This is a genomic window from Chrysosporum bergii ANA360D, assembly GCF_029891735.1.
GTDB classification, from domain to species: domain Bacteria; phylum Cyanobacteriota; class Cyanobacteriia; order Cyanobacteriales; family Nostocaceae; genus Umezakia; species Umezakia bergii.
Window position 1 is genome coordinate 115,343 of record NZ_JANQDH010000012.1, and the last position, 47,738, is coordinate 163,080.

Sequence of the window (47,738 nt, forward strand, 5' to 3'; positions counted from 1 at the left end):
TGGCGGTGGCATGGATAACGCTTTTGCAGGTGGTGGTAATCGTCCAGCTGCCCCCGGATGGCGGGGTTATAATAGCGGCGTTACCCCCAAAAAGAAAAAAAACAAAGACAAAAAAAAGAAAGGCTTCGGCAGTCTTTAGCGGAAATCAACAGTTAGTTCACTGATTTTATAGCCAGGAATGCTAGGCAAGTGCTAAAATTAGCATTTCAGTATCAACCAACAGGAGAAATAGTCCTCAACCATGATTAAATTGCGCTTGAAGCGATACGGCAAAAAGCGGGAACCAAGTTACCGCATCATTGCCATTAACAGCCTAGCTCGTCGCGATGGCCGTCCTCTAGAAGAACTCGGATTCTACAACCCCAGAACTGATGAAGTGCGATTAGATGTTCCCGGTATCGTCAAGCGACTACAACAAGGCGCTCAACCCACTGATACCGTCCGTCGCATTTTAGTAAAAAACAATGTTTTTGAACAGGTCAGTGCTTCAACCCCATCTTAATGCTCGAATCAGATCATCAAAACCAAGCCCCAACTATGTTGGGCTGGTTAAGTTTTTGATCCAGCCGTTTTTAGAATCTCCAGAGAGTTTAAGTGTTGATTGTGAATTTTCCCACACCCTTAAACGGGCTTGGATTCGTATCGCCTTTGACGATAGAGACAAAGGCAAGGTCTTTGGCCGAGGGGGACGCAACATTCAGTCTATCAGAACGGTAATTGCGACAGCAGCCGAACTTGCTGGACAAAAAGTATACTTAGATATGTATGGTAGCAATACCTTGGGACGGGAGGAAAACTCCTCGGAAGACCATCAGCAAAGGCGATCGCCAGAACCCAGAATGGCAGACAGAAGTGTAAATATACCCAAACCTGTTGTCAAGCCCCGAACTCGCTAGTTAACCCCAAGAAAATCTGAGCGGCTGTGGTTACTCCCGCTCAGATATTCCCGTCAAATACCAAAACTGCACTTAACAAATTCCACACAAATTTCACAATAAATACCTATGGCAGATGCCTTGATAATTCACCTGCCTAATATTCCCAGCGCCATCGCCCTCTCCGGTGATAGAGAAGAAAATCTCAAATTATTATCCCGGCAAACAGGCGCTAGTTTGGTGTTGCGCGGGCAAGAACTACACATTGGCGGTACACCAGCACAAATGAATCTGGCCGCTCAATTAGTGCGATCGCTGGAACCAATCTGGAGTAAAGGTAACACCATCTCCAGTGCCGACATCATAACAGCCCGTCAAGCCCTGGACACCCATCGACAAGATGAACTTCAGGAATTACAGCGAGACGTTTTAGCTAAAACTCGTCGCGGTGAAGAAATCCGCGCTAAAACCTTTCGACAAAAACAATACATAAACAACATACGTAGGCATGACCTGACGTTCTGCATCGGCCCAGCCGGTACAGGTAAAACTTATCTCGCAGTTGTAGTGGCTGTGCAAGCACTCCTGAACAACCAAGTAGAAAAACTGATCCTAACCCGTCCTGCTGTAGAAGCCGGGGAAAAATTAGGCTTTCTCCCCGGAGACCTACAACAGAAAATTAACCCCTACCTGCGCCCCCTTTACGACGCGATTTATGAATTTATCGATCAAGAAAAAGTCCCCAGTTTAATGGAACGTGGCGTGATTGAAGTAGCCCCACTAGCCTATATGCGAGGACGCACCCTTAATCATGCCTTTGTGATTGTAGATGAAGCCCAAAACACCACACCCGCCCAGATGAAAATGGTATTAACTCGTTTAGGTTTCCGTTCTCGCATGGTGATTACAGGTGACACAACACAAACTGACCTACCCGTGAACCAAAAATCAGGACTAGCACTAGCCCTACAAATTCTCAATAACGTTGAAGGTATCAGCTTTTGCGAATTTACCCAGCAAGATGTTGTCCGCAATCCCTTAGTTCAGCGCATAGTCGCCGCTTACGAAAAGTATGAAAATTGACACTTGCCAGCCTAAAGGCCATCGGCTTCTGTAATCTACGTCCTAACTTAATGTCTCCTAGGGGTGTGAAATGAAGGCAATTTGGAGTTTTAGTTTACTTATTTTCTACCTACTCGGATGGAGTAGTACAGCAATAGCAGGAGAATTATCTCAAAGGTTAGCAAATTTCCCCCACTGGGAACAACTCACCTCAGTGCAACCCCCCCAAGGGGACTTAGTGTATCCTGATTGGATGGCAGGCTCATGGCAAGTTACCTCTACATTAGTAGATTTAGCAGCCCCCCTAGCCCCGGATATCGTCAGCCCCGGATTTGAATCTAACCGCCAACAACTCCATCAGCCCGTCAGCTTTTTAGTGCGTTTTATTCCACAAACTACCACTACCAGGTTAAGATTCTTACCCACTATCACCAATAAAGCCACAAAATTAGTAGCAGATCGAGCATTTAACAGCTTAAACTTAGCCAAAGCTTATTTAGGTGACCAAACTGTATTATCAGTCAAAGTAGACCCACACACACCCAACCGCCAAATTACACAACTGCAGGGCGATCGCCAATTAGTTTCCATCATCACAGCAAGAACCACAGAAACCCCATCACCAGAAGAATTTATCACCTCAGAACTATTTCAACAACTATTTAAAGCTGGTTCCTCTCCCTATTTCAACACAGTGGAATCCACCACTGCATACCATAAACTTCTCTCCTCTCATCCCGCAATAGTAGCAGATCAAGTAACTGCCGTTTATCTTTCACCCCAAGATCCCGATTACTTCACCGCAGCCTCTCGCCCAGTCGCCCTTTATCGCTATCGCCTGGAATTTTCACGCCCTGTACTATCCACTACTCCCGAGGATTGATTTAGCAGCTTACCACTTGAACACCTTGTAACATAACAGTAGTATAGGTATTTATAGCCAATTTCGCCTCCTTGGATGGTGTGCATCATGGCAAAATTTCAGGATATTGTCAAATACTTTGATGCTTACTGGAAATTGAGTATTTTCAGTATTGCCACATCCAGCATCTACGAAATCATTGACTTAGTTGTACCTTATGCCATTGGTCAAATTATAAATATACTATCCCATCAGCCCATAGACGCACCACTACAAACCGCCATCACCAACATAGCACAACTAATCAATTACCCAGTTAATCAAACCCTATCATTGACCGTACTATTAACTTTAATTTTCCTAGTTACAGTAGTCAAAGCCCCCACACAACCTTGGCTAACAAATTGGTTCCACTGGGACATCCCCTTAAGAGCGCGTCGAGAGCAAACAGCAGCAACCATCGCCAAAATTCTCACACTGCCACTAGAATTTTACGACCAACATAACCCCGGACGCATTGCCAGTAGAGTAACCAAAGGGCTGGTCAACCACACTTGGACATATCCCGAAATAGCCGGACAGTTGATTCCTAAACTGTTTCGTGTCTTGGGCATCTTTGTATTTATTTTATTGATTTCCTGGCAAATTGCCCTTTTATATCTCATTTCCTTTATATTTATCCTCATCTTTAGTGTCAAGAGCTTACAACGGATAATTTGGCACGAAAGTCGCCTGGATAAATACATGGAAAGTACCGAAAGCCACACATCAGAATTAATCACCAACATCAAAACAGTCAAAGCATTTGCCACAGAATATCAAGAACTCAAGCGCCAAAAGCAACGTTTAGAACGTGAATTCACAGTAACCGACTATCGCATCCATAAAGGATATGTCAAACTGCTCACCTGGCAAAAAACCATAATTCAGATTTGCGTCTTTACCATCTTAGGTTTAACCCTAGCAGCAACAGTAGGGGGAAGAATTACTCTTGGTCACTTCATCATGACATTAACACTCTCTAGCATGGCCTATGCCGAATTAGAACCCATTAGCTTAGTCGCCGAAATTTTCGCCCGGCGCTATTCTTCCATGCTACGGTTTCACGAATTTTTACAAGAACCCATTGCATCTGACACAGATGGTCTTTTAGACGAGAAACAGCAAACCCAATCACCTTATAAATTCACAGGCAAAATAGAATTATCACACATTAGTTTTGCCTACGATCACATAAGCCAGGTATTACAAGACATCAACCTATTAATACAACCATATGAAACAGTCGCCTTAGTTGGGCGCTCCGGTTCAGGTAAATCCACCTTAGTTAAACTGCTGCTGCGGTATTTTGAACCACAACAAGGTCAAATTTTTATTGATGGTCAAGATATTCGCACCTTAGATGTCGGTAAATATAGGCGCAGATTAGCCATTGTTCACCAAGAAGTAGACATTTTCAACGGCACTGTATTACATAACCTCACCTATGGCAAACCCAATGCCACCCTAGAACAAGTCAAACAAGCCTGTACAATTGCCAGAGTAGATGAAGTGATCGAACACCTACCCCAGGGTTATTACACCCTTGTCGGAGAACGAGGAGTCAGATTATCTGGAGGACAAAGACAGCGCTTAGGTATAGCCAGAGCCTTGTTAGTAAAACCAGATGTACTCATTTTTGACGAAGCCACCTCCAGCTTAGACTACGAATCAGAACGCTCCATTCAATTGGCCATGCGCTCCATTCAGGGAACCTGCACCACAATCATCATCGCCCACCGTCTCAGTACCATCAGGGAAGCCGATAAAATAGTAGTCCTAGACCAAGGTAGAATTGCCGAACTAGGCAGTCATGACCAACTATTGCGTCATCAAGGCATTTACCACCGCTTACATTCCCTACAAGAAACCGGAGAACTCCTCAATTAGTAATCTCTAGGCTGAATCAATATTTTTTAGCAAAGTTTTTTAGCAAAGTTTTTTAGCAAAACACTTGCGCTTTTGAAAATGTGGTGCTATATTAGGTAAATGTGAGACAAATGGGTCGGTGTCCGAGTGGTTAATGGAGACGGACTGTAAATCCGTTGGCTAGCGCCTACGCTGGTTCAAATCCAGCCCGGCCCACCTTCTCGCCCGTGTGGCTCAGTGGTAGAGCACACCCTTGGTAAGGGTGAGGTCACGAGTTCAATCCTCGTCACGGGCTTTTTATTTAAAACCTTGTTGTATCTGGTCTTTAAGGTTCAGTTATGGGAAAGCCATCAACTCTCTTAAATTACTTTCTACCAATTTTCTACCAAAAGTAAATACTACCCAGTGAAATTTTTTGTATTCAGTACCTTTGTATTAGATAGAAAATATAATTTACCGGTTTTCTATAAATAGTACATTTTTACTGTATAACGTATCTACATAGTTTATAGAATACTTACAGGTGTTTAATGTCTACTCCGGATGAAGTAAAAACTTATAAACTATATAGCTACTATAAGGTCACACCGCTACAGGTGGCTAACACTAGATATTAAATAAACTACATATAATCTGACTACATAACAAAATGAATAATTCCTATGATAGTAAACTAATTTAACAAAAAATTAAGATAGCTAAAATTATTAGTTATTTTTTTTACAAATTACCCCTTGCTAAATAAAGTCAAGTAATATGTGTATACAAACCTATTAGTTGAGTGTGAAGTACAGTCATGAAAGGGCAAACTAATACAACTCTTGTCCAATTAGCTAAACAAGGCAACCCAAAAGCTATTGAGACTTTATTAAACAGACAGCTAGAGTCTAAAGGTATAACAGCTAAAGTTGATTTAAAAGGTAATTGTTTACAAATTCTTTTAGAATCAGTTAAATTACCAGCAAAAGATAATATAGTTGAATTTTTCCGTAATTCTTTTACGAAATTAGGTTCTAGGGTAATAAAAACTGTTAAAATTTACGGCAAGCAACCAGGAGAACTATTTTTTGATTGGCATGATTCTTTTGATTTAATCCCAGAGTTAACAACAGAAAACGTTATAGAATCCGCTAAAAAAGGTAACACTGAATCAATAGCTAATCTGATAAATACTTGCCTACAAGCTGAATGTATTAAAGCTAAAGCTCAAGTAATCTTGAAAGATGGATGTTTACGAGTAATGCTGGAAGCACAAGAAACCCCACATCAAGAATTAGTCATTACTACACTAATTAATGAATTATATAAATTAAATATTGAATCTGTCAACAAATTAATATTATACGGTAAACAAATTAATGAGGATTTTCCAGAATGGCATCAAGAAATCAACTATAATTTAGGAAATAATCCAGAAGCAACAGTAGAATCTTTAGCTTTGGTTTCAGTTAATAGAACTGTATCAGAAGATATTGTCAATGTAAGCTCAATCCAACTTAATAATATAGATTCTATTAAGTTGTCAAACTATTTATATTATGATTTTTTGCAAAATAAACTATATGAACCTCTATCAATTAGGTTGAACGCTGAAGAAGAAAAGGATAAAGTTCATGATATAGTTATTGCCTTTAATATCTCTAACATAGAAGAAGATATTAAGCTATCAATTAGGCAAGTAGAAAGGCAAATAATCAAGACATTAGAAGATAACTTTAATCTCACTTTAGATGCAAATGAAGTACCAACAATATTTTATGATATATCCAATTATAAATTCTCTAATATAAGAAATGCAATTACAGGAATGGAAGAGGCTATACGTGAAGTTTTAAATTTTGACTTTCCTGAAGAAACAGATGAATTAAAAGCTTTCTTTAAGGCGGGAACAAAAGGCTTAATGGATGGTTTTTTAGTTAACACTAATGATTTTTTAGTTAACACTAATACAGAAACAACTGTAGGCATTATACTTGGTAGTATTCTTATGCCAGGTATAGGAACTGTCATTGGTGGTGCAGTAGGAAATTGGTTTGCAAGTAATAATCAGCAAAAAGAATACCAAAAGAAAATGGAGGAAATTCTTAATAAATATGATGCAGCCAAGAATAAAATAAATGAGTGTTTTCAAGTATTGCTACATAATTGTTATGAAGAAATTTCTAGTTTAATTTATAAACGTTATCATCTCAAGCTGATTACTTGTGAGGATTTTTCAGAGTCAGAACAGCTGGTTGAGCAAGGAAGGATTCATTTTGAGAATAAAAAGTTTATAGATGCTATTAGTTTTTACGATAGAGCAATTGAATTTAATTCATATAATTATATAGCTTGGCTTCATAAAGGCTGGACTTTAGTTGAGTTAAAACAATATGAAGAATCACTTCAAGCGTATGATGAAGGGTTAAAAATTGGTAAAATAGAAACTTTTTTCTTAGAATCTAAACTAGCAGTTTTACGAATTTTGGAACGATATGAGACTGTTATTTTACTATGCGACAATGCTCTTAATCAAGGTTATAATACTTTTATGATTTTATATGAAAAAGCTTTATCGTTGCATGAAATAAAGAGATATCAAGAAGCCATTGAAACCTATGATATAGTTATATCAATTTATTCTAATGATCCTGATATATACGATATATTTATCGGTAAAGCTGCTAGTCTTGTTTGGTTAGGAGATTTAAAACTTGCTTTAGAAAATTTAAAAAAAGCTGTAACATTAAACCCAGAAAATTCTCAAGAAATAATAACCTGTAGTCCTAGTTTTGATAGTTTGAGAAATGATGAAAGATTTATAGCATTGATGGAATCATCTGTAGGTATAGATTATAGTAATTTCAAAAAATTATTATCAGAAGGAAAATGGAAACAAGCGGATGTTGAAACAGCAAGACTTTTGTGTTTAGCAGTTAGAGAGAATGAAAAAAGACTTAATATTATTGACGAAATTGATACAGATGATACTTGGTTAAGTTCTGAGCATATTCCTAATATACCATCCAAAGATTTAAATACAATTAATAATTTATGGCTAACTTATAGTAACGGTAAATTTGGTTTTTCAGTACAAAAAGAAATTTACAAAAGTTATGGGGGAACTCAAGAATTTAACGGCGAAATAAGAGATAAGTTTGGACTAGCTGTTGGTTGGAGAATCGCAGATAAAGATGGCAACTACTTCTGGCGTAGTTCAGAAGATTGTCATTACCATCTTGAAAGTTCTTTCAAAGGACATCTTCCTAGTTGTTTATGGGCTGGTGTTAATGATGGTTGGTTTGGAGAAAATAGAAGGGATAGATTGATTACCCTATTTGATCATTTAGAGGCTAGTAATATAACAGATGGGAGATAATATAAAATTTGTTTCATTTACTCATTTATGGCTTAATATCCTGTACAACCATGTTTTCACACCCTTGGTAAGGGTGAGGTCACGAGTTCAATCCTCGTCACGGGCTTATTGAGATAAAATACTGACATTTAAACTAACAGTAACAGCTATTTTACGGTTAAATACCGCGATTTAGCCCGGAAACTGTCAAAGTGTGCTAAACGAGCGCGGCAGGACTCGAACCTGCGACCAACGGATTAGAAATCCGTGGCTCTATCCACTGAGCTACGCGCCCAACCTAATCTACCAACATGACACATTATATCCTGATATTGTACAAATAGGCAACTAAAAATTTCAGATTAGCCATGGTCAAACAATAAGATCCATATCGCTAGTTATTTCATTTACGTAAACACAAAGTAAATAAGCCCTTGATTAGGTATATTGTGTTGTCAGGAGGTATTGGCGTGTTAATTAGCTTCCCTATGGGTAGCTGACTTTCAGGTTAGCTTCAGTGCGATCGCGAAGCTCAACCCCAACGGCACGCTAACTAATCGCAGTTTTAGCGATATTACCAAAACCAGACCACAGATCGCATAATCAACAAAGCCCCTGTGAGGAGTTATTTGCTAGTGCCATGTTTATTCTCAAACGGCAGGATGTTGAAATATCCAGTATTCAGCACCCAAAACGGGATCAGCAAGTGCCGATTCTCAATTATCAGGGACAAACCTTTCGCTTGATTAGCGTTTTTAAAGCCAGTCAAGAAGAAGAAGCTAAAGCCTTGTGGAGAGAATTAACTGATAACCGAGGGAAAGCCTGCGTCTTGCTGGAAGAACCGGATCGCTTTAGTGTATGGGGGAAAGTCCGATTAGATCACATAGATGGTGACACTGCTAACTATAGCAACACAGAAATTTACATTCAAGGCAGTCTTTTACTGCTTCAAGCAGTGTATCTGGATATTGAAGATTTATTAGGCAATCGACAAGCCACACTCTTTGAGAAAGATATTGCTGGAATATTGCAAACGCAAAAATTTCCCGGAATATCTGACCAGGAAGCAGTGAAAAACTTGATAACAACCAACCCCCTAGATTTAGCTAAATTTCCTCCCTGGCAAGAAAACCATCTCGTCAGTTTATTACAAGAACTACATAAACTTGGCAAAACTTATTTTGGTAATGCTAACTTTGCCCATCAAGTCACTGATACATTACAAGATATGCCAGAAGTCGAGCGATCGCTGTTCATCAGTTGGCTAAATCAATCATCACTGAGTAAACTGTGGCAATAGCATGATCAATGTGGGAAAAGTGCAGCCACTATCACTGATGCTCGTGGTTAACTGGTGTAAACTGTTAAGCGGCTAATAGAAAATTAAAATAAGTAGTGCGGGCATCTTGCCCGCTATAATTATACAAATTAGATTCCTAACAGATGACCACTGGATCAATAAACCGTTTCCCACACACTAAAATATTCGAGAGTGCATTTACATAGTCAATTGTTATGAATAGTTCATACAACAAATCATACCCATCCCGATCCATCCTTTCCAATCGCAACATCATCTTGATATGTATTGCCTGGGGAGTCCTGACACTGCTATACTTCTTATTGTTTAGCGCCAAAATCCCTGGGCAAGACGGTATAGAAAAACGTGCTGATTGGTATTTGATTGGTACAAACATTTTTGAAGGGTTGGCATACCTGGGCGCTGGTGTTTTATGCTTAAGGAATTGGCGTAGCCCGCAAATTGTCAGTAGTCGAAAAGTTTGGCTGGCAATTGCCATGGCTATGTTTTGCTATTTCCTGGGAGTGATATTTTTTGGTTACACAGAAATAGTCTTAGGCGAAGAACCAGATGTATCTTATGGCGATATCTTTTTTGTCCCCAGTTATATTTTCGTTAGCATAGGCATGATATTAGCAGTAAGTTCCAGACGACTCAACTTAGAAAAATGGCAACTGCTGATTTTATCAGCAATTGCCATGCTTGGTAGTCTGTTGGCATGGTGGTTGACACAAGAGACGGGAGCATTGCAGCAGCTAGCGGCTCAACAAACAAGCCCATTAGAGCAGCTAGCTGCTATATTGAGTTTATTTTACGTGGTTAGTGATGTAGTTTTGCTAATTATTGCTACAACTTTGCTACTAGCCTTTTGGGGGGGGAAAGCCTCCCACTCCTGGAGAATGATTGCAGCAGCCACAATTTCGCTCTACATTGCAGATATGTGGTTTAAATATGCTCAAGAAAGGCCAAACTATCAAAGTGGGGACATACTAGAAGTGTTTTGGGTATTTAGTGGAATTTTATTTGGTATGGGCGCTGTCCTCGAACATGAAGCATCATTGAGTCGAATTCGACGAGAGCGCGGACGCAAACGAGCTTAGGAAATTGGTGTCTACCGTGAGAAAATTAACAGATTCTGACAAACAAGAAATCCTGAAATTATATCGAGAAAGTGTCGAAACAACCTCAACTTTAGCAGAACGCTATGGTGTGAGTAACTCGACCATCAGTCGCTTGCTCAAAAGTACCTTACCAGAAGATGAATACGAATATCTCGTTTCTCTCAAGCGTGCCGCCAGAACTCCTGAAGGTAGGGCACAGGTAAATTATGAGCAGTTGCCTTTGTTAAGGCAACCAGAACAAGAACCAGAGCAAGAACTGGTAACCGAGGAAAAACCAACCCCTCGCCTGAAATTACCAGATATTTCCCCAAAGAGGCAACCAGAGGAAGAGCAAGAGGAGGAATTTAGCCCCTCCACCAGAAGAATCCGGCGGCGCTCCTCAGCAGAGGAAAAACCAAAACTGCGCCCAGTCAAGCGATTAGAAATAGTCGAACCCCAGCCACCGGAAATTACCAGCACCCCTAGACCCATCTTCAATCAAGAACATCCCGAAGCCAACCTCATCGCCCAAATACTGGGAGAAGAGTTGCTAGAAGATGATCTCGATGAAGACTACGAAGAAGATTACGAGGACGAAGAAGACCTAGAAGAACCAATACCTTTAGTCACAAGAAGAAGGAGCAATGAAGCGCCAGTTCAAGTCTTGCCATTGTCGGCTGCAGAACTGCCCAAGACTTGCTACTTAGTCATCGACAGATCCTCAGAGCTAATTACCCGACCACTCAAGGACTTTGGTGATTTGGGACAAATTCCCAACCTCGAAATCCTGCAAAAAACCTTACCAGTGTTTGATAACCATCGAGTGGCAAAGCGCTTCTCTACCAAGCGCGATCGCGTGATTAAAATCCCCGACAGTAAAGTGCTACAAAAAGCTAGCACTCATCTACAAGCCAAGGGCATTACGCGACTGTTAATTGATGGTCAGGTCTACTCTCTATCTATGGTTTAAAACTTATGGAGACACCTGCTCATTATGGTGTAGTACTGGTGACAACTGCCAACAAGCAAGAAGCAGAAACAATGGCAAATGCCCTTGTGGAAGCTAAATTAGCCGCCTGTGTGAGTTTGTTGCCCATCCGTTCAATTTATGCTTGGCAAGGAGAAATATACAAAGAGTACGAGTGGCAATTACTAATTAAAACTGACTTGGCTATATTTCCCGCACTGGAAGCCAAAATTCGCGAACTCCACTCCTACGAAGTTTCAGAAATCATCGCCCTACCCATTGTTGCTGGTTCCCCAGCCTACCTACAGTGGATTTCTGAACAAATTAAACCTGATTCAGTTGTCTGGTGAAGCCCTTGTTATCCCCTCCTCCCTTTCCAGCAGGGCTGAGGGGCGGGGTCATATAAATCAGAACATCAACAGCCCTGCAAAACGTTCAGCTAAATTAATAATGTCTCGTTTGCGGGCAATTTTATCAATCCATTCCTGGGGAATATTTTCCACACCATAGTAAATCCCCGCTAACCCCCCAGTCACCGCCGCAGTAGTATCCGTATCCCCACCCAAATTAACAGCCTTCAGCACCGCCTCCGGGTAGGAGGAAGTATTTAACAAACACCACAGAGAAGATTCCAAAGTATCAATCACATATCCCCCAGAATTAATTTCCTCTATTGGTACATTGGCTATTTCACCACTGAAAATCCTACGAAAATGCGGTCTTTCTAAAATATATTCTCTTTGAGAATAAACAGATGGGATTTTGTCTAATGCTTGTAAATAAGCTGTTTCTGGGTTAGCCCCCTCCAGCAAACCTACCGCAATAGTAATATACACACCACAGGCCATTTGCGATCGCACATGACCATGAGTAATAGCAGAAACATCATGCACCCGATCTATCAACTCCGGAAAAGTTACGTTTTGATAACAATATGCCATGGGTAAAATTCTCATCAAAGACCCATTACCATTGCTATTCTCCACCTTACCCCCAGCCTGTTCAGGTAAAACCCCCTGTTTCAGCCGCATAATTGCCGCATGAGTAGTTGCACCAATATCAAACAATTCGCCTCGGGGAGTCCAATAACCCTGCTTATACCAACGCCAAAAAGAATTGGCAATTGCATCCAAAGAATACCCCCTACACAAACTTTCCGCCAAACAAAATGTTAAAGAACTATCATCAGACCAAGTTCCCGGCGGTTGATTCCATGTCCCATAACCCAGCATTGTTGTCACCGGAGATTTCATTCTTTCAGCCCGGCTAGTAAACTCCACCGGTACACCCAACGCATCACCGACACATAAACCCATCAAACCAGACAATGTTTTTGTAGCGGTTAGCATTATTTACTCTCCCTCAGCATTATCAAAACTTAACTTTATAGATTACCACCAAATCTTGTTGCCATATCTGCTACACCCTCTGATTTGATCCTATGTGAAAAACCAGATCACAGGCACAACACAGAAAAATCAATCTTACCCAACAACCAAAAAAAGTATTTTTTCACCCCGGACACCTCCTCCACTCGCTAATATCAAAAAAAATCCGGATAGCAACAAAACAACCCAGAAATATAAAGATTTTCAGTTTAGACTTACACCCTCATTCACCATAGATAATCAACCCCAGAGCAAAAACCATTAACAACCCCAAACCCTTACCGCAATTACATCTCAATGGCATAAATAACTACTATAAAAATAAAAATAAAAATTATTTGGAAACATTTTTATACTATTTTCGACATCTAATGTATAAGCAAAACCAACAAATTTTTGGCAAGATTATGAACAATATACTCAAGTCCGTAGCGGCAATTTCTCTATTGTCTTCCGTCTTAGTTGCTCCTTTTATTATTAATCCAGGTCAAGCCTCTGCTCAACCCAAAAAAGGGACAAATGCCAGTTATATTGGCGCAGGCGTTGCAGCAGGTGTTACCAATGGCGGACAAAACAATGATGCTGCTAACTTTGGTGGTAATCTCACCGGGCGGGTCAAATTAGGCAATACACCATTGTCAGCCCGGGGTAACGTCCTTTGGAATGATGAGACGACTACAATCATCCCAGAAGTTTCCGTAGACCTGCCCATTGCTCATGGGACCAACGCCTTTATCACCGGCGGTTACTCCTTTGTAGAGCAAAATGGATCACCCACTCCCCTAGGCAACAAAGATGCTGTAGTAGTGGGTGCAGGAGTAGAAAGGGAAGTAGCCAATAATTTCCTGGTTTATACCAACGCCAAAGTGGGAATTAGTGCCTACGAAAATAGCCCAGCCTCTGCTGTCAGTATTAATGGTGGTATAGGTTACCGCTTCAGGTAAAAAAACTCAATTACTCACAAAGCTTAATCAAAAGTCGGTTTTAGATTCTAGTAAATCACTGATAAAACCGGCTTTTTGCCGTGTTAAAATTGGACTAACTCTCTTATCCCGACCAAATTACCGGGAATCACTCAGCCGAAAAAGTCCTTCGGCCTCCACCGAGGCCTTATCGAGAACACTATAAAAACTCTCATGGTTAAATCTGCTCCTGCCCCACTCGCCAATCGTCATCAGCCTTCCAAAGTAGAAGGCATCAAAGAAAGAAGTAATTTCTTACGCGAACCCCTAGCCACCCAACTCCTAGAAGATACAACTCACTTCACCGAAGAAGCAGTACAAATTCTCAAATTTCATGGTTCCTACCAGCAGGATAACCGTGATAATCGCGTCAAGGGACAGGAGAAAGATTATCAGTTTATGCTCCGGACCAGAAACCCCGCCGGACTCGTACCCCCCCAGTTGTATCTGGCTTTAGATAATTTATCCGAAGAATACGGCAACCACACACTACGAGTTACCACACGTCAAGGCTTTCAATTGCATGGGATTTTAAAAAAGAATCTCAAAGCCGCCATCGCCACCATAGTTAAAAATATGGGTTCCACCTTGAGCGCCTGCGGTGATGTCAACCGTAACGTCATGGCTCCACCCGCACCCTTCAAAAATCGCCCAGAATACCAATATGCTTGGGAATATGCCAACCACATCGCCGACCTACTCACCCCCCAAAGCGGCGCATATTACGAAATTTGGTTAGACGGAGAAAAAATAATTACTGCCGAAGAAAACCCAGAAGTCAAAGCCGCAAGACAGCGTAACGGCACCGGCACAATTATTCATAACAATGAAGAACCCATTTATGGCACTCACTATATGCCCCGCAAATTCAAAGTTTGCGTGACCGTACCAGGTGATAATTCAGTTGACCTATACTCCCAAGACCTGACTTTAGTAGTAATTACCAACGAAGAAGGAGAATTACAAGGATTTAACGTTTTTGCCGGCGGTGGTTTTGGTAGAACACACAACAAAGAAGAAACCTTCGCCAGAGTAGCAGATGAAATTTGCTATGTAGACAAAAATGAAGTCTATGATTTAGTTAAAGCCATCGTAGCTACCCAAAGAGATTATGGCGATCGCAGCGACCGTCGTCATGCTCGACTAAAATACTTAATTCACGAATGGGGTGTAGATCAATTCCGCGCCCAAATAGAAAAATATTTCGGTAAATCAGTCGCCCCCTTTAAACCACTACCAGAATTTAAATACTACGACTTCCTCGGCTGGAACGAACAAGGCGACGGTAAACTATTTTTAGGCATTTCCGTTGACAACGGCCGCGTCAAAGATGAAGGTTCATTTCAACTGAAAACCGCCTTACGACAAGTTGTTGAGCAATTTAACTTACCCATGCGCTTGACACCCCACCACAACATCATCTTTTACGACATCGAGCCAGAAAATAAACCAGCCATCCAGGAAATTTTGCATAATTGCGGCATCCTTGATGACCCCAGCACCATAGAACCTTTGGTACGTCATGCCATGGCCTGTCCGGCTTTGCCCACATGCGGCTTGGCCATCACCGAATCAGAACGCATCATCCCCAGTATCCTAGACCGGCTTCGCACCCTTTTAGATAAATTGGGTTTACAAAATGAAAAATTTGTGGTAAGAATGACAGGCTGCCCCAATGGCTGCGCCCGTCCCTACATGGCAGAATTAGGTTTTGTCGGTAGCGCCCCCGAATCTTATCAAATTTGGCTGGGAGGTTCCCCAGATCAAACACGACTAGCCCAACCTTACATAGACAAGCTACATCAGAACGATCTAGAAAGCTTTTTAGAGCCGATCTTCGTATACTTCAAGAATTTTCGCGAACATCAAGAAAGCTTTGGTGACTTTTGCCATCGCCTTGGTTTTGATGCCCTGCGGGAATTTGCCGCCACTTACCAACCCCCAACTACTAGCGCCAGTAAATCCCGCCATCGCATTAGTATCCGGGATGAAGTATACGCACAACTAAAAGAAGCAGCCGCCAATAGAAACAGACCCATGACAGAATTAGTCAACGAAGCTCTAGAAGCTTACTTTAACAATCTCTCGTCATAAACAAGTTTGCTGTTTATTTCTATCCTACCTACTCTCCATAATTATAATGAGAGAGTAGTTTTTTTATACCTTTTAGCCTGAAATAATTAAACCTAACATGGCACAACTACAAAGAATTGCCATCGCCCCCTCTCAAATACAAGCAAATATCATTACCCTCAGCAAAGAACAACAACATTATTTAGGGCGAGTTCTGCGCCTGGGTTCAGGTCATCGCTTCATTGCTATGGATGGTCAAGGAAAATGGTGGTTAGCAGAACTACAAGGAGAAAAAGCCCACATCTTAGAAACACTTACCCCAGCAACAGAACTACCCATAGCCATCACCCTCATGGTAGCTCTACCCAAAGGCAACGGGTTTGATGAAATAGTTAGGTATTCTACAGAACTAGGAGTATCTTGTATTGCCCCTGTCTTAAGCGATCGCACCTTACTAAATCCCAGCCCCCAAAAACTAGAACGTTGGCGACGCATAGCCACAGAAGCAGCCGAACAATCAGAACGCTCCCTCGTTCCCACCATCTTATCCCCCCTAGCCTTTAGTACAGCTATCACCACCAACACCGCAACACAGCGTTATATTTGTCAAGCCCGTGGACACCATCAACATTTACACCAAGCAATTCAATCCCATACATCTGAAATCCTCATCGCCACAGGTCCAGAAGGAGGATGGACCCAAACAGAAATACAACAAGCGATCGCCCTAGGATTTCAACCAGTTTCCCTTGGTCATCGCATCTTGCGAGCAGTCACAGCCCCAATAGTCGCACTAACCTTAATTGCAGCCGCTTGTGAATTTTAGATTTTAGATTTTAGATTTTAGATTTTAGATTTTAGATTAAACAAAATTTTTTCAACAGTAGCGAGCAAGACTTGTACTCAGCGTAGTCGCACAGTATAGCCATAGTATGCTCGCACTACAACACATCATCAAATCACAGACCCTCACTGGCCTTTAGCCGTCGGAGTGTCATATTGCAAATGACCAATCACCAACGAAAAAACCTCATTTAGCAGTTTTCATTTTACCAGCCATATCTAGGAAAGAAGTCATATTCGCACCTGGACGACGACGACCATTAGACCCAGAAGCTGAAGGAACAAGATATTGAGGTGCAAAAGTAGTTTCCCCAGTTGGCGCTTTTATACCGTCAGACACAGCTGCTGTAACTGCTGGTGCTGGTTTAGCTTCAGGAGCCTTCCCATTCTTTGATGGCTCTACCTTCGCAACATTGCTTTGGGTAACAGGTGCAGTTACTGGTGTTTCTGCCCTATTATTTGTATTTTCTTTTGCCTTTTCATCCGCTGACTCATCCAACTCCAAGTAGTAGCCACCACCCTTACCACCAGGTATTAACCCAGCGATGAAGCTTAAAATACCAGAGATTAATTTTTTGATAAAACCGAACATGAGAACTTCTCCCCTCTTTGATAAACTTCAAAAAAACCAAAGCAAAATATTACATTTTTTTGCGGCAATTATGCCATCAGGGTAACAACCCTTTATAATTATCTACTTAATTAACGCTGTAGTAAAACCACAGAGTAAATAGTTTTCACTCTTTAGTGCAAGCACTCGCAACTTGTAGATACCAAGAAATAATTATTAAATTTTTCGGTAGCCAAGAGCAAGATTCTGAAATAATGCTTAATCAAAATTAACACTTTTTGTTTGGGCTAACACACACTGCCCAAAAAATTAGACATAAAAAGTTAATTTTTTGACAAACTTGTTCCCCTAAACTAACTTGTGAGATGAACACCAAAAAACCACAGCCTAACTCCGTTTTATTAATACATGGCATAGAAGACACAGGAGCAGTTTTTAATAAAATGGCAAGTTATCTCAGACAATTAGGCTGGTCGGTGTATACCCTTGATCTACAGCCCAACAATGGTGCTGTTGGTCTTGATATCTTGGCACAGCAACTAGCTGACTATATCATCAACACCTTTGCCCCACAAGAACCAATTGATTTAGTCGGCTTTAGTATGGGAGGAATTGTCAGCCGTTACTACATTCAACGCCTAGGAGGAATTAACCGTATACAAAGGTTCATCACCATTTCCTCACCTCATCATGGAACCCTCATCGCCTACGCCTCTCAACGTCAAGGCTGCTTGCAAATGCGCCCCAACAGTCAACTTATCCAAGACCTAAACACCGATGCTGTCATGTTAGGACAGCTAAACTTTACCTCAATCTGGACACCCTATGATTTAATGATAGTCCCCGCCAATAGTTCACAAATGCCCGTAGGAAAAGAAGTCATACTGTCAGTAGCCCTGCATCCTTGGATGTTAACAGATTCCAGAACCTTAGCCGCAGTAGCATCTGCTTTAGCCGAGCCAATTAAGCCCCGTCCCCAATTTCCCCATACTCACAACTACCAAAAATCGCCTCCGGGTAACGGTAATACTTAAACTCCATCAAATTATAAAAAGGATCCTCTAAAAAGAAAGTGCGATGCTCCAACATAGAACCAACAAAGCGACTTTTAGGCAATTCCCGAAAAACCAGCCGTTGCTGATCAGCTTTTTTCAGTAACTCCTCCCAGTCACCCTCTTGAAGAAAAACCAGTCCAAAGTGTCTGGGATATATACCCCTTTGCGGCGAGAGAATTTCTTTAGTGACGTGGGCTACCAACTGATGACCATAAAGGTTAAGAATCAGCCCTTGGGAATTTTCACGCCCAGGAATGCACCCCAGACCATCCACATAATATGCTTTAGTTTGGGCAATATCAGTTACAGGAAAAGCAATATGAAATAAAACCTGGTTCAATGATGTACCTCACTAAGCAGCGAAAACCGCTATAAAATCAAAAAAAGCATCCACAAATTGGTGAAAAACCCATAAGATGCCAACTCAAGTAGTCACACAGCTAAGTATAATCTTAGTCAACGTGAGTAGGGGAGTATCAAGCTCCCAAAACAATATGACTTAATCAATCATATCGTAAACTTTGCGTAGCGTGTCTGATGACCGCGTAACAACATCAGTTGAGAATACCCCGTGTTTCAACCAGGGGAAATGTAAATGTTAAATCCCGGTTATAGTGAAATAATTTTATACCTGATATAATCTTAAATTAATCCTTTCCTCAATTAGCAAAGGTTTTTTATCTGTTGATATTCTCGCAACACATCTCATGATTTATTGCTCATGTTATCCTTCATTTACTTGGTAAATCCCTGGTTAGTAGCCATAGGATTGAATACTATTTTATTAGCCCTAGTATGGATTGCCCCTAAAAAGCTACTCACCCCAGCAGGAATCATTCACGCCTGGTTACTAGGTGTACTCATTTGGGTGACACTCGGTTGGCAAGGATATTTAGTGGTAGGATTTTATTTTTTAGTTGGTTCCGGTGTCACACGTATTGGTATGGCACAAAAACAACAAGCGGGAATAGCTGAAAAACGTTCTGGAGCCAGAGGTCCAGAAAATGTATGGGGTTCAGCCCTCACCGCAGCCTTATGTGCATTAGGAGTAGGAATTGTCAATTCAGGACTACTGACAACCAGTAACCAATCTCCCCTCCCCAGTCCCCAATTCCTGCTCCTATTGGGCTATGTAGCCAGTTTTAGCACCAAACTTTCTGATACCACCGCCAGCGAAGTCGGTAAAGCCTACGGTAAACGCACCTTTTTAATTACCACACTACAACCAGTACCCCCCGGTACAGAAGGAGCAGTCAGTTTAGAAGGAACAACAGCCGGTATCCTCGCTTCAATTGCCATGGCCTGCTTAGGTTGGGTAGTTGGATTAATAGATTTATTAGGAATAGCCTGGTGTATATTAGCAGCATTTATCGCTACCAACTTAGAAAGCGTCATTGGCGCAACATTGCAATCTAAATATAGTTGGCTCACCAATGAAGTAGTAAATATTTTTAATACTTTCATCGGTGCGATCGCCGCCATCCTTCTTGCCCTCATCTGGAAAATTACCACTTCCTAATTTCTAGCTTATAGCATTTCTTAAACCCGTGAGATACAAATGTAAATTATCGTGTAAATTATCGTCTTGTAGCACAAGCATCCTGCTTGTTAATAATGTACCTCACTAAGCGTAAAAACCGCTATAATTATTGACCTTAAATCACAACACAGGGCATCCTACCAGAGAATTAGTATTAGTAAATACTTAGGTAAACAATTCCTATATTTTTAAATTTACATTAATGATATTGATGTAAATCATACCGAATTTTTAGATTAATATAATATATTTAGTAATATATCCAACTTTAGCTATTCCTTATCAAGTTAGTTCATGGAATCTTCATCATTTTTGATAGTAAATGACCAGCCAATTTTTATAAACCAAGCAGTAAAATATCTCCAAGCCTCTGGAAAATTAGCCAACTTCATAGGCGAGATTCTCCGTCAGTATGTCATTGAACAAGAAATACAACGGCGAGACGACATACAAATCAGCCCCGCCTTAACAGAACAGACAATTATTGACTTCCGCATCAAAAATCAACTAAACGACCCCCAAACTTTTCAACAATGGTTACAACAAAATGCTACAGATTACCCCACCTTTTACGAATCAATCGCCTTCAGCTTTAAACTAGAAAAACTCAAAACTTTAATTACAGAACCAAAAATCCCAGAATACTTTATAGAAAGGAAAATTTTTTTAGATAAGCTGATAGTTTCCCGGATTGTAGTTGACAATCGAGAAATAGCTGAAGAACTGCAAAGCCAAATAGAAGAAGGAGGTAGTTTTGAGAAACTAGCAAGAGAATATTCACTCACAGAAGACCGGATTTTTAATGGTATGATGGGGCCAGTCAGTCGAGGAACAATGCCAGATCAATTAAGAGCATTAATTGATATAGCCACTCCTGGGCAAATTGTCGGACCCACAGAAATCGACAGGCGTTATGGCTTATTTCGAGTCGAACAATTTTTGCCAGCGTCTTTAGAAGATATGCAACTCAAACAAGCACTACAAAACGAACTATTTGAGCAATGGCTAGTGGAGAAAATTCAAAAGCTGACAGTCAAACTACAAATGAGCTAAAATCCCTTGATCATCAATCTCTACAAAACGCCTTAGCTTCCATACCATGGAATCAACCCCCCTTATCTTCCCTGACTTCCCAACAACAAACCCAACTGCAAAATCAAGCCGAAGTCCGTCAATATCGACTAGGAGAAAAAATTTGGTCAACCACAGCAAGTGGTTATCAGTTTTTCATCTCCACCGGTAAAGTCCGTTTGCGGGAAGAAAAACAAGGTAAACCATTAGTCACCCTACAAACAGGAGACTGGTTTGGCGATTTATATGACCAGGCTGTAGATTACAAAGCCGTAGCAGCCAGCAAAGAAGTAATCATAGTACGTTGGAACACAACCCTATGGGCAGAATATTCCACTCCCCAAATTGCCGAGTGTTGGCGACTTCCACCAGAAAACCAGGAGAAGAACCAAACACCAGAGATTTATAAAACACCAGAAACCTCACCTGTAGTCACATCCCCCTATCCCTTTATTTCCCATGGGAACACAGCAGCAGCCTGTTTAACCATGGTAGCCCAACACTTAGAACATCCCGTCAAATTAGAATGGGTACAACGTCAACTGAGAGGACAAAACCCCAAAAATCTAGTAGAAGCAGCCGAAAAATTAGGGTTAGTCCTGCGAAAACTACAAGTTAGTTGGGAAGACCTGCGGCAATTATCCTTTCCCGCCATACTACAATGGCAACCCGACCCATCACCCCCTCCCTCCTGGGTAGTAGCCTATGGTCTCAAAGGATCTCACTTGATTATTGCCAATCCCCTCAACCATGAATATGGTTGTGATACCCTACCTAAATCAGTAGTTGAGTCCGCATGGGATGGTAGACTCTGGCAAGTTGAACTTGCATCACAGCCAGAAAAATTTAACCTAACTTGGTTCACCCCCGCAGTGTGGAAATACCGGCAACTTCTAGCAGAAGTATTGCTTGCATCCTTCACCTTGCAACTGTTAGGACTAGGTACACCACTAATTACTCAAGTAGTCATTGACAAAGTAATGGTGCAACAAAGTTTGCCCACCCTTGATGTCATGGCGATCGCACTGTTATTAATAGCCTCATTTGAAGCCATACTGGGCATTCTCCGGCTATTTATTTTCACTCATACCGCCCGTCGTTTAGACTTAAGCCTATCCGCCCAACTGTTTCGCCATCTCATGCGTTTACCCTTAGCTTATTTTGAGTCCCGGCGAGTAGGAGACACCATAGCCAGAGTTCAAGAACTAGAACAAATCCGCCAATTTCTCACAGGTACAGCATTAACCGTAATTTTAGACAGCATCTTCGCCCTACTGTACCTAATATTAATGTTTTACTACAACATCCAACTCACCTTCGTAGCCTTAGCCGTACTGCCATTATTTGCCGCCTTGACCATCACTTCTACACCAATTCTGCGTAACTGGCTCAACGAAACCTTTAACCGCAGCGCCGATAGCCAATCATTTCTTGTAGAAACAGTCACAGGTATTCACTCAGTCAAAGCCCATACAGCCGAACCAGTAGCCCGCCAACGCTGGGAAGGCTTATTTGCTCGTTTCGTCCGCACAGGTTTTAAAGCTTCCACCACCTCCAACATTAGCAGTAATATTGCTAACTTTCTCACCAGCTTCTCCTCCCTACTCATTCTCTGGTTTGGAGCCAAATTAGTCATTCAGCAAAACTTAACCATTGGTCAGCTGGTTGCCTTTCAAATGCTATCCGGGAGAGTCACCGGGCCACTCTTGCGCCTAGTGCAACTATGGCAAAACCTCCAACAAGTACTACTTTCCGTAGACCGCATTGGTGACATTCTCAACATTGCCCCAGAAGCAGAAATTGGCACAGGTTTAGTTCTCCCCCCCCTCAAAGGTCAAATTACCTTCGAGCAAATCTTTTTCCGCTACCACCCACACCTTGAACCAGTCCTCAAAGGCATCTCCTTCCGCGTAGAACCAGGGCAATTTATAGGTATTGTCGGCCGCAGTGGTTCTGGTAAAAGTACCCTTTCCAAACTCTTACAACGCCTGTATCAAATTGAATCAGGACGTATCCTCATTGACGGCTTTGATATTAAAAGTGCCGACTTAGCCTCACTGCGACAACAAATTAGTGTAGTTCTTCAAGAAGATTTTTTATTTAACGGTTCCATCCTCGAAAACATCACCCTTGGTCATCCCGATGTTAGTCCAGAACAAGTAGTAGAAGCTGCTAGATTAGCCGTAGCACATGATTTTATTACTCAACTACCCTACGGTTACGAAACCAACGTGGGAGAAAGAGGTACAGCCTTATCAGGGGGACAAAGACAACGCATAGCCCTAGCCAGATTATTTCTTTCCCCAGCACCAGTTTTAGTCTTAGATGAAGCCACCAGCGCCCTAGACAGTGAAACTGAACAGCAAGTTTTACAAAACTTACAAAAAATTTCCGCTCATCGCACCGTTTTTTTAATTGCTCACCGCTTCGCACCCCTCAAACGTGCTGATTTAATCTTAGTCCTAGAACAAGGCATAATTGCCGAACGCGGTACTCACTTAGACTTATTACAACAAAAAGGGTTGTACTGGTCACTATATCAACGACAGCAAGCCAACATATAAACTTACTTGTTAGCTATACATTACTGAACAATATCCCGAAAAAAAATTAGCACAATTACATTTTTAACCATCATGCTTTGTCAAACAAAAGTCATTTTATGATTTAGTTTCATAGTATTTTGTCTTCAAGGGATGCCAAGCACCCTTTAGAAATTAGTATCCCCGTATCCCCCAAAAAATACTTTGTTTGAGGATAAAAAACATATGCCCAATAATATTAACGAGAATATTAACATTAACGAAAATTCGTTTCCTCATAACAGCCTATACACCAACCCCATCTCCTCACTAGATACCTTTTCCATTGACAATAACCATAGCCTCAGTCTCAATAGTCACAGTAGCCTTAATCCAGACTGTGATCTGACTGCAATATCCGTCCGGACTCCTAACTATAATAACGATTCTGGCTATGGCTTAGTTAACGCCGGCGCAGCAGTAGCCAGAGTAGCTAACCACAACACCATCCCCGATGTTCCGGACCTTAGCGGTCGTAATAATTGGGGCGTAAACTTAATTAAAGCACCATCAGCCTGGGCCCAAGGATACACAGGCGAAGGTGTGATAATTGCTGTATTAGATACAGGCGTTGACTATAACCACCGAGACCTGAATGATAACATTTGGACTAACACCGGAGAAATCCCCGGTAATGGTATAGATGACGATGGCAATGGCTATATTGATGATCTCCAAGGCTGGAATTTTACTGATGATAATAACAACATCAGAGACATTAATGGTCATGGTACTCACGTAGCCGGAACCATCGCCGCAGAGAATAACGGTTTTGGCATTACAGGTATTGCCCACAATGCTAAAATTATGCCAGTTAAAGTCTTGAATGACAAAGGATCCGGCAACACACGTTCCCTTGCCCGTGGTATTTACTATGCTGTGAATAATGGCGCTAAAGTCATTAATCTCAGTTTAGGCAGTAATTCCCCCAACAGTACCCTAGAAGCAGCAATTGAATATGCTAGTAAGCAAGGTGCTGTGGTTGTCATGGCAGCAGGTAACAGCAGTTACTTGGCTCCCGGTTATCCGGCTCAGTATGCCAACAAGTGGGGATTAGCAGTAGGAGCAGTTGATAGTAACAATCAAATGGCTGACTTCTCTAATAAAGCCGGTATCAACCCATTATCCTACGTCACCGCTCCAGGAGTTAGCATTTATTCTACAGTTACTAAGGGAAAGTATGCTAAATATAGTGGTACATCTATGGCTACCCCTCACGTTGCCGGTGTAGTTGCTTTAATGCTCAATGCTAATCCTAATTTGACTGATGCCGAAATCCGGCAAATGATCATAGAAACAGCTGGAAATAGTACCCCAATTGCAACCTCTAGTTTTTTCAATATCGGACCCGTAGTTTCTCAAGCAATTGCAGAGACGGTATATAATAGTACATCAACCACTGCAATTAATTTTGAATTACCAGCCTCTAACTGGCCTTTCACCTCCTTAATTTTCCCTCAAAATTCATCATTGAATCCAGGAACCCAAACACAATTCCGATATGACCATAGAGATTATAGGATTTTCAATAGTGATGACATTGATAAAAATAACCAATATTTTACAAATATCGAGTTGACAGATATCGAGAAAATTCTTAATCAGTTACAGCAGCAAATAGAAGATTTTAAAAGATTTTTTCCCAGCTTTTAATTATAGCGAATCTTGAACAAGTGAGGTACATTATTAGCAAGTAGGACTTGTAGTGAGCCTAGTCCAAGTATAGTCAAGGGATGCTCTCACTACAAGACGATCATTTACATTTGTACCTCACGTGTTTGCGAAAAGCTAAAACTAGCAGTTCACCAACTACCTCACAGAAAAAGCTTGACTAAATCTCCGAGTTACAGGCTCGATGATGAAAGTTAAAACAGATTTTTGACGCGTGACAATTTCACCATTCGCAACCATACCGGGAGTAAAAATAACTTCTTCTCCCCGCACATTCATTGAGTGTTTACTTAACTTTATTCTCGTAGGAAAAACCAAGCCCAATTCTTGATCAACAACTGCATTAGGGCTAACTTGCACAACTTTACCATCAATAGTGCCAAACTCCTGAAAAGGAAAAGTTGCCATTTTCACTTTTGCAGTCATCCCTGGACGAATAAACCCAATATCCCGGTTGAGTACTTTAACCTCCAATAAAATCTCCTCCCCAGCAGGCAAAATTGACAACAACTCCTCACCAGGTTGTACAGGACCTTGGGTAGCTTTAACTTCGTAAATTGTACCCGCTACTGGAGCCGTAATTGTTTCTCCAGCTTGCTGTTTTCTCGCTTGTTCCAGTTGAGCATTAATATGATTAAGTTCTTCTTGACGCTGTTTGATCTGAGTTAAAATCTCACTTTGCCGCTCAGATGCTAAACGCTGCACCTGCTGGCGCACCCCTTCATAAGCTTGTTCACCTTGGCGAATTTCTTGGCTTTGAGCAGCAATCTCTCTTCTTAAGGAGGCTATTCTGTCTTTAATTTCTGTTAAGTTATTCTTAGCATTAATTACCTCATCCTTGGCTCTGATCATTTCCGCGTTAGCACGGTTCAATCTTTCTTGAGCCTCTAAATAATCAATTCTAGGTAATGCTCCAGGAGTAATCAAAGTACTAAGATTTTTTTCTCTTTCTTGAGCGATCGCCACATTTTTCGCCACTTCTACCACCACATTTTCCCCATTCACCAAATGAGCTTGGGTATTTTCCCAGCTACTTTGAGCATTAACCAAATTTTCCTGCAATCGTTTCAGGCGTTGTTTAGCTTGAGCAACAATTGCTAATTGGCGATTTGCTTCCGCCTCCGTCCCAGCTTGACGGGCTTGATAATCCGAGAGACGGGACTGTAACAATTCATCTTGTAACTTTGTCCCAGCTGTAGTTGTACCAATGCGTTCTGCTTGCAACCGCTCCAAATCTTCCCTAATCAACTTAGCAGATTCAGCCAAGCGGGCTGTATCTATTTGTTTCAAATCGGGATCACGTTGAATTAAAACTTCACCCTTAGTCACATAATCGCCTTCCTTTACCCTCACCTTCACAATTGAGCCACCGCCCAAAGATGTCACCGGTCGCACTTGTTTAGAAGCGATTAACTCCCCCGGTGCAGTAGCAACTTCATCTATTTGAGAGAAATTCGCCCAAGCTATAGCGCCAAACACCACTAAGCTAAGTGTTCCCGCCAACACCCTACTATATAAAGGCGGTAACTCCTGTACAGCCTTACCCAATTCATAAGACAACTGGTCTTCTGATTTAGCAAATTGTTGTTTTGTTTGTCGTGCTTGAGCAGCATTAGCCATTAAAGAGTATTTCATCAAACTTTCTACCATTTTTGGGACTGACGACTGGGACTAGGAAGCCAGAAAAATATCCTGATCCACCCTACCCCCTAGCCCCTAGTCGCTAATTCAAACTGCAAGATATCGTCGCAGAAAATCTTCTAAACTTTCCAAATGAAAATTGAAAATTCCCTCTAAATTAGCTACTTCCTCTTTTCTACAGAAAAACTCATTGGACAGTAACGTGCGATAAGTTCCTAAAGTTTTTTGTGCATCCGGATTAAATAAACCCAAAACACCCCGGAAACCATCCACAACAAACAAAGGTGAATTGATTACCACCGGTTCTTTATTAAAGATGCGACCAAAAATGCGGGGAATGTCCTCACGCAATAAAATCTCCGGTCCCCCCACTGGTAATATTTGATTCCTTGCCCCTTCCACCGTGACAGAATCCACAGCTATTTTGGCTAAATCATCTGTACTCACCACAGAAGTGCGATTTTTCGGGTCGCCAATCAGCAAATACAAACCCGTCTCCCGAAACCGTTCAGCCAGGGGTAGTAAATTTGATGCTAATCCAGCCGGACGTAAAATTGTATAGTTCAAACCACTAGCTTCTAAATACTGTTCCACCGCTCGTTTAGCCTTAAACACAGGAGCATCCTCATAACCCCGTTCAGCCCCCAGTACCGAAATAAAAACAAAATGCTTCACATCATTAGCTTTTCCCTCATCAATTAGTTTAATATTAGCCCGATAGTCCAAAGCCAGCGGGTCGCCATCAGAACCGTGACTGCTGATAATATAATCAACACCCCGACAAGCCTTTTCAATATCTTGATCTTGTCGCAAATCACCGATAAAAATTTCTGCCCCTCGGTGTTCTAACTCGCTGTAACGTGAAGTCAGACGCACAAATCCTCGCACTGACTTTTCTTGTTGGCGTAGGAGTCGCACAATTCGGCGACCAATTCCCCCCGTTGCTCCAGTTACCAGAAACATAAAAATTTTGCCTGATAAATTCCACTTACACCCTAATCTAAAATTCCACAATCACAGGTGTATGATCGCTCGGTTGCGGTAATTTTCTGGGGTTAACGTCAATAACACAGCTTTTAGCCCGTTTATACAACATGGGAGTGAGATAGTGATGGTCAATTCGCCAGCCCATATTCCGCTTAAAAGCAGCAGCCCGATAGTCCCACCAACTATAATGTCCCCCCCCAGCAGTAAACTTGCGAAAAGCATCAGCAAACCCCAGAGCCAAAACATCTCTTAAAGCCCGGCGCTCCCCTTCCGAAGCCATAATGTGATTTTCTGCATTGACTTTTTCGTGAATATCTTCCGCTTCTAGAGCAATATTGAAATCTCCACACACACATATTGCAGCTTCTGACACTAACAGAGTTTGTAAATATTCCCGTAACACTCCCAGCCAGGCCAGCTTAAACTCATACTTTTCGCTCCCCACAGCTGAACCATTAGGGACATATAAATTTACAATACGTATACCGTCAATTACCCCCGTTATCACTCGCTTCTGCACATCGCACACCGGCTCAATATTAGGTAAAGTCGGCGTAAAACCAGCGCTCACATCCATTAACGGTTGACAGCTAATCATGGCTACCCCATTATAAGCTTTTTGACCGGAAAAATAAACATAATATCCCAATTCTTCAAAGGGCGATCGCGGAAACTCCCCATCTACAACCTTAGTTTCCTGTAAGCACAGCACATCAACTGGATTTTCATCCAACCAAAATATCACCTGTTCCAGGCGCATACGAATTGAGTTGACATTCCAAGTGGCTATTTTCATCGTAAATGTTAATTTTTGGTTAATTTTTAGTTAATTTTTAGTTAATTTTTAATTACTAATTTTTCACAAATATTTAACATATACCTCATAGAATCTTCATATAAATTGATACTTTATCATATTTTTAGCATTCACAGCTAAGAAATCCATTATTTTGTCAATATAACTACAAAAAATTCTCATCACAGTATGATCCCCAAGATAGATGAAACCACCAGCCCCTAAGCTATATTCTAAAAGTGTAGCTAAAAGTCTAGCTGCTGAATAGCTATAGGTGATGTTTTAAAATGTATTGGTACTAGTTAAATGTACAGTTAACCCAAATTACCCTCCCCAGAGTCAATCAGGTTAATTTAAGTCTCCCAAAAGTAAGTATAAATCCATATAAGAAAATTACTTGCTTTATAGTGATGGAGGGGTTCAACTCGTACTTAGTCCCAGTGATGAAGTTATTTTATTCGCTTCTGGTCAAACATTGGCTAATTTAAAAGCAGTTTATCAAATAACTTATCAACAGCCCGTCCACTAGTTTATTAACCAGCTAAATACTTGTTTTAGCTAACAAATTTTTTTGTCCATTTTCAACAACAACTTTACTTAAAGAGGATATTGCTATGAATATGAGAACTAATACCTGTCCGTGCTGCGGTGGTTCCCTCCTGCGTCACGTCCGTCATAGTGAACTATATTGGTTTTGCCAATCTTGCAGACAAGAAGTCCCCTTATTAACAGTGATTCGTGTAGCTCGTTCCCACCTAGAAACCACCAATATAGGAACCCCTCAAACAACATTACAATAATCAAAATTGGGGAGATGAAGTTGGTCTCTCTTCCCACCGTTCAATTATTTATAGCGAACTTTCTTAGGTTAGCAGCCTCACTTTGCAGTCAGATTTACGTTAATTTCTGCTTCAATATTCTAAATAGCTTAAACCTAAAAGCCTTGATGGATATAGCGAATTTTAGCCCTATCTTGTAATGCAGGTGTCTTGCCGGCTACCCTGCCCATCTACATTAAATTTAAATGTACTGTATAATCTCACGCTAAAACGGGAAAACTATGTTTATCCCTGATCTCGGAGGAAAAAAGTGCCACAAAAACCCCCTAGTAACTACTTTATTTTACATTTTTCCCTCATTTCCTGCGTCCTGCTACCCATGCTGTTTACTACTAAAACTCATGCACTACCAGGACAAACCACAGAAGAAGTAACCACCTGGATGAAAGCACATCCCACACTCCGCCCCAGACCCGGCGAACGTTTATTAGTGGAAAAAAGTGATACAGCAGCCCAGCGATTCACTTTTCAAGCATCCGTACTCCCCCCAGGGAGAGTAACATTAACTAAAGACAGAAGTCGCATTCGTACGGAACGCCTGGCTATGTATGATGCCATTAACGGTATCACTTTCCAGCGGTTGGCGGAATCCTTGCGCGTGATTTATGGCTTAGATATCTATCAAGACTTCAATCGCGCTCAAATCATATATGAGTACCCTAATCAAAGTGCAATTAACTCCGCCCGTATGGCTAGAACCCCCATCAGGGAAGCCCTACAGGGAGAATTGCGCCTGGGCGATCGCTATGTCTATTGGATAGAAATAGCCCAACCCCCAGAAGGCGAAGCCTTCACAGGTCAAATGACAATTTTACTAAAATCCGACCTTGATAAATTAGAATCTGAATTGCGAAATCGTTAATCCCTAGCCCGATAGCCCCCCTAGCCCCGCAGGAGATGGAATTTGCCAAACACCAGAAAAAATGCTTTCAGTACATAAAGAAATTCTCAGCAAATCTTCCTTGAGCAAAGGTGGCCAATCAACCCCAGCCTTGCGCCCAGCCACAAATAATTGTTGTGCCTTCACACCCAACTGATAAAGAGTGTACGCCAATTCTCGGTCAATATTCGGCGCATCTTTCATAAATTCAAACACCACTTTTAAAGCCAACAAAATCGAGGTTATCTGACCGGGTACTGGTGGTTTTCCCTGTTTCATCCGGACTAACAAAGCATCTGGGTTTTCTTCAGTTGTTAGTGTCTGAGCTATCAGGAGTTTGCGAGCTGCTTCGTAATTCATGTGTCCAGCCTATCCTAGTTGTGAGCATCAGCAAAGGTACTTACATATAAATTACTATGCCAGGGTCACTTTAACCCTCCACCTCAATTTGTCTCACCACCGTCAAAGCTGAATAACTCACCCCCGCAGTACCTTCTCCCGGATGAGTGGAATCCCCCACTAACCATAAATGATCAATGGGAGTACGATTAGCAAAACCAAAAGGTCCAAAAGTAGGTACTCTTTGACCAATACCCCCCACAATACCCCGATCGCGCCCAGTGTAATGAGCAAAACTGCGCGGTGTAGCAGCCTCTTGATGAATAATTGTTTCCGGTTTTAAATAAAAATATTCACTCAGACGAGCGATCGCATCTTCTGTATACTTTTGTTTCAACTCTGGATAATTTTCTGTTTCCCACCAGGGACCAGGATCAACAAAAGAAGAAGCGATAATTGTCGCCTTTCCTTCCGGGGCCCGTCCATCCCCCGGACGACTAACAGACACAAACAAAGAATTATTTTCCCCAATTGGTCCATCCACATCATACAAAAACTGTAAATGGGGAGGACAACCAACGGGAATAGCACTCTCATCTACCCCCAAATACACCACAAACGCACCCGAAGCCAACGGTAACTTTTCCACCCGATTTTTATAACCACATGGTGCTTTTTCTCCCAATAGCTGCACCAAATTCTGCACAGTCACATTAGCCACCACATGATCCACCACTTCCGTTGATATTTCCCCCGTTTTCTGATTTCTCACCACCACAGCAGTAGCCTTGTTATTTTCCACCTTAATTTCTTCCACAGTGTGGCGCATTAACAACTTACCACCATCTCTAACCAAAGATTCCACCAAGCGATCGCTTAGTACCTGCATACTACCTTCTAAATGAAATAATCCTTGGGGTAGTTGAGACACACTCAAAGCCGTAGCTGCATAAAGTAAAGCCGTTTCCTCAGCACTCACCTGAGAATATAGCTTCAACTGCAAATCTAAAAACCTTCTCAGACGCTCATTATTACCCAGCCCGTACAATCGTAAAGCATCCCCCACAGTAAACAAAGCATAGGGTACAGTAATCAAAGTACCAGGGCGCACAGCCCTAGTTAACTGCCATAAATCCCACCAATTGCGCGGTGGTAGCACCGGGTCACGTCCTTGGAACTCCCAACTCGCCTCAAACAACACCGCCATCATTTGCCAAAAACCCTCGCTACCAGGAAACTGGCGTTGGCGTTCCTCCCGCCATTTCTGGGGATCTCGCCACACATTAATTGGTGTACTTTCTCCGGGTAAATACACAGCACAAGCCGGATCACAAGGAGTAGCTGCTGGTAAATCTATGGATAACTCAGAGAATATGCGGTGATGAATTCCCCCTGGTTCCAGTCCCGCCACCTGAGTCGCTCCCACATCAAAAATGAACCCCCGACGTTTAAAAGTAGAAGCACAACCCCCCGGAACCAAAGCTTGGTCCAACACCAACACACTGTAACCCCGATGCGCCAACAAAGCCCCCGCAGTCAGTCCCCCTATACCAGCACCAATCACAGCCACCCGGCATTTACTCTTGCTACTAGAAAGATTAGACATTGACGTTTATTTTTACAAATCTTAATACTACTAATCATAAATTATAACCTCACCACATCTGCCAACAAAAACCCCAACAGAGTTACTAGATAAGATAAAAGAATAACAAACCTGTTCACCCCCCACCACCCATGACCCCAACCCTGCTTAAACTAGCACCTATCAACTCCCCCACAGTGCATCACTTACCCAATGGCCTCACCATAGTTGCAGAACAAATGCCAGTGGAAGCCGTAAATTTGAGCTTGTGGGTTAAAATTGGTTCAGCTGTAGAATCTGATGCCATTAACGGCATGGCTCACTTTTTAGAGCATATGATTTTTAAAGGCAGCGAGAAACTAGCAAGCGGCGAATTTGAACGTCAAATAGAAGAACGAGGAGCCGTCACCAACGCAGCCACCAGCCAAGACTACACCCATTACTACATCACCACCGCTCCCCAAGACTTTACCGAATTAGCCCCGCTCCAAATAGACGTAGTATTAAATCCCACCATACCTGACATCGCCTTTGCCAAAGAACGCTTAGTAGTTTTAGAAGAAATTAGACGTTCCCAAGATAATCCCCAACGGCGAACATTTCGCCGGGCCATGGAGACAGCATTTGAAAAATTACCATATCGCCGCCCAGTCCTAGGGACAGAAGCAATTATCTCTCAACTCCAGCCCCAGGAAATGCGAGATTTTCACGCTACTTGGTATCAACCCCAGTCTATTACAGCTGTAGCAGTAGGTAACTTACCAGTAGAAAAACTCATTGCTACAGTAGCAGAGGGATTTAGTCACGCCCAACAGTCCACAACTAACAATCCACCATTCAATCAACTATCAACAATTGACCCAGAACCAGCATTTACAAAAATTGTCCGTCGGGAATACATTGATCACAACCTTCAAGCAGCCCGTTTAGTTATGGTTTGGCGAGTTCCCGGCCTAGGACAATTAAATCATGTTTATAGACTAGATATTTTAGCCAGCATTTTGGCACACGGACAAACCTCAAGATTAGTCCGAGACCTGCGCGAAGAAAAACAACTAGTCACCTCCATTGCTGCTAGTAATATGACCAATAAATTACAAGGTACATTTTATATCTCTGCTAAATGTGCAGTGGAAAATTTACCCGCAGTAGAAGAAGCTATTATTAAACACATCAGCACACTCCAAACAGAACCAGTATCAGAAAAAGAAATAAGTCGTATCCAGCGACGAGTAGCCAACAAATTTATCTTTGGTAACGAAACACCCAGCGATCGCGCCGGCTTATACGGTTACTATCAATCCATGATCAACAACTTACAACCAGCCTTAAATTACCCCCATCATATTCAATCCCAAGATCCAGCCCACCTCATGGAAGCAGCCCAACAGTATCTTTCCCCCCATGCTTATGGTGTAGTTGTGACATCTCCCCTAGTTGAAACACAGAGCATTCTCAACTGATGTTGCTACCCAGTCATCAGATACCAATAACTACATAACTAATCAAGCCAACATGATAGAAATAGATACCCAAATTAGCCAAGTAACCGGGCAAAAATTCCAAACTCAGGACAAACGCAGTATTAGTGGTGGCTGTATTAACCAAGGTTACGCCATTTCTGACCGCAATATCACTTACTTTGTTAAACTCAATCAACCATCTCAATCAGCCATGTTTGCAGCCGAAGCCCTCGGCTTAAAACAAATACTCACCACCCACACCATCCGAGTACCCAAACCCATTTGCTGGGGTAGTAGCAGTAATTATAGTTACATAGTTTTAGAATGGCTAGAAATGGGAACAAATCACAGCCAATCTTGGCGACAAATGGGACGCAACCTAGCAGCCATGCACAAAACCACCACCAGCGCCGGATTTGGCTGGGAAATTAACAACACCATAGGTTCTACCCCCCAAATTAACACCTGGACAAAAAACTGGACAGAATTTTATACCCAATATCGCCTGGGTTATCAATTTCAGTTAGCCAGAGGACGAGGGGGTAATTTTCCAAAAGCAAATCAACTACTCACCGCCATTCCCCAACTATTAGCCCACCATCAACCACTTCCATCTTTAGTACATGGTGACTTGTGGGGTGGAAACGCTGGGTTTACCCTCACCGGTGAACCAGTGATATTTGACCCAGCTACTTACTTTGGTGATAGAGAAGTAGATATCGCCATGACAGAATTATTTGGTGGATTTCCCCAGGAATTTTACCAAGGCTATCACCAAGTATTTCCATTAGATCCCGGTTATCAGCAGCGCAAAACACTCTATAACCTGTACCACATCCTCAATCACTTTAACCTGTTTGGCAGTGGTTATGCTTCCCAAGCTAATGGGATGATTGAGCAAATTTTGCAGTAAAACCAAAACATACCCCATTTCCTCACTCCCTCACCTTCATGTCATACAACTCACATAAACTACGGAGTTTTTGTTTCACGCGATCGCGCACATTCTCCGGTACTATAACCAGACAATCGGGCCCATACTGCATCACCTCACGCATAAACCAAAAAGTACTTGATACAGCCCGGATAACTCGCCGCACTTTTGGCTCATCCGGTAACCACTCATTCACTTTATCCTCCGGTTTAGCCTGATAACCAAAAGCCAACCCACCGAAGATGTGCATTTCCACCTCTATTTGATCCAACCGACAACGCCACTCACCACCAATAGAAATTACCGCAGCATCCGTAATTCTATCTAAACGGAAACTCCAATTGTGCATCAACTCTGGTATATCCAGATTTCCTGTTGTTTCCTCACACCAGCAATCAAGATATTCCCGCTTTTCGTGAACACGAACCACAGCATAACGAACATTAAAATTCAATATTCGCCCGGCTGCATCTTGATAGGAAAGTTGAAAAGGTTGGTTTCGCACAATGTAATTATCTATTTGTAACCGCCAAGCCGGCGGGATATTTTCTAAAAAACCTTCAATTTCCCTCCGCAATGGTATTGATAGTTCACTGCGTTCTAAAAGCAACCTAGCAATAACTTGAGCTTGTTCTATCTGTCCAATATCCGTTAATGCACCAATACACCGATGCAACGCCCTAATTCGCTCTTCCGTCCAATTATTATTCTTACCAATCAGTAACTTACGTTGAGCGATCGCCTCCACCAACTTGGATATATTGGGACGCTCCCCCCACATCATCCCAAATTCCAAAGCCATAGCCTCTAATTCCAGCTTATCCCTTTCTTTTAAAGACAAAGTTATAGATTGACCCTTACGACTCATATTTGTACGGACACTTTTATACTAAAACATCTTGTCAACCTTTATTCTGCATGGCAATATAAGAACTAACAAGCGTTTACGGACACTATTTCAGTGTATGTCAACAAATTATAAAATCACCCTCAAGCCGGTTTATTCCCAAACCGTCCCCAGCCCTGACCAAGTAAAACTACCCGAAAACTGGTCTTTATCTTGGCATCAAGCAGAAACTTACCAAGCATTACAAAACCCAAATATTGACGTTGTTTTCAACACAGCTATGACAGGAGATGGTAAAAGCTTGGCCGCATATTTACTAGTTCTCCAAGGTAAATGTTACGCCCTTGGCCTTTACCCCACCAATGAACTAGCCCGCGACCAAGAAACACAAATTAAAAAATATATTGCCCAATTTCAACCAGAAAATCAGCCCCGTGTGGAGAAATTAAGTAGCGCTGACTTAGAAATTTATGCCGAAAACGAAGGATTAAAAAAAGCCGCAGCCATTGCTACCCTTACCCAGCAAAGAGAAGTATTACTCACCAATCCTGATATTTTTCACTACTTGCACCGAGGCGCTTATCTAATTCCCGGCGATAGTCCTGACAAACTATGGGGCAGAATTAATAAAGACTTTCACCTATTTATCTTTGATGAATTTCATGTTTTTTCAGCCCCCCAAATTGCCAGTGTAATTAACACAATGTTATTAATGCGCTGGGCAAACCGCAATAAAAAATTTCTCTTTCTCTCAGCCACACCCCAGACCAACTTAATTACCAAATTACAACAAGCGGGATTTCGCTGTCACACTATCAATCCCATTGCAGAAAATAAATATCAATTTACCGACACACCAGAACAAGAGCAGCAACTACAAACCCAGGGATGGCGACCAGTAGCCAGAAAAATCTCACTCAGTTTTATTTCCTTAGAACCTGATTTTAAAGCTACAGAAACTTGGCTAAAAGAAAATAGTAATTTAATCTTATCTCACTTTCAAGATTATCCAGGCAGTAAAGGAGCAATTATTCTCAACTCCATCGCAGCAGTTAAAAGACTAACAGTATTTTTCCAGCAACTTTTTCAACCTTATCAATTAACAGTAGGAGAAAATACCGGGCTTTCTGGTAAAACCATCAAAGAACAAAGTCTTATGGCTGACTTAGTTATCGGTACAAGTACAATTGATGTAGGAGTTGACTTTAAAATCAACTTCCTAATTTTTGAATCATCCGACGCAGGTAACTTTATTCAGCGTTTAGGGCGCTTGGCTAGACATGAAAGCTATGAGCAAAATGGAAAAACAATTAAATTTCAAAACTTTACAGCCTTCGCCCTAGTGCCTAAATTCTTAGTAGAGCGGTTATTTCAGGTAGATTCACCACCTTTACAAGTTAATAGTACTTATGAACGCCCTTTTTTAAACCGTACCATTCAAGAAAATTATCTTCAAATCAATGACTTTAGCGGTTATTATCGCCGTTGGGGTGCTGTACAATCATTTGTGCTATGTTGCAAATTGAGCGATCGCACAATTAAACAACAGTATGCCCAAAGCCAACAAGTATTTCAACAAGCCTGTGAACAAGTATTTCAAACTAGCCTCAAATCCATAGCCGGACGTATTAAAGCATGGGCCAAAGATTGGCAAGCACTTTCTGGTAAATCAGGAAATCCCATAGCCGAAGATGCAGCCAGTTTTCGCGGTTCCAGTCCCCTGCAATGTGGACTATACGACCTAACAGAAACCAACCCAGCAGACAGATTTAAAACCTACGATTTACCCGGGATTTTAAGTAACCTAGACATAGAAATGTGGACAGAGGCTGGATTTATGCAGACAATTAAAGAAACCGCAGAACGCACTAAACAACCCATCGCTAAAAGTAGATTTGCCTATTGTCTAGCATTTATGAAACTGCGTTCCTACCGTGAAGAACGCCTTAACTGGAAATTTACCTACCCCGGAGACCTACAGCCAATAGCCAACGCTTGGAAAGTTCAAGTTTTAACCGGTGTAGAAATTTGGCAACCCGACAATCAATGGATTAATGCAATTAACAAAAGACTCAAAAAACAAGGTTTAGTTGTTTATGTAATTCGCCATCCCCCATCTGAAGTCAAAATGCGATTAAGACTACCAATGCACTTTCAGATATACCCCATAAGTGATTGCAATACCATCTATGACACCACCCCCCCCTACACCATCGCCTTTGGTCACTCCGCACTATTGCTAGATACCCTCGCTTATACATTTAAAAGCACAGGAAATGAAATATGGTTAGTTTAAAGTAATTTATTCACCAAACTGGAGAATCAGCAAATGTACAACAATTACCCAAGAATTTGCATTACCACAATATCCATTCTACCTGCGACCAACCCATAAATATTTAATTTCATTAGGTGTAAATCATGGCTAAGAAAAACAAAAATAACCCAGACAACCAACAACTATTACTATTTGCAGATGACAATTATTTCCACAGTGAAGATGAACCAGAACCAGAAGATGACATTTTTAATGAAGACTTTGGCTTTGATAGTCATCCCTCAGACCGGACAATTGAAACTCAAGGAGAATTACTAACACTCCAATTACTACAAAAAGCCATAAAATCTCAAAATACCGACGATCCAGTAATGGCGGACTTCGCCGAATATGTTTTACCCAACCTACTACAGATAGCCATTGGCGTAACTGCTAAAGGTGGTAAATTCTTTGATCAACTTGACGAACAAAGACAAAGAGAAGGTAAAAATAAAGTTAGGCGAGATAACGCCACTGACCAATCACTAAACACCCACTTACTCAATGGTTTATTTCCCGCCAACTTAATCGAAAAACGTTTAGAAAAACTCAACACCACAATCCAGAGATTAGTAAAAGAAAGAGAACGGCGATTAGTCATTGCTGGGTTTATTTTACATGACTTTGAAAAATTCCCCGATGCACCAGAAAACTGCCGCCAACTACCCTTAACAGCACATCGGCAAATTATAGAGCAAAAAATTTGCCAATTAGGACTAGACAAATTTATCAATCCAAATGACCCCACCGCCTATCAACAATATATAGATGACCTACTGTGCATAGCCTACAACACACAACGACGCTGGGACACCAACTGGAACTTTTCCGAATTTGGCTTAAACCCCATTCTCGAAGACCGCACCCTCCACAGTTTATGTGAGTTAAGCTGTTTAGCTGACTCTTTAGCCTCAATTGTTAAACATCCCCAAGACGCAGAAAACCCTAGACTAAAAGAAATCCTGCACATCTTAAGTGATGGACAACTTAAATTCACTTATCACAGCATTGCTGAAAAACGGGGTGTATTAACTAATGTAGTTAATAATGCCTTAATTCAGCTTTATACCAGTTTCAACACCGAGGAAACAACTTACTATGAACCTTTATTGTATTTACCCACAGGTGTAATTTACCTAGCTTTGCGCCATGCCCCTCCCATTGTCAACCAAGATTTATCCAACCTTGTAGTTGGTAATATTAAATCACTATGTGCTGATCAATTGCGTCTCCGACAAACAGGATTTAATCGAGATGGTAAAGTCATGAAATATGCCGAATATTACAACTTATTTTTTGATGATTTAGGTTTAATGCAGGTAGCTTTAGATGCTACACTGCGTATATTAAACCCTAATAAAGACTCTGTTGCTAAAAGTCGTAGTGAAAAATTGATTAAATTTCAGCAACAAAACGTCTTATCTCCTGACTATGACTTTAACTTTGATGATGACATCCGCATTGACCAAATAGCAGAATTTTGTGACTTAATTACTCGTAAAATTTGGGGACAAACAGTTAAACGCATTAATGATGCTCGAAAAAAAGATAAAAAACTCCCGGAATTGCCCTTTTTAGACCTAACTCACCAACTTGTAGAATTTTGGAACCTAGGAGCCTATTTACCTCAAACTCGAGAAATTCAACGCATTAATGAAAGTCTCAAAGAAAACCAGTTAAAAGAAAACACAGGAGGTGTACCTTATCAATGGTATTATTTAGCAGCTAAATATTTAGAAAATCATCCTGGAGTTGAAAATGTCCGCCATATCTGTCAAGAAGTTATAGATTACCTAACTACCTTGATTTCTCCAATTGTTTCTCAATATCAACTACCTGATGGCTGGGATGATTTAAGGCTTTGGGTAAATCGTGTTGTTATGTTACCCACTACAAAACAACAGCCTTCCAACTTAACTCAAGTTGAAACATTTTTAAATGAGTTAAATAACTATAATGCAGCCAAAAAATCAGGAAGAGGAAGACAACTTATCTGCTCAATTTCCCATTCAGCCTACACCGTCACCGAGCAAATGGAATCAGCAGTTTTATTTACTCCCCAAGTTTATACAAATAAGCAAGTTTTAGGAGGTTCCAACGCCAAGCGAAACATTTCTAGTATTGCCGGTATAGAAATCATGCTCAGACAAATCTTAATGAGTCAAACTCAAGCAGTGGGTAAACGATTTGAAGACAGTAAATATCGTTATCTCTACTTTTACCCGACTTATTACTGTACGCCAGAAACTAATAAATTTCTGCAAACAGCTTACAACAGCATCGCTCAAACCCGTTTTAATACCAACCTCCGCAACCACTTTATTACTAAAAACTTTCAAGCCAACCTACAAAAACAAAATTACCAAAGTGTTGATAGTTTCCTAATTGACGAAAACATACAACCAGACAAAAACCGCACATTTAAACTCTCTTATCCTGAACACCAACCCTTAACATTTTACTTTATGGCACTACCACCAGGAAAAGATAGCACAGATACAGAATCATGGGTAATGCCTACTTGGTTAGCACTGGCTTTTCCCATGATATTAGATGTCAAAACCGTAGTTTCTGAATCGCCCATACCGCCTTTTAATGATGGCGCTGAATTTGAAGAAAGCGTTTTTCTCGACAGCGCGCCCCATGCTTTTCAAGCCTTGCTTAAAAAAGATAGATTTCGTTTAGACTACATTCTCGAAGGTTGGACAGAAAACACCATTCAATACCCAGCGCCCTTAAATGTTTTAACAGCAGCTTATGCTATTCATTTAGATGTCAACGCTAAACAAGGTAAAACTGGGTATGATCCTAATTGGGGTAAATTTACAGAACTAGCCAAAGATTTTGAAACTAGTCCCCTGTATGTTTTCGCCTATCTAAATCGCTGGGTGCGTCACCAGGGAATCGAAACAGCGAAAATCGAGAAAGTCAAACTTTATCTCTATCATTTTTACCCCTGTTTTGACCCCTATGTTAAATATGACCAAAATACGGAGCAATTAATCGTGAAAACAGAATCAAGCTTAAATCATCCGCAAAATTTAACAAAATTATACCGGAAATTTTACCGGGCTAACAAGCGTTATAACCCTAAATCCAACGCAGTGTTAAAGCCCATAGATATTGCAGCCCAAACTATTCTCAAAGCTGAATCAACCGTCTTTCAAGGAGAAACATTAGTCGCAGCTGTAGCCGCCGAAGTTTTTAAACTCATGGACCGCGTTCATTCTTCCACAGCAGAAGGACGTTGGGTAATTAGTAAACGCGAAGAAGAACGACAAGCAGTTTTAGATTTTGCCAGATATTTTGTAGAGCAGGTATTTGAAAAATCCTTTGCACGCGATCGCGCTCGTTTAGCAGGTCGTCAACTCAATTTAATTCGAGACACCTGCGAATTTCTTTACCGCATTGAAGACGATGAAGAAAATGCCACAAAACCAGAAAAAGAAGACCAAGACACCGAAAACCAGTAAGTTGTTTCCTTTCTCATTTCCCTCAAAAGTAAATTGTAAATTGTCAGACCTAGGAGATTAATCATGTCATTACTCAAAACAGTTGAACCCAAACTATTTCAAGCAGAAATCCCTTACAAACCCATGGGTAAATACGCCCACTTTCTCACCATAAGAGTCACCGAATCTTATCCCCTATTCCAAACAGATGGAGAATTAAACAAAGCCAGAGTTAGAGCCGGAATTAAAGACAAAGCAACAATTAGCCGTTTATCAATGTTTAAACGCAAACAATCCACACCAGAACGTTTAGTTGGTCGAGAACTACTGCGTAATTATGGCCTAATCACCGCCAAAGAATGCGAATATAACGTTAACTTTGCCATGGACAACCCCGATTGTATTATTTATGGTTTTGCCATTGGTGATTCTGGTTCAGAAAAATCTAAAGTTGTAGTAGATACCGCATTTTCAATTACCCCCTTCGACCAATCCCACGAAACCTTTACACTCAACGCTCCTTATGAAAATGGAACCATGGCCTCCAAAGGAGAAAAAAACAAAAGAGAAAAAAACGTTACACTAGGCGAAATTACCAGTCGCATTAACCAGCAAGACCATATTAAACCCCAGACTTTCTTCCCTAGTATCGTTACCCTCAAAGACCCAACAGAAGCCAGTTTTCTATACGTTTTTAACAATATCCTCAGAACACGCCACTACGGAGCGCAAACCACCCGTACAGGTCGCATGAGAAATGAATTAATCGGCGTGATCTTTGCAGATGGAGAAATTACTAGTAATTTGCGTTGGACTCAAGCAATATATGACCAAATGACAGCAGAAAACACCATCAATTCCGCCGATCCTCTAGACGAAGATAATGTAATTACCGCCGCCATAAATGCGATTCAAACCTTAATGGCTGATGAATTTATTGTACATACTGATTTCATTGGCGATGCTTTCTTACCCCTCCTCCAGGAAGTTAAAAGCCTGACAAATAACGAAACAGGAATTAAAGCAATTTTACAAGCAGCAGATGCAGAAGCTAAAAACTATGCCAAAAAACACATTAACAAAAAGGAAACCACCGCTAAAAATCAATAACAGCCATGACCATCATCCACCAATGTCAATTAGAATTACATGACAGTCTCTACTTTGCCACTCGTGAAATCGGGCGACTCTACGAAACCGAACCCATAATTCATAATTACAGTCTGTGTTATGCCCTCGGTTTAGTGGATAGCGAAATTTACTCTACCACCGTTCCTGAAGAACAATCTTATCGTTACTTTTGCCCGGAACAAGTGCCAAAATATGAAAACCATTTAACACCACTAAACCAACAAGGAATCTACATCACCCCCGCCCGTTCTCTCAAACATTCCACCATTCTTAACACTTGGAAGTATGCCAACAACAACTACCATGTTGAAATGGAAAAAACCCAAAAAAACATCCCCAGTTTTGGTAGAACTAAAGAAATTGCTCCCGAAAGTCAATTTCAGTTTTTCGTTATTTCCCAAAAAAACATCAAACTACCCAAATGGATACGCCTAGGTAAATGGATGAGTAAAGCTCAAATTACTGTAGAAATTCTGCCCCAAACCAAAACCATGGAAGGTTTATTTACTTGTAAATATCCCCTAAACCCCCTCGATGTCATGTTTACCCATCAAGTAATTAGCTATGATGTAGTAAATATGCCCCCTGTCAGCTTGATTCAAAACGTACAAATGAGAGGTTTATACTATCAAATAAATGGTATGCCTGAATTAAAGCTTCCCGCCACCATGGAATATCGTTTTCGGCATCAGTAATTAACCCTATTAATTTGTTATCCCACAGTGTTTAATTAACAGCACTCAGCACTTAGTTACTTACCAACTCGGCAATATGCCCCATAGCTTAGTTCTCAACCTCATTCCCCAGTCAACTATCCCCGCCCAATTTCTCACGGGTAGACATCTCCACGCCTTATTTTTAACCCTGGTTAGTTCCGTAGACCGTTCACTAGGGGATAAACTACACGACTCCACCGCCGATAAAGCCTTCACCCTCTCACCCTTACAAATCAACTCCTATCCTCGCCAAGGCAAAATATTCAAACTACAACACTCACACCAAGAACCCATCCCCCCCCAAACCCCCTGCTGGTGGCGCGTTTCCCTATTAGATGACACACTGTTTAGTCAACTTACCCACCTATGGCTAAATCTTAACCCCCATCATCCTTGGCACCTTGGACCAGCAGACTTATACATTACCAGCATTCAAGGCACGCCCCAATCTACCCAACCCTGGTCTAATGCCACCACTTACCCCCAACTATACCAGCAAGCCAGTGACACCCACCGCACCATAGACATGATTTTCTCCACCCCCGCAGCCTTCCGCCAAGGAAAATATGACACCACCCTCCCCACCAGAGAATGTGTGTTTAACTCTCTACTTTCCCGGTGGAATAAATACAGTGGTATAGAATTTTCTCAACTTGCCATAGATACAATATTTCCCTCAGCCTTCAAAATCAATACACAAATACTGGCAGACTCCCGCAGTAAATTTATTGGCATTGTGGGAGAAATTAGTTACCGCATTCTAGAAGACATTGAACCCCAAGCAATTAAACAAATCAACGCCCTAGCTGATTTTGCTTTATATGCAGGAGTAGGAAGAAAAACCACCATGGGTATGGGAATGATCCGCAGGCAAAATTCACCCCACTTCTAAAGCCTTTTTCAGAGTACTGACCTATATCCGTAGCGGTCAAGATGCCCGCACCACAAGATTTTTATCCCTTATATTTGCATCTTGTTTGCATCTCATGTATTTAGGAAACGCCATAAACCCATGAATCAACACACAGATTATATTCAAATTGCAGCCTTAAATCAATATGCCTACTGTCCCCATCGCTGCTGGCGGATGTTTTGCGCTGGTGAATTTACTGATAATCAATACACTATAGAAGGTACAGCCCTGCATGACCGGGTTCACACCATCAGTCATATCCAAGCAGAAGGTACTGAACAAATCCGAGCCATTTATTTAAAATCAGAACAATATAAACTCATCGGTAAATCAGACCTGGTGGAAATTATCTCTAATCAATATTATCCCATTGAATACAAACGGGGTAATAAAGGTGAATGGCATAATGACGAATTGCAGGTTTGCGCCCAAGCATTATGTTTAGAAGAAATGACCGGACAAACCATTAACCGTGGATATATCTACTACGCCCATTCCCATCAACGCCAACCAGTAGAAATTAATCAACACCTCAGACAAACCACTATTAATACCATTGGCGCGGTCAGTAACTTACTCGCCACCGGCAAAACCCCAAAACCCACCTATAGCAAACGTTGCCAAGGCTGTAGTTTGTTTATGCAATGCTTACCCAAAGCAACAGACAAATTAAAAACCTATCAAGAACCAGATTAAATCCTCATGGGAACCATCTACATTACTCACCAAGAAGCCTTCATCACCAAAGTTGATGAAACCCTCAATGTCAAAGCCGACAAAAAAACAATCCTAGACATACCCCTAATTAAAATTGATGGTTTAGTAATTATGGGTAAGGCGAATATTTCTCCCCCAGCCTTGACAGAATTAATCACTAGAAAAATACCCGTTACCTATCTCAGCATCAATGGTAAATATATGGCTAGTTTAGAACCAGATCCGGGTAAAAATATTTTCATCCGCACCGCCCAATGGGAAGCAGCAGGAGATTCACCCCAAGCACTCCACGTCACCCAAGGTTTTGTGCGCGGAAAACTAAAAAACTATCGCCAATCTTTTTTACTAGCACAACGCCGTTATCAACTAGACTTAAGCGCTGCCATCGATCAACTATCCCATGCTATCACCGCTCTAGACCAAGGAAAATCAATTAATTCCATCCGGGGTTATGAAGGCGCTGGGAGTGCTGCATACTTTAGCCATTTTCATCAACTAATTCGCGTAGATAATTTCACCTTCTCCACCCGTAACCGTCGTCCCCCCACAGATCCGGTTAACTCCCTGTTAAGCTTGGGTTATTCTCTTCTCCGTCACGACATCCAAAGCGCCTTAAACATCGTTGGTTTTGACCCCTATTTAGGATACCTACACACACAAAGATATGGTAGACCTTCATTAGCACTGGATTTAATGGAGGAATTTCGCCCCCTGATAGTGGATGCTGTGGTTTTAACAGCTATTAACCGCCGGATACTATCACCACAAGACTTTATCACCGAACCCATCAGTGGATCTGTCACCCTCACCAAAGAAGGACTACATAGCTTTCTGCGTCTCTATCAAGAAAAAAAATTAACTAAATTTAAACATCCGGTGATGCAGAAACAATACACCTATCAAGAATCTTTTGAAATTCAAGCCCGCTTGCTAGGGAAATACCTGATGGGAGAAACAGATAAATATCCCCCATTAGTTATGAAGTAAATCTTTTTACATCAACTGTAGTGCGGGCATCCTGCCCGCTAACAAACACAGCCAACTCCCACCATTACCCCCCATGTTTGTAGTCATCTCCTACGACATCTCAGAAGACAAGCGCCGCAACAAAATACACAAAATCCTCAAATCCTACGGTCAATGGATGCAATACTCGGTTTTTGAATGCGACCTCACCCCCACCCAGTATGCTAAACTTCGATTGCGCCTTGCCCACCTCATCAAACCAGAGCAAGACAGCATCCGTTTTTACTTTCTCTGTGCTTGCTGTCAAGGAAAGGTAGAGCGCATTGGCGGTGAAATGCCCAGAGACACCACCATATTTTTCGCTTAAATCTCAAATTTTGCGTCAACCAGTAGGTGTTTTATTGATACATAGAAAAAAACTGTCCCCAACCCTCACTACATCTACCTTTCCAGCCATCATACTTAAAATGAGGTTGACGCAACTCCCAAAACTCTTGTTATTCCAATCTTTTAGGTTTTTTTTTCAGATTCCCCTTGACAAATCATTTCATCAAAAGCTATAGTATCTTTAGATTGACGGAACAGAACCTTGAAAACCAAATATATAAACCCTTCCAGCCGCGGGCGGTCACAATGACACTTAATCCCTATCAGGGATTGAAACTGAGATATATCAAAGTATCATGGCTCGACATAATTAGTCACAATGACACTTAATCCCTATCAGGGATTGAAACCGGTAAAGATGGTGTTGATTTGATTTACACTGCTCAAGTCACAATGACACTTAATCCCTATCAGGGATTGAAACCAATACTTGTTAATCATTCTTGCTTGTTGATCGAGTCACAATGACACTTAATCCCTATCAGGGATTGAAACTTGCCGCTAAACTTGCAGAGGCTACTTTATCAATCGTCACAATGACACTTAATCCCTATCAGGGATTGAAACATTTACTCTATTGGGTTCGTCGTACCTGAATCCAATATTGTCACAATGACACTTAATCCCTATCAGGGATTGAAACGGGTTACCCGGTGCTGCGATCGCGCGGACTAGCTTATCGTCACAATGACACTTAATCCCTATCAGGGATTGAAACAGCAACTCTGAGTATGCCCGCATCCAACAAGATTTATGTCACAATGACACTTAATCCCTATCAGGGATTGAAACTCATCAAAGATTTCTCCAATTTGCTCGCGAAAGCTGGTCACAATGACACTTAATCCCTATCAGGGATTGAAACAAGGAAGCGATCGCGCCGGAGCTTCCCGAAATTGTCACAATGACACTTAATCCCTATCAGGGATTGAAACTGTGATTTTATTACTATAATTTTCATAGGGGCGCGTCACAATGACACTTAATCCCTATCAGGGATTGAAACAATCAGATGGAAGCGGATCTTGAGAAGAAATTAGAGTCACAATGACACTTAATCCCTATCAGGGATTGAAACCATAAAGCTTTTAACATACTCATCAATGTTCATTTGTCACAATGACACTTAATCCCTATCAGGGATTGAAACACCAATTTTTCTTTGGACATTCCTGCCCTTTTAAAGTCACAATGACACTTAATCCCTATCAGGGATTGAAACCATTGAGAGGGTGGGGTATAAGTTGGGTGATATTAAGTCACAATGACACTTAATCCCTATCAGGGATTGAAACCCCATATTTTTACGACTTGATAGTTTTTGGTTTTTGTTTTTGACAAAAGCGACGATATTAATGGCTGCACTGTTCCACATCATGCAGCCAGGGAATAAATTCCCTGTCTAATAGCTAAAGTCGGTTAAAACCGACTATTTTTTGGTAAATTCTCATGTTGATAAATCTTTCCCAAACCGATAACTGCTAGACGGGACAAGCATAAGTAGCACTGGCTTCTAGCCGGTATTCAGACCGATAACAAGACGGAAACCTCAAAATTCTAAATTCCACATTCTAACAAGCAAGATGCTTGTGTTACAGGCCCTCGCGCATTCCGTAAGAGTCCGTTTTAACGGACTTGAGCTTTGAGACGGGGAATTTATT

Annotated in this window: 40 protein-coding genes, 3 tRNA genes and 1 CRISPR repeat array (1 of these 44 cut by a window edge); of the genes, 33 read left to right on the plus strand and 10 right to left on the minus strand. The window is 41.4% G+C overall.

The features are described from left to right. From ffh to NWP17_RS01515, 9 genes are all read left to right on the plus strand, one after another. Positions 1-139: the end of a signal recognition particle protein gene (ffh, locus tag NWP17_RS01475; protein WP_280653143.1), read on the plus strand. It extends 1,325 nt beyond the left edge of the window; the window shows 139 of its 1,464 coding nt (coding positions 1,326-1,464); the start codon falls outside the window, past its left edge; its stop codon occupies positions 137-139. Between the two features lie 102 nt (positions 140-241). After that, positions 242-502 carry a 30S ribosomal protein S16 gene (rpsP, locus tag NWP17_RS01480; protein ID WP_280653144.1) on the plus strand — a complete coding sequence of 87 codons (261 nt, stop codon included), beginning with the start codon at positions 242-244 and terminating at the stop codon, positions 500-502. Further along, the gene (locus tag NWP17_RS01485) at positions 465-896 is read left to right on the plus strand and encodes a KH domain-containing protein (protein WP_280653145.1); all 432 of its coding nucleotides are present in this window, start codon (positions 465-467) and stop codon (positions 894-896) included. The genes rpsP and NWP17_RS01485 overlap by 38 nt, the downstream gene beginning before the upstream one ends. A gap of 108 nt (positions 897-1,004) precedes the next feature. Beyond that, on the plus strand, positions 1,005-1,958 hold the full coding sequence (locus tag NWP17_RS01490; protein ID WP_280653146.1) for a PhoH family protein: 954 nt from the start codon (positions 1,005-1,007) through the stop codon (positions 1,956-1,958). Positions 1,959-2,028: 70 nt separating this feature from the next. Next, positions 2,029-2,820, plus strand: a complete 792-nt coding sequence (locus NWP17_RS01495; RefSeq protein WP_280653147.1) for a DUF6816 family protein — start codon at positions 2,029-2,031, stop codon at positions 2,818-2,820. 87 nt (positions 2,821-2,907) lie between these two features. Continuing rightward, complete coding sequence (locus NWP17_RS01500; RefSeq protein WP_280653148.1) at positions 2,908-4,728, plus strand: ABC transporter ATP-binding protein; 1,821 nt, start codon at positions 2,908-2,910, stop codon at positions 4,726-4,728. Positions 4,729-4,840: 112 nt separating this feature from the next. Then, positions 4,841-4,923, plus strand: a tRNA-Tyr gene (locus tag NWP17_RS01505). A 7-nt stretch (positions 4,924-4,930) separates the two neighbouring features. Beyond that, positions 4,931-5,002 (plus strand) — tRNA-Thr (locus NWP17_RS01510). Positions 5,003-5,503: 501 nt separating this feature from the next. Further along, on the plus strand, positions 5,504-8,065 hold the full coding sequence (locus NWP17_RS01515; RefSeq protein WP_280653149.1) for a GUN4 domain-containing protein: 2,562 nt from the start codon (positions 5,504-5,506) through the stop codon (positions 8,063-8,065). A 201-nt stretch (positions 8,066-8,266) separates the two neighbouring features. Here NWP17_RS01515 and NWP17_RS01520 read toward each other — a convergent pair. Further along, positions 8,267-8,339 (minus strand) — tRNA-Arg (locus tag NWP17_RS01520). Positions 8,340-8,684: 345 nt separating this feature from the next. On the opposite strand from NWP17_RS01520, the gene NWP17_RS01525 reads away from it, so the two are divergent. The 4 genes from NWP17_RS01525 (at position 8,685) to cutA (ending at position 11,761) form a co-directional block, all read left to right on the plus strand. After that, positions 8,685-9,344, plus strand: coding sequence for an Npun_F0813 family protein (locus NWP17_RS01525; protein ID WP_280653150.1), 660 nt, complete (start codon positions 8,685-8,687; stop codon positions 9,342-9,344). Positions 9,345-9,559: 215 nt separating this feature from the next. After that, positions 9,560-10,444, plus strand: a complete 885-nt coding sequence (locus NWP17_RS01530; protein WP_280653151.1) for a hypothetical protein — start codon at positions 9,560-9,562, stop codon at positions 10,442-10,444. Positions 10,445-10,460: 16 nt separating this feature from the next. Beyond that, positions 10,461-11,414, plus strand: coding sequence for a transposase (locus NWP17_RS01535; protein WP_280653184.1), 954 nt, complete (start codon positions 10,461-10,463; stop codon positions 11,412-11,414). Positions 11,415-11,419: 5 nt separating this feature from the next. Further along, on the plus strand, positions 11,420-11,761 hold the full coding sequence (gene cutA, locus NWP17_RS01540) for a divalent-cation tolerance protein CutA (protein WP_280653152.1): 342 nt from the start codon (positions 11,420-11,422) through the stop codon (positions 11,759-11,761). A 57-nt stretch (positions 11,762-11,818) separates the two neighbouring features. On the opposite strand, the gene NWP17_RS01545 is transcribed toward cutA, so the two are convergent. After that, a complete protein-coding gene (locus NWP17_RS01545) occupies positions 11,819-12,760 on the minus strand; it encodes an ADP-ribosylglycohydrolase family protein (RefSeq protein WP_280653153.1) in 942 nt (313 codons plus the stop codon). Positions 12,761-13,206: 446 nt separating this feature from the next. Here NWP17_RS01545 and NWP17_RS01550 point away from each other — a divergent pair, with 446 nt between their 5' ends. The 3 genes from NWP17_RS01550 (at position 13,207) to NWP17_RS01560 (ending at position 16,660) form a co-directional block, all read left to right on the plus strand. Beyond that, positions 13,207-13,743 (plus strand): hypothetical protein, encoded by a 537-nt coding sequence (locus NWP17_RS01550; RefSeq protein ID WP_280653154.1) that lies wholly within the window; start codon positions 13,207-13,209, stop codon positions 13,741-13,743. 192 nt (positions 13,744-13,935) lie between these two features. Then, positions 13,936-15,855 (plus strand): sulfite reductase, ferredoxin dependent, encoded by a 1,920-nt coding sequence (gene sir / locus NWP17_RS01555; RefSeq protein ID WP_280653155.1) that lies wholly within the window; start codon positions 13,936-13,938, stop codon positions 15,853-15,855. A 97-nt stretch (positions 15,856-15,952) separates the two neighbouring features. Continuing rightward, complete coding sequence (locus NWP17_RS01560; RefSeq protein WP_280653156.1) at positions 15,953-16,660, plus strand: 16S rRNA (uracil(1498)-N(3))-methyltransferase; 708 nt, start codon at positions 15,953-15,955, stop codon at positions 16,658-16,660. A gap of 204 nt (positions 16,661-16,864) precedes the next feature. Here NWP17_RS01560 and NWP17_RS01565 read toward each other — a convergent pair whose 3' ends face one another. Next, positions 16,865-17,269, minus strand: coding sequence for a hypothetical protein (locus NWP17_RS01565; protein WP_280653157.1), 405 nt, complete (start codon positions 17,267-17,269; stop codon positions 16,865-16,867). 344 nt (positions 17,270-17,613) lie between these two features. Between NWP17_RS01565 and NWP17_RS01570 the strand changes: the two genes are divergently transcribed. Further along, positions 17,614-18,282, plus strand: coding sequence for a lipase family alpha/beta hydrolase (locus tag NWP17_RS01570; protein ID WP_280653158.1), 669 nt, complete (start codon positions 17,614-17,616; stop codon positions 18,280-18,282). On the opposite strand, the gene NWP17_RS01575 is transcribed toward NWP17_RS01570, so the two are convergent. Continuing rightward, positions 18,212-18,643 carry a VOC family protein gene (locus NWP17_RS01575; RefSeq protein ID WP_280653159.1) on the minus strand — a complete coding sequence of 144 codons (432 nt, stop codon included), beginning with the start codon at positions 18,641-18,643 and terminating at the stop codon, positions 18,212-18,214. The two genes, NWP17_RS01570 and NWP17_RS01575, sit on opposite strands and share 71 nt — an antisense overlap. 381 nt (positions 18,644-19,024) lie before the next feature. Between NWP17_RS01575 and NWP17_RS01580 the strand changes: the two genes are divergently transcribed. The 4 genes from NWP17_RS01580 (at position 19,025) to NWP17_RS01595 (ending at position 25,149) form a co-directional block, all read left to right on the plus strand. Further along, a complete protein-coding gene (locus tag NWP17_RS01580) occupies positions 19,025-19,822 on the plus strand; it encodes a TIGR00297 family protein (RefSeq protein ID WP_280653160.1) in 798 nt (265 codons plus the stop codon). 315 nt (positions 19,823-20,137) lie between these two features. Next, the gene (locus tag NWP17_RS01585; protein ID WP_280653161.1) at positions 20,138-20,896 is read left to right on the plus strand and encodes a peptidylprolyl isomerase; all 759 of its coding nucleotides are present in this window, start codon (positions 20,138-20,140) and stop codon (positions 20,894-20,896) included. Next, a complete protein-coding gene (locus NWP17_RS01590; RefSeq protein ID WP_280653162.1) occupies positions 20,845-23,478 on the plus strand; it encodes a peptidase domain-containing ABC transporter in 2,634 nt (877 codons plus the stop codon). Before NWP17_RS01585 ends, NWP17_RS01590 begins: the two co-directional genes overlap by 52 nt. A gap of 204 nt (positions 23,479-23,682) precedes the next feature. Then, the gene (locus NWP17_RS01595) at positions 23,683-25,149 is read left to right on the plus strand and encodes a S8 family peptidase (RefSeq protein WP_280653163.1); all 1,467 of its coding nucleotides are present in this window, start codon (positions 23,683-23,685) and stop codon (positions 25,147-25,149) included. Positions 25,150-25,305: 156 nt separating this feature from the next. Here NWP17_RS01595 and NWP17_RS01600 read toward each other — a convergent pair whose 3' ends face one another. The 3 genes from NWP17_RS01600 to xth all read right to left on the minus strand — a co-directional run bounded on the left by NWP17_RS01600 (position 25,306) and on the right by xth (position 28,591). Next, complete coding sequence (locus NWP17_RS01600) at positions 25,306-26,802, minus strand: beta-barrel domain-containing protein (protein WP_280653164.1); 1,497 nt, start codon at positions 26,800-26,802, stop codon at positions 25,306-25,308. A gap of 93 nt (positions 26,803-26,895) precedes the next feature. After that, positions 26,896-27,771, minus strand: a complete 876-nt coding sequence (locus NWP17_RS01605; RefSeq protein WP_280653165.1) for an SDR family oxidoreductase — start codon at positions 27,769-27,771, stop codon at positions 26,896-26,898. Positions 27,772-27,808: 37 nt separating this feature from the next. Further along, positions 27,809-28,591: an exodeoxyribonuclease III gene (xth, locus tag NWP17_RS01610; RefSeq protein WP_280653166.1), complete on the minus strand. Its 783-nt coding sequence runs from the start codon at positions 28,589-28,591 to the stop codon at positions 27,809-27,811. A gap of 614 nt (positions 28,592-29,205) precedes the next feature. Between xth and NWP17_RS01615 the strand changes: the two genes are divergently transcribed. Continuing rightward, positions 29,206-29,391, plus strand: coding sequence for a hypothetical protein (locus NWP17_RS01615; protein WP_280653167.1), 186 nt, complete (start codon positions 29,206-29,208; stop codon positions 29,389-29,391). A gap of 289 nt (positions 29,392-29,680) precedes the next feature. Further along, positions 29,681-30,292: a hypothetical protein gene (locus tag NWP17_RS01620; RefSeq protein WP_280653168.1), complete on the plus strand. Its 612-nt coding sequence runs from the start codon at positions 29,681-29,683 to the stop codon at positions 30,290-30,292. Positions 30,293-30,295: 3 nt separating this feature from the next. On the opposite strand, the gene NWP17_RS01625 is transcribed toward NWP17_RS01620, so the two are convergent. Continuing rightward, positions 30,296-30,670 (minus strand): Dethiobiotin synthetase, encoded by a 375-nt coding sequence (locus NWP17_RS01625; protein ID WP_280653169.1) that lies wholly within the window; start codon positions 30,668-30,670, stop codon positions 30,296-30,298. Positions 30,671-30,740: 70 nt separating this feature from the next. Continuing rightward, entirely contained in the window at positions 30,741-32,255 is a 1,515-nt protein-coding gene (gene crtD / locus NWP17_RS01630; RefSeq protein WP_280653170.1) for a C-3',4' desaturase CrtD, read from the minus strand. Positions 32,256-32,386: 131 nt separating this feature from the next. On the opposite strand from crtD, the gene NWP17_RS01635 reads away from it, so the two are divergent. Next, complete coding sequence (locus NWP17_RS01635) at positions 32,387-33,697, plus strand: M16 family metallopeptidase (RefSeq protein WP_280653171.1); 1,311 nt, start codon at positions 32,387-32,389, stop codon at positions 33,695-33,697. Positions 33,698-33,749: 52 nt separating this feature from the next. Then, a complete protein-coding gene (locus tag NWP17_RS01640) occupies positions 33,750-34,610 on the plus strand; it encodes a fructosamine kinase family protein (protein WP_280653172.1) in 861 nt (286 codons plus the stop codon). Positions 34,611-34,632: 22 nt separating this feature from the next. On the opposite strand, the gene NWP17_RS01645 is transcribed toward NWP17_RS01640, so the two are convergent. After that, a complete protein-coding gene (locus NWP17_RS01645) occupies positions 34,633-35,499 on the minus strand; it encodes a helix-turn-helix transcriptional regulator (protein WP_280653173.1) in 867 nt (288 codons plus the stop codon). Between the two features lie 97 nt (positions 35,500-35,596). Here NWP17_RS01645 and cas3 point away from each other — a divergent pair, with 97 nt between their 5' ends. The 8 genes from cas3 to cas2 all read left to right on the plus strand — a co-directional run bounded on the left by cas3 (position 35,597) and on the right by cas2 (position 46,057). Beyond that, positions 35,597-37,774: a type I-D CRISPR-associated helicase Cas3' gene (gene cas3 / locus NWP17_RS01650; protein WP_280653174.1), complete on the plus strand. Its 2,178-nt coding sequence runs from the start codon at positions 35,597-35,599 to the stop codon at positions 37,772-37,774. Positions 37,775-37,899: 125 nt separating this feature from the next. Continuing rightward, positions 37,900-41,268: a type I-D CRISPR-associated protein Cas10d/Csc3 gene (cas10d, locus tag NWP17_RS01655; protein WP_280653175.1), complete on the plus strand. Its 3,369-nt coding sequence runs from the start codon at positions 37,900-37,902 to the stop codon at positions 41,266-41,268. A 63-nt stretch (positions 41,269-41,331) separates the two neighbouring features. Beyond that, positions 41,332-42,357 carry a type I-D CRISPR-associated protein Cas7/Csc2 gene (gene cas7d, locus NWP17_RS01660; protein ID WP_280653176.1) on the plus strand — a complete coding sequence of 342 codons (1,026 nt, stop codon included), beginning with the start codon at positions 41,332-41,334 and terminating at the stop codon, positions 42,355-42,357. 5 nt (positions 42,358-42,362) lie between these two features. Further along, positions 42,363-43,073: a type I-D CRISPR-associated protein Cas5/Csc1 gene (gene cas5d / locus NWP17_RS01665; RefSeq protein WP_280653177.1), complete on the plus strand. Its 711-nt coding sequence runs from the start codon at positions 42,363-42,365 to the stop codon at positions 43,071-43,073. Between the two features lie 76 nt (positions 43,074-43,149). After that, positions 43,150-43,986 (plus strand): CRISPR-associated endoribonuclease Cas6, encoded by an 837-nt coding sequence (gene cas6, locus NWP17_RS01670; protein ID WP_280653178.1) that lies wholly within the window; start codon positions 43,150-43,152, stop codon positions 43,984-43,986. 120 nt (positions 43,987-44,106) lie between these two features. Beyond that, positions 44,107-44,703, plus strand: a complete 597-nt coding sequence (gene cas4, locus NWP17_RS01675) for a CRISPR-associated protein Cas4 (protein WP_280653179.1) — start codon at positions 44,107-44,109, stop codon at positions 44,701-44,703. Between the two features lie 6 nt (positions 44,704-44,709). Then, positions 44,710-45,711: a type I-D CRISPR-associated endonuclease Cas1d gene (cas1d, locus tag NWP17_RS01680; RefSeq protein ID WP_280653180.1), complete on the plus strand. Its 1,002-nt coding sequence runs from the start codon at positions 44,710-44,712 to the stop codon at positions 45,709-45,711. A gap of 73 nt (positions 45,712-45,784) precedes the next feature. Then, positions 45,785-46,057, plus strand: coding sequence for a CRISPR-associated endonuclease Cas2 (gene cas2, locus NWP17_RS01685; protein ID WP_280653181.1), 273 nt, complete (start codon positions 45,785-45,787; stop codon positions 46,055-46,057). Positions 46,058-46,317: 260 nt separating this feature from the next. Further along, a CRISPR array of direct repeats spans positions 46,318-47,372; the repeat unit is 37 nt; unit sequence GTCACAATGACACTTAATCCCTATCAGGGATTGAAAC. The last annotated feature ends 366 nt before the right edge of the window (positions 47,373-47,738 follow it).

Bases quoted from the DNA above. Each gene is read 5' to 3' on its own strand.
- rpsP (WP_280653144.1), top strand. From the start codon at position 242: ATGATTAAATTGCGCTTGAAGCGATACGGCAAAAAGCGGGAACCAAGT.
- NWP17_RS01485 (WP_280653145.1), top strand. From the start codon at position 465: ATGTTTTTGAACAGGTCAGTGCTTCAACCCCATCTTAATGCTCGAATC.
- NWP17_RS01490 (WP_280653146.1), top strand. From the start codon at position 1,005: ATGGCAGATGCCTTGATAATTCACCTGCCTAATATTCCCAGCGCCATC.
- NWP17_RS01495 (WP_280653147.1), top strand. From the start codon at position 2,029: ATGAAGGCAATTTGGAGTTTTAGTTTACTTATTTTCTACCTACTCGGA.
- NWP17_RS01500 (WP_280653148.1), top strand. From the start codon at position 2,908: ATGGCAAAATTTCAGGATATTGTCAAATACTTTGATGCTTACTGGAAA.
- NWP17_RS01515 (WP_280653149.1), top strand. From the start codon at position 5,504: ATGAAAGGGCAAACTAATACAACTCTTGTCCAATTAGCTAAACAAGGC.
- NWP17_RS01525 (WP_280653150.1), top strand. From the start codon at position 8,685: ATGTTTATTCTCAAACGGCAGGATGTTGAAATATCCAGTATTCAGCAC.
- NWP17_RS01530 (WP_280653151.1), top strand. From the start codon at position 9,560: ATGAATAGTTCATACAACAAATCATACCCATCCCGATCCATCCTTTCC.
- cutA (WP_280653152.1), top strand. From the start codon at position 11,420: ATGGAGACACCTGCTCATTATGGTGTAGTACTGGTGACAACTGCCAAC.
- NWP17_RS01545 (WP_280653153.1), bottom strand. From the start codon at position 12,760: ATGCTAACCGCTACAAAAACATTGTCTGGTTTGATGGGTTTATGTGTC.
- NWP17_RS01550 (WP_280653154.1), top strand. From the start codon at position 13,207: ATGAACAATATACTCAAGTCCGTAGCGGCAATTTCTCTATTGTCTTCC.
- sir (WP_280653155.1), top strand. From the start codon at position 13,936: ATGGTTAAATCTGCTCCTGCCCCACTCGCCAATCGTCATCAGCCTTCC.
- NWP17_RS01560 (WP_280653156.1), top strand. From the start codon at position 15,953: ATGGCACAACTACAAAGAATTGCCATCGCCCCCTCTCAAATACAAGCA.
- NWP17_RS01565 (WP_280653157.1), bottom strand. From the start codon at position 17,269: ATGTTCGGTTTTATCAAAAAATTAATCTCTGGTATTTTAAGCTTCATC.
- NWP17_RS01570 (WP_280653158.1), top strand. From the start codon at position 17,614: ATGAACACCAAAAAACCACAGCCTAACTCCGTTTTATTAATACATGGC.
- NWP17_RS01580 (WP_280653160.1), top strand. From the start codon at position 19,025: ATGTTATCCTTCATTTACTTGGTAAATCCCTGGTTAGTAGCCATAGGA.
- NWP17_RS01585 (WP_280653161.1), top strand. From the start codon at position 20,138: ATGGAATCTTCATCATTTTTGATAGTAAATGACCAGCCAATTTTTATA.
- NWP17_RS01590 (WP_280653162.1), top strand. From the start codon at position 20,845: ATGGCTAGTGGAGAAAATTCAAAAGCTGACAGTCAAACTACAAATGAG.
- NWP17_RS01595 (WP_280653163.1), top strand. From the start codon at position 23,683: ATGCCCAATAATATTAACGAGAATATTAACATTAACGAAAATTCGTTT.
- NWP17_RS01600 (WP_280653164.1), bottom strand. From the start codon at position 26,802: ATGAAATACTCTTTAATGGCTAATGCTGCTCAAGCACGACAAACAAAA.
- NWP17_RS01605 (WP_280653165.1), bottom strand. From the start codon at position 27,771: ATGTTTCTGGTAACTGGAGCAACGGGGGGAATTGGTCGCCGAATTGTG.
- xth (WP_280653166.1), bottom strand. From the start codon at position 28,591: ATGAAAATAGCCACTTGGAATGTCAACTCAATTCGTATGCGCCTGGAA.
- NWP17_RS01615 (WP_280653167.1), top strand. From the start codon at position 29,206: ATGAATATGAGAACTAATACCTGTCCGTGCTGCGGTGGTTCCCTCCTG.
- NWP17_RS01625 (WP_280653169.1), bottom strand. From the start codon at position 30,670: ATGAATTACGAAGCAGCTCGCAAACTCCTGATAGCTCAGACACTAACA.
- crtD (WP_280653170.1), bottom strand. From the start codon at position 32,255: ATGTCTAATCTTTCTAGTAGCAAGAGTAAATGCCGGGTGGCTGTGATT.
- NWP17_RS01635 (WP_280653171.1), top strand. From the start codon at position 32,387: ATGACCCCAACCCTGCTTAAACTAGCACCTATCAACTCCCCCACAGTG.
- NWP17_RS01640 (WP_280653172.1), top strand. From the start codon at position 33,750: ATGATAGAAATAGATACCCAAATTAGCCAAGTAACCGGGCAAAAATTC.
- NWP17_RS01645 (WP_280653173.1), bottom strand. From the start codon at position 35,499: ATGAGTCGTAAGGGTCAATCTATAACTTTGTCTTTAAAAGAAAGGGAT.
- cas3 (WP_280653174.1), top strand. From the start codon at position 35,597: ATGTCAACAAATTATAAAATCACCCTCAAGCCGGTTTATTCCCAAACC.
- cas10d (WP_280653175.1), top strand. From the start codon at position 37,900: ATGGCTAAGAAAAACAAAAATAACCCAGACAACCAACAACTATTACTA.
- cas7d (WP_280653176.1), top strand. From the start codon at position 41,332: ATGTCATTACTCAAAACAGTTGAACCCAAACTATTTCAAGCAGAAATC.
- cas5d (WP_280653177.1), top strand. From the start codon at position 42,363: ATGACCATCATCCACCAATGTCAATTAGAATTACATGACAGTCTCTAC.
- cas6 (WP_280653178.1), top strand. From the start codon at position 43,150: ATGCCCCATAGCTTAGTTCTCAACCTCATTCCCCAGTCAACTATCCCC.
- cas4 (WP_280653179.1), top strand. From the start codon at position 44,107: ATGAATCAACACACAGATTATATTCAAATTGCAGCCTTAAATCAATAT.
- cas1d (WP_280653180.1), top strand. From the start codon at position 44,710: ATGGGAACCATCTACATTACTCACCAAGAAGCCTTCATCACCAAAGTT.
- cas2 (WP_280653181.1), top strand. From the start codon at position 45,785: ATGTTTGTAGTCATCTCCTACGACATCTCAGAAGACAAGCGCCGCAAC.